52 protein-coding genes (1 of these 52 only partly in view) are annotated in these 56,213 nt (G+C 68.0%); 22 read left to right on the top strand and 30 right to left on the bottom strand.

Annotation, left to right across the window (positions count from 1 at the left end; translation table 11 throughout):
* Window positions 1-79: 79 nt before the first annotated feature.
* The 6 genes from AB7M35_RS10445 (at window position 80) to AB7M35_RS10420 (ending at window position 5,213) form a co-directional block, all read left to right on the top strand.
* Window positions 80-1,021, top strand: coding sequence for a branched-chain amino acid ABC transporter permease (locus AB7M35_RS10445; RefSeq protein WP_453959493.1), 942 nt, complete (start codon window positions 80-82; stop codon window positions 1,019-1,021).
* Window position 1,022: 1 nt separating this feature from the next.
* Complete coding sequence (locus AB7M35_RS10440) at window positions 1,023-2,312, top strand: branched-chain amino acid ABC transporter permease (protein ID WP_453959491.1); 1,290 nt, start codon at window positions 1,023-1,025, stop codon at window positions 2,310-2,312.
* Window positions 2,309-3,073 carry an ABC transporter ATP-binding protein gene (locus AB7M35_RS10435; protein ID WP_453959489.1) on the top strand — a complete coding sequence of 255 codons (765 nt, stop codon included), beginning with the start codon at window positions 2,309-2,311 and terminating at the stop codon, window positions 3,071-3,073. The genes AB7M35_RS10440 and AB7M35_RS10435 overlap by 4 nt, the downstream gene beginning before the upstream one ends.
* Window positions 3,070-3,780 carry an ABC transporter ATP-binding protein gene (locus tag AB7M35_RS10430; protein WP_453959488.1) on the top strand — a complete coding sequence of 237 codons (711 nt, stop codon included), beginning with the start codon at window positions 3,070-3,072 and terminating at the stop codon, window positions 3,778-3,780. Before AB7M35_RS10435 ends, AB7M35_RS10430 begins: the two co-directional genes overlap by 4 nt.
* A 34-nt stretch (window positions 3,781-3,814) precedes the next feature.
* Window positions 3,815-4,600, top strand: a complete 786-nt coding sequence (locus AB7M35_RS10425; RefSeq protein WP_453959486.1) for an SDR family oxidoreductase — start codon at window positions 3,815-3,817, stop codon at window positions 4,598-4,600.
* A 112-nt stretch (window positions 4,601-4,712) separates the two neighbouring features.
* Window positions 4,713-5,213: a cupin domain-containing protein gene (locus tag AB7M35_RS10420; RefSeq protein ID WP_453959485.1), complete on the top strand. Its 501-nt coding sequence runs from the start codon at window positions 4,713-4,715 to the stop codon at window positions 5,211-5,213.
* Between the two features lie 67 nt (window positions 5,214-5,280).
* Here AB7M35_RS10420 and AB7M35_RS10415 read toward each other — a convergent pair whose 3' ends face one another.
* The 18 genes from AB7M35_RS10415 to AB7M35_RS10330 form a co-directional block, all read right to left on the bottom strand.
* The gene (locus AB7M35_RS10415; protein ID WP_453959484.1) at window positions 5,281-6,027 is read right to left on the bottom strand and encodes an enoyl-CoA hydratase-related protein; all 747 of its coding nucleotides are present in this window, start codon (window positions 6,025-6,027) and stop codon (window positions 5,281-5,283) included.
* A gap of 22 nt (window positions 6,028-6,049) precedes the next feature.
* The gene (locus tag AB7M35_RS10410; RefSeq protein ID WP_453959482.1) at window positions 6,050-7,039 is read right to left on the bottom strand and encodes an NAD(P)H-dependent flavin oxidoreductase; all 990 of its coding nucleotides are present in this window, start codon (window positions 7,037-7,039) and stop codon (window positions 6,050-6,052) included.
* 158 nt (window positions 7,040-7,197) lie between these two features.
* Window positions 7,198-7,944 (bottom strand): FadR/GntR family transcriptional regulator, encoded by a 747-nt coding sequence (locus AB7M35_RS10405; protein WP_453959480.1) that lies wholly within the window; start codon window positions 7,942-7,944, stop codon window positions 7,198-7,200.
* The gene (yjfF, locus tag AB7M35_RS10400) at window positions 7,941-8,927 is read right to left on the bottom strand and encodes a galactofuranose ABC transporter, permease protein YjfF (protein WP_453959479.1); all 987 of its coding nucleotides are present in this window, start codon (window positions 8,925-8,927) and stop codon (window positions 7,941-7,943) included. The genes AB7M35_RS10405 and yjfF overlap by 4 nt, the downstream gene beginning before the upstream one ends.
* Window positions 8,924-9,958, bottom strand: a complete 1,035-nt coding sequence (locus AB7M35_RS10395) for an ABC transporter permease (protein WP_453959478.1) — start codon at window positions 9,956-9,958, stop codon at window positions 8,924-8,926. Before AB7M35_RS10395 ends, yjfF begins: the two co-directional genes overlap by 4 nt.
* On the bottom strand, window positions 9,955-11,481 hold the full coding sequence (gene ytfR / locus AB7M35_RS10390) for a galactofuranose ABC transporter, ATP-binding protein YtfR (protein ID WP_453959477.1): 1,527 nt from the start codon (window positions 11,479-11,481) through the stop codon (window positions 9,955-9,957). Before ytfR ends, AB7M35_RS10395 begins: the two co-directional genes overlap by 4 nt.
* Before the next feature lie 159 nt (window positions 11,482-11,640).
* Window positions 11,641-12,603, bottom strand: a complete 963-nt coding sequence (gene ytfQ, locus AB7M35_RS10385) for a galactofuranose ABC transporter, galactofuranose-binding protein YtfQ (RefSeq protein ID WP_453959476.1) — start codon at window positions 12,601-12,603, stop codon at window positions 11,641-11,643.
* Between the two features lie 141 nt (window positions 12,604-12,744).
* Complete coding sequence (locus AB7M35_RS10380; RefSeq protein ID WP_453959474.1) at window positions 12,745-13,641, bottom strand: SMP-30/gluconolactonase/LRE family protein; 897 nt, start codon at window positions 13,639-13,641, stop codon at window positions 12,745-12,747.
* Window positions 13,638-14,282, bottom strand: coding sequence for a 2-dehydro-3-deoxy-6-phosphogalactonate aldolase (locus tag AB7M35_RS10375; protein WP_453959472.1), 645 nt, complete (start codon window positions 14,280-14,282; stop codon window positions 13,638-13,640). Before AB7M35_RS10375 ends, AB7M35_RS10380 begins: the two co-directional genes overlap by 4 nt.
* On the bottom strand, window positions 14,279-15,154 hold the full coding sequence (locus AB7M35_RS10370) for a 2-dehydro-3-deoxygalactonokinase (protein WP_453959470.1): 876 nt from the start codon (window positions 15,152-15,154) through the stop codon (window positions 14,279-14,281). The genes AB7M35_RS10375 and AB7M35_RS10370 overlap by 4 nt, the downstream gene beginning before the upstream one ends.
* A gap of 70 nt (window positions 15,155-15,224) precedes the next feature.
* Window positions 15,225-17,030 (bottom strand): IlvD/Edd family dehydratase, encoded by a 1,806-nt coding sequence (locus AB7M35_RS10365; RefSeq protein WP_453959468.1) that lies wholly within the window; start codon window positions 17,028-17,030, stop codon window positions 15,225-15,227.
* A 43-nt stretch (window positions 17,031-17,073) separates the two neighbouring features.
* A complete protein-coding gene (locus AB7M35_RS10360) occupies window positions 17,074-18,129 on the bottom strand; it encodes an aldose epimerase family protein (RefSeq protein ID WP_453959466.1) in 1,056 nt (351 codons plus the stop codon).
* Window positions 18,126-19,070, bottom strand: coding sequence for a Gfo/Idh/MocA family protein (locus AB7M35_RS10355; protein ID WP_453959464.1), 945 nt, complete (start codon window positions 19,068-19,070; stop codon window positions 18,126-18,128). Before AB7M35_RS10355 ends, AB7M35_RS10360 begins: the two co-directional genes overlap by 4 nt.
* A 13-nt stretch (window positions 19,071-19,083) precedes the next feature.
* The gene (araD1, locus tag AB7M35_RS10350; protein ID WP_453959462.1) at window positions 19,084-20,076 is read right to left on the bottom strand and encodes an AraD1 family protein; all 993 of its coding nucleotides are present in this window, start codon (window positions 20,074-20,076) and stop codon (window positions 19,084-19,086) included.
* A 13-nt stretch (window positions 20,077-20,089) separates the two neighbouring features.
* Window positions 20,090-21,319, bottom strand: a complete 1,230-nt coding sequence (mmsB, locus tag AB7M35_RS10345; protein WP_453959460.1) for a multiple monosaccharide ABC transporter permease — start codon at window positions 21,317-21,319, stop codon at window positions 20,090-20,092.
* Window positions 21,320-21,328: 9 nt separating this feature from the next.
* A complete protein-coding gene (gene mmsA / locus AB7M35_RS10340; protein WP_453959458.1) occupies window positions 21,329-22,885 on the bottom strand; it encodes a multiple monosaccharide ABC transporter ATP-binding protein in 1,557 nt (518 codons plus the stop codon).
* A 189-nt stretch (window positions 22,886-23,074) separates the two neighbouring features.
* Entirely contained in the window at window positions 23,075-24,139 is a 1,065-nt protein-coding gene (chvE, locus tag AB7M35_RS10335; protein ID WP_453960698.1) for a multiple monosaccharide ABC transporter substrate-binding protein, read from the bottom strand.
* 57 nt (window positions 24,140-24,196) lie between these two features.
* Window positions 24,197-25,003 (bottom strand): FadR/GntR family transcriptional regulator, encoded by an 807-nt coding sequence (locus AB7M35_RS10330; RefSeq protein ID WP_453959457.1) that lies wholly within the window; start codon window positions 25,001-25,003, stop codon window positions 24,197-24,199.
* A 343-nt stretch (window positions 25,004-25,346) separates the two neighbouring features.
* On the opposite strand from AB7M35_RS10330, the gene AB7M35_RS10325 reads away from it, so the two are divergent.
* From AB7M35_RS10325 to AB7M35_RS10315, 3 genes are all read left to right on the top strand, one after another.
* On the top strand, window positions 25,347-26,360 hold the full coding sequence (locus AB7M35_RS10325; RefSeq protein WP_453959456.1) for a helix-turn-helix transcriptional regulator: 1,014 nt from the start codon (window positions 25,347-25,349) through the stop codon (window positions 26,358-26,360).
* A gap of 167 nt (window positions 26,361-26,527) precedes the next feature.
* Window positions 26,528-28,876: a vWA domain-containing protein gene (locus tag AB7M35_RS10320; protein ID WP_453959454.1), complete on the top strand. Its 2,349-nt coding sequence runs from the start codon at window positions 26,528-26,530 to the stop codon at window positions 28,874-28,876.
* Complete coding sequence (locus AB7M35_RS10315; protein ID WP_453959452.1) at window positions 28,873-29,718, top strand: hypothetical protein; 846 nt, start codon at window positions 28,873-28,875, stop codon at window positions 29,716-29,718. The genes AB7M35_RS10320 and AB7M35_RS10315 overlap by 4 nt, the downstream gene beginning before the upstream one ends.
* A gap of 12 nt (window positions 29,719-29,730) precedes the next feature.
* Here AB7M35_RS10315 and AB7M35_RS10310 read toward each other — a convergent pair whose 3' ends face one another.
* A complete protein-coding gene (locus AB7M35_RS10310; protein ID WP_453959450.1) occupies window positions 29,731-30,795 on the bottom strand; it encodes a LacI family DNA-binding transcriptional regulator in 1,065 nt (354 codons plus the stop codon).
* A gap of 89 nt (window positions 30,796-30,884) precedes the next feature.
* Here AB7M35_RS10310 and AB7M35_RS10305 point away from each other — a divergent pair, with 89 nt between their 5' ends.
* From AB7M35_RS10305 to AB7M35_RS10275, 7 genes are all read left to right on the top strand, one after another.
* Window positions 30,885-31,103: a hypothetical protein gene (locus AB7M35_RS10305; protein ID WP_453959448.1), complete on the top strand. Its 219-nt coding sequence runs from the start codon at window positions 30,885-30,887 to the stop codon at window positions 31,101-31,103.
* Window positions 31,100-32,254 carry a TRAP transporter substrate-binding protein gene (locus tag AB7M35_RS10300; protein WP_453959446.1) on the top strand — a complete coding sequence of 385 codons (1,155 nt, stop codon included), beginning with the start codon at window positions 31,100-31,102 and terminating at the stop codon, window positions 32,252-32,254. Before AB7M35_RS10305 ends, AB7M35_RS10300 begins: the two co-directional genes overlap by 4 nt.
* A 129-nt stretch (window positions 32,255-32,383) precedes the next feature.
* Window positions 32,384-32,890: a TRAP transporter small permease gene (locus AB7M35_RS10295; protein WP_453959444.1), complete on the top strand. Its 507-nt coding sequence runs from the start codon at window positions 32,384-32,386 to the stop codon at window positions 32,888-32,890.
* A 9-nt stretch (window positions 32,891-32,899) separates the two neighbouring features.
* The gene (locus AB7M35_RS10290) at window positions 32,900-34,231 is read left to right on the top strand and encodes a TRAP transporter large permease (protein WP_453959442.1); all 1,332 of its coding nucleotides are present in this window, start codon (window positions 32,900-32,902) and stop codon (window positions 34,229-34,231) included.
* 7 nt (window positions 34,232-34,238) lie between these two features.
* Window positions 34,239-35,549, top strand: coding sequence for a histidinol dehydrogenase (gene hisD, locus AB7M35_RS10285; RefSeq protein WP_453959441.1), 1,311 nt, complete (start codon window positions 34,239-34,241; stop codon window positions 35,547-35,549).
* On the top strand, window positions 35,546-36,304 hold the full coding sequence (locus AB7M35_RS10280; RefSeq protein ID WP_453959440.1) for an SDR family NAD(P)-dependent oxidoreductase: 759 nt from the start codon (window positions 35,546-35,548) through the stop codon (window positions 36,302-36,304). Before hisD ends, AB7M35_RS10280 begins: the two co-directional genes overlap by 4 nt.
* On the top strand, window positions 36,301-37,278 hold the full coding sequence (locus tag AB7M35_RS10275; protein ID WP_453959438.1) for a zinc-dependent alcohol dehydrogenase: 978 nt from the start codon (window positions 36,301-36,303) through the stop codon (window positions 37,276-37,278). Before AB7M35_RS10280 ends, AB7M35_RS10275 begins: the two co-directional genes overlap by 4 nt.
* A 22-nt stretch (window positions 37,279-37,300) precedes the next feature.
* Here AB7M35_RS10275 and AB7M35_RS10270 read toward each other — a convergent pair whose 3' ends face one another.
* Complete coding sequence (locus AB7M35_RS10270; protein WP_453959437.1) at window positions 37,301-38,179, bottom strand: transglutaminase family protein; 879 nt, start codon at window positions 38,177-38,179, stop codon at window positions 37,301-37,303.
* A gap of 107 nt (window positions 38,180-38,286) precedes the next feature.
* On the opposite strand from AB7M35_RS10270, the gene AB7M35_RS10265 reads away from it, so the two are divergent.
* On the top strand, window positions 38,287-38,490 hold the full coding sequence (locus tag AB7M35_RS10265) for a hypothetical protein (protein WP_453959435.1): 204 nt from the start codon (window positions 38,287-38,289) through the stop codon (window positions 38,488-38,490).
* 599 nt (window positions 38,491-39,089) lie between these two features.
* Complete coding sequence (locus AB7M35_RS10260; RefSeq protein WP_453959433.1) at window positions 39,090-39,482, top strand: hypothetical protein; 393 nt, start codon at window positions 39,090-39,092, stop codon at window positions 39,480-39,482.
* A gap of 117 nt (window positions 39,483-39,599) precedes the next feature.
* Here the strand turns inward: AB7M35_RS10260 and AB7M35_RS10255 are convergent, their stop codons facing one another.
* From AB7M35_RS10255 to phnA, 6 genes are read right to left on the bottom strand one after another with little or no spacing between them, the layout of a single operon-like run.
* The gene (locus AB7M35_RS10255; RefSeq protein WP_453959431.1) at window positions 39,600-41,183 is read right to left on the bottom strand and encodes a dipeptide ABC transporter ATP-binding protein; all 1,584 of its coding nucleotides are present in this window, start codon (window positions 41,181-41,183) and stop codon (window positions 39,600-39,602) included.
* Window positions 41,180-42,094, bottom strand: a complete 915-nt coding sequence (locus AB7M35_RS10250; RefSeq protein WP_453959429.1) for an ABC transporter permease — start codon at window positions 42,092-42,094, stop codon at window positions 41,180-41,182. The genes AB7M35_RS10255 and AB7M35_RS10250 overlap by 4 nt, the downstream gene beginning before the upstream one ends.
* Window positions 42,091-43,038 (bottom strand): ABC transporter permease, encoded by a 948-nt coding sequence (locus AB7M35_RS10245; protein ID WP_453959428.1) that lies wholly within the window; start codon window positions 43,036-43,038, stop codon window positions 42,091-42,093. The genes AB7M35_RS10250 and AB7M35_RS10245 overlap by 4 nt, the downstream gene beginning before the upstream one ends.
* 5 nt (window positions 43,039-43,043) lie before the next feature.
* Window positions 43,044-44,585, bottom strand: a complete 1,542-nt coding sequence (locus AB7M35_RS10240; RefSeq protein ID WP_453959426.1) for an ABC transporter substrate-binding protein — start codon at window positions 44,583-44,585, stop codon at window positions 43,044-43,046.
* A 3-nt stretch (window positions 44,586-44,588) separates the two neighbouring features.
* Window positions 44,589-45,875, bottom strand: a complete 1,287-nt coding sequence (locus AB7M35_RS10235) for an alkaline phosphatase family protein (RefSeq protein WP_453959424.1) — start codon at window positions 45,873-45,875, stop codon at window positions 44,589-44,591.
* A 4-nt stretch (window positions 45,876-45,879) separates the two neighbouring features.
* Window positions 45,880-47,151 carry a phosphonoacetate hydrolase gene (gene phnA / locus AB7M35_RS10230; protein ID WP_453959422.1) on the bottom strand — a complete coding sequence of 424 codons (1,272 nt, stop codon included), beginning with the start codon at window positions 47,149-47,151 and terminating at the stop codon, window positions 45,880-45,882.
* A 184-nt stretch (window positions 47,152-47,335) separates the two neighbouring features.
* On the opposite strand from phnA, the gene AB7M35_RS10225 reads away from it, so the two are divergent.
* Window positions 47,336-48,250, top strand: coding sequence for a LysR substrate-binding domain-containing protein (locus AB7M35_RS10225; protein ID WP_453959420.1), 915 nt, complete (start codon window positions 47,336-47,338; stop codon window positions 48,248-48,250).
* Between the two features lie 86 nt (window positions 48,251-48,336).
* Here the strand turns inward: AB7M35_RS10225 and betA are convergent, their stop codons facing one another.
* From betA to betI, 4 genes are read right to left on the bottom strand one after another with little or no spacing between them, the layout of a single operon-like run.
* Entirely contained in the window at window positions 48,337-50,001 is a 1,665-nt protein-coding gene (gene betA / locus AB7M35_RS10220) for a choline dehydrogenase (RefSeq protein WP_453959419.1), read from the bottom strand.
* A 53-nt stretch (window positions 50,002-50,054) separates the two neighbouring features.
* The gene (gene betB / locus AB7M35_RS10215; protein ID WP_453959417.1) at window positions 50,055-51,518 is read right to left on the bottom strand and encodes a betaine-aldehyde dehydrogenase; all 1,464 of its coding nucleotides are present in this window, start codon (window positions 51,516-51,518) and stop codon (window positions 50,055-50,057) included.
* Window positions 51,519-51,522: 4 nt separating this feature from the next.
* Window positions 51,523-53,040 carry a choline-sulfatase gene (gene betC, locus AB7M35_RS10210; RefSeq protein ID WP_453959415.1) on the bottom strand — a complete coding sequence of 506 codons (1,518 nt, stop codon included), beginning with the start codon at window positions 53,038-53,040 and terminating at the stop codon, window positions 51,523-51,525.
* Window positions 53,037-53,603 (bottom strand): choline-binding transcriptional repressor BetI, encoded by a 567-nt coding sequence (gene betI, locus AB7M35_RS10205; protein WP_453959413.1) that lies wholly within the window; start codon window positions 53,601-53,603, stop codon window positions 53,037-53,039. The genes betC and betI overlap by 4 nt, the downstream gene beginning before the upstream one ends.
* A gap of 251 nt (window positions 53,604-53,854) precedes the next feature.
* Between betI and choX the strand changes: the two genes are divergently transcribed.
* The 3 genes from choX to choV form a co-directional block, all read left to right on the top strand.
* Entirely contained in the window at window positions 53,855-54,790 is a 936-nt protein-coding gene (gene choX, locus AB7M35_RS10200; protein ID WP_453959411.1) for a choline ABC transporter substrate-binding protein, read from the top strand.
* Between the two features lie 286 nt (window positions 54,791-55,076).
* The gene (gene choW, locus AB7M35_RS10195) at window positions 55,077-55,916 is read left to right on the top strand and encodes a choline ABC transporter permease subunit (protein WP_453959409.1); all 840 of its coding nucleotides are present in this window, start codon (window positions 55,077-55,079) and stop codon (window positions 55,914-55,916) included.
* 11 nt (window positions 55,917-55,927) lie between these two features.
* Window positions 55,928-56,213: the start of a choline ABC transporter ATP-binding protein gene (gene choV, locus AB7M35_RS10190; protein ID WP_453960696.1), read on the top strand. The gene runs 800 nt beyond the window's last position; the window shows 286 of its 1,086 coding nt (coding positions 1-286); it begins with the start codon at window positions 55,928-55,930; its stop codon lies off the right edge, out of view.

The raw sequence follows: 56,213 nt of genomic DNA, 5'->3' as shown, positions 1-56,213 counted from the left end.
TTTCGCCCGGCCGCGCGTGTGCACCGCCCGCGGCCGGACCTTCCCGTCGACGATCGACCCGAACGGTCCCGAGCCCCTCATGGAATTCGCCCTCGTCTCGACCCTCAACGGCGTCATCTACGGCCTGCTGCTGTTCATGGTGTCGGCCGGCCTGACGCTCATCTTCGGCATGATGGGCGTTCTCAACTTCGCCCACGCCTCGTTCTACATGCTCGGCGCCTACGTCGCCTATGCGGTCTCGTCGGTGTTCGGCTTCTGGGCGGGGCTGGTCGCGGCGCCGATCGTGGTGGCGGTCTTCGGCTTCCTGGTGGAGCGCTTCCTGCTGCGCCGGGTCCACGCCTTCGGCCATGCCCACGAGCTGCTCCTCACTTTCGGGCTGGCGCTCATCATCGAGGAGCTGATCAAGCTCTTCTTCGGCGACTTCCCGGTGAACTACCAGATGCCGGACCAGCTGCGCTTCGCGGCCTTCACCATCTTCGGCACCGATTATCCGTTCTACCGGATCTTCATCGGCGCCGTCGCCGTGGTCATGTTCGTGGCGCTCTGGCTGATGCTGTCGCGTACCCGCATCGGCATCGTGGTGCGGGCCGCCGAGCGCCAGCCATCGATGGCGGAAGCGCTCGGTCACAACATTCCGATGGTCTTCATGGGGGTGTTCGGGGCGGGCGCGGCGCTCGCGGGCCTCGCCGGCGCGGTCGCCGGCGCCTTCTATCCGACCAACCCGAACATGGCCCTTGAACTCGGCGTCATCGTGTTCGTCGTGGTGGTCGTCGGCGGGCTCGGGTCCCTCAAGGGGTCGCTGGTCGCCTCGCTGATGATCGGCCTGTTCTCCTCCTTCGCGGTCGGCATCGACTGGTCGCTGGCCAGCCTGTTCTCCATCGTCGGTCTCGGCGACTGGGCGCACTCGGTGGGCGGGCTGATGACGATGACCGTGTCGTCGGTGTCGGGGACGATCCCGTTCATGCTGATGCTGGTGGTCCTGCTGGTGCGCCCGGCCGGGCTGATGGGCGAGCGAACCTGAGATGGCGCGCGTGAGAGTTCTCGTCCCGGCGGCCTTCGTGCTGGCCCTGCTGATCGCGCTGCCGCCGTTTCTCGGCCTCGGCTGGCAGAACGCCCTCATCAACATCCTGATCGCGAGCCTGTTCGCGCTCGCCTTCAACCTTCTGGCCGGGCAGGCGGGGCTGCTGTCGTTCGGCCACGCGGCCTATTTCGGCGTCGGCGCCTTCGCGGTCCTCCACCTGATGAGGGCGGTCGAGGACGGCCTCGGCTTCCCCACCCCGCTGCTGCCGCTCGCGGGTGCCGCCATCGGTCTCCTGGTGGGCATCGTCGCCGGCTTCTTCGCGACGATGCGATCGGGCGTCTATTTCGCCCTCGTCACCCTGGCGATCGCCGAGCTGTTCCATTCGCTCGCCCCGCACTGGCAGGGGGTCTTCGGCGGCGAGGCGGGCCTCTCGTCCATGCGCATGCCGTGGCAGGGGATCATCTTCGGCTCGCTCCTGGAGGTCTACTACCTGACACTCGGATGGGTGCTGCTCTCTATCCTGCTGCTGTGGGCCTACACGCGCACGCCGTTCGGCAGGCTGACGCTGGCCTTGCGCGACAACGAACAGCGCGTCCGGTTCCTGGGCTACAGCGCGCACGCCTCCAAGGTGATCGTGTTCGCCATTTCGGCGATGTTCTCCGGCATCGCCGGGGGCCTGCAGGCGATTTCGAACGAGACCGCCAACTACGCGCTCTTCGGGTCCGGCGTCTCGGCACAGGTGGTGCTCTACACGTTCGTCGGCGGCTCCACGATCTTCTTCGGACCGGTGGTCGGCGCGGTGACGTTCACGCTGTTTTCCTACCTGGTCTCGGACCTGACCCGCTCGTGGCTCCTCTACCAGGGCCTCGTGTTCGTGCTCGTGATGCTCTTTGCGCCGACCGGCATCGGCGGCGTGGTTCAGGCTCACGTGAGCCGGCGCAAAGAACTGGACTGGTCCCGGCTGGCGGGGCCGTATGCGATCGGAGCCGCAGGGGGCGCGCTGGTCACGGCCGGGGTGGTGTTCCTCACGGAGACCCTGGCGATCCTCTTCGGCGACGGTTACGCGGTTCTGCGTCGGGACTCGGGCGGCGGCTATCCTCCGTTCGAGGCGTTCGGGACCGACTGGAGCCCGACGAGCCCGCTCACCTGGCTGCTTCCGGCGGTGCTTCTCGTCGCGGGCCTGGCTCTCATCCTGCGGGCGCGCCGCCCGATCGCCGCGGCGTGGGAAAGCCTGCATGCCCCACCCGAAGCCGAAGCGGCGGCAGCTGCCGCCGAAGGGAGGCCGGCATGACCGCATCCGAGCTTCCCGCCCTCGAACTTGCCGGCGTGGTCAAGTCGTTCGGCACGATCGAGGTGATCCAGGGCGTCGACCTCGCGGTCCGCGCCGGCGAGCGCCACGCGGTGATCGGCCCCAACGGCGCCGGCAAATCGACGCTCTTCAACCTGATTTCCGGCCTGTTCCCGCCGACGGCAGGCGACATCCGGCTGAACGGCCGGTCGATCGCCGGCATGACGCCCGAGCGGATCAACCGCAGCGGCCTGTCGCGCTCGTTCCAGATCACCCGGCTGTTCCAGCGGCTGAGCGTGTTCGAGAACCTCAGGATCGGCGTGCTGTCCCGGCACGGCGTGCGCTTCGGACTGTTCCAGCCGGTGTCGCGCATGCGGGCGATCAACGAGGAGACGGCGGAGGTGCTGTCGCTGGTGGGCCTGACCGCGCGGGCGGACCATCTCGCCGGCGACCTCACCTATTCGGAGCAGCGGGCGCTGGAAATCGGCATGACGCTGACCACCGGCGCCGACGTGATCCTGCTCGACGAGCCGACGGCCGGAATGTCGCGCGAGGAGACGGCGGAGGCGGTCGACCTGATCCGCCAGGTCACCGAGGGAAAGACCCTCCTGATGGTCGAGCACGACATGAGCGTCGTCTTCAGCCTGTGCGACCGCGTGTCGGTGCTCGTCTACGGGTCGATCCTCGCCACCGGCACGCCCGAGGAGATCAGCGCCAATCGCGAGGTCCAGATGGCCTATCTCGGCGACGAGGCGGTGTCATGAGCCTGCTCGAGGTCAGCGGGCTGCACGCCCATTACGGCAAGAGCCACATCCTCCACGGAGTCGATCTCGACGTCGGGGACGGGGCCATCGTCTCGCTCCTGGGGCGCAACGGTTCCGGCCGGTCCACCACGCTGAAGGCCATCATGGGACTGGTGCCGCCCACCGCCGGCGCCGTCCGGCTGGCCGGGAACGATCTCGCCGGCCACCGGCCCTACGACGTCTGCCGCCACGGCATCGGATACGTGCCGGAGGAACGGCTGGTGTTCTCGAACCTGACGGTCGAGGAAAATCTGCTGATGGGCGTCCAGACCGCGCCGCCCGGCGCGCACACCTGGTCGATCGACGCCATGTACGACTACTTCCCGCGGCTCAAGGAACGCGCCGCGATCCGCGCCGGCTACCTGTCCGGAGGCGAGCAGCAGATGCTGACGATCTGCCGGTCGCTGCTCGGCAACCCGCGCATCCTGCTGATCGACGAACCGACCGAGGGCCTCGCCCCGCGCATCGTCGAGGTGGTGATGGAAGTGATCCTCGACATCGGGCGCCGCGGGGTCGCGGTGATGCTGGTCGAGCAGAAGCTGACGATCGCCCTGAAGGTCGCCGCGGAGGTGATGGTGATGGGCCACGGGCGGATCGTCTTCCGCGGACCGCCCGACGCGCTCGCCGAGCGCTCCGACATTCGCCGCCAATGGCTGGAGGTCGCGTGATGCGGCTGGCCGCTCCCAGGGAGACTGGAAACTCATGAGCCTGATCGAACGGATGCGGCCCGAGCCGGGTCTGCGTGTCCTCGTCACCGCCGGTGCGTCCGGGATCGGCGCGGCCATCGCGACCGCCTTCCTGGAGGCCGACGCCAAGGTGCTGATCTGCGACATCGACACGGCCGCGCTCGACGCCTTCGGCAAGGCGCATCCGGAGGTTCTCGCGACGGAGGCGGACGTCTCCGACGAGGCGGCGGTCGCCGATCTGATCGCTGCCGCGGAGGACCGGCTCGGCGGGCTGGACGTCCTCGTCAACAACGCCGGGATCGCCGGCCCGACGGACCTCATCGACGACCTCGAGGTCGAAGACATCCGCCGGACGCTGGACATCAACCTGCTGGGCCAGTTCCTGACGGTCCGCCTGGCCGCCCCGATGCTCCGGCAGAGCCGGGGATCGATCGTCAACCTGTCGTCGGTGGCCGGCCGGCTCGGGCTGGCGCTGCGCACCCCCTATGCGGCCTCCAAGTGGGGGATCGTCGGCCTGACGGACAGCCTCGCGCGGGAGCTCGGGCCGGATGGCGTGCGGGTGAACGCGCTGCTTCCCGGCTTCGTCCGCGGACCGAGGATCGAGGGCGTGATCCGTGCCCGGGCGAAGGCCTCGGGCCTGTCCTACGAGGACATGGAGGCCGACTACCTGAAGAGCGTCTCGCTGCGCCGGATGGTCGAGCCGGAAGACGTGGCGGCGATGGCGCTGTTCCTGTGCTCGCCCGCCGGCGCCAACATTTCCGGCCAGGCGATCAGCATCTGCGGCAACGTCGAGAATATCTGAGAACGGGGGCGCGCTGCACCCGGACGAGAGAGTGGCTGAGGCGGAAGCTTCACGCTTGATCGGACGGGACGGATGGCGCAATGCCGAGGGATCAACTTGGAACGGTGATCCCATGGCAGCATCCCCCGTCGTCACGCTCGCGCGGCTTGCGCTCCAGCCCCAGGTCCACGGCGACAGCTTCGAAGCCCACTTCGCCCCGATCGCGGCGCCGGCCGGTGCGCGCCAGCTCGGCTCCCGGCTGGTCGAGGTCCCGCCCGGCAAACGCGCGTGGCCCTTCCACAATCACCACGCCAACGACGAGATGTTCGTGATCCTTGCCGGATCCGGGACGCTGCGCTTCGGCACCGAGACCTACCCGGTGGCTGCGGGGGACGTGGTCGTTTGCCCCGCAGGCGGGCCCGAGACCGCCCATCAGCTGACCGCCTCGGCGGACGGGCCGCTGCGCTATGTGGCGGTCAGCACGATGCGCGAGCCGGATGTGTTGGAGTATCCGGACTCCGGCAAGGTGACCGTCTTTGCCGGTGCGGCGCCGGGCGGCGAGAAGGCGGCGCGACGGATGTCGTTGACCGTGCGCAGCGGCGACGCGGTCGATTACTGGGACGGCGAGAGCTAGGGCCGCTCCCGGTCGGGAGCCACCTCCGGATCGGTTGGATTGGGGCGGAGATGCTCCGGGCGGCCGTCTATTTCTTGAAGAAGGCAGCGAAGGCCGCCTGAGCGGTCGGGCTGCGCCGCAGTCGCTGGAAGGTCTCGGCCTCGACCGCCAGCGCCTCCGCCACCGGACCGACGGTGGCGTGGCGGAGCAGGCGCTTCGTCGCGATGATGGATTCGACGGGCAGAGCGGCCATCGCGACGGCTTTTCCCATCGCCATGTCGAGGGCCTCGCCGTCCTCGGTCACGGCATTGACGATGCCAGCCGCCTGCGCGTCGGCGGCGTCGAACGGGTCGCCGAGCAGCAGCAGTTCGGCGGCCGCCTTGGTGCCGGCGATGCGCGGCAGAAGGTAGGTGGACGCCCCCTCCGGGCAGAGGCCGAGATTGACGAACGGCATCCTGAACCGCGTCCCGCGGCCGGCGTAGGCGAGGTCGCAATGCAGCAGCATCGTCACGCCGATGCCGACGGCGAACCCTTCGACCGCCGCAATCACCGGCTTCTCGAATGTCGAGAGCACGCCGAGAAAGTCGAGCGCAGCACTCGGGCCGCCGCCGTCGCCGAGATCCTGGAAGTCGACGAGGTCGTTGCCCGCGGTGAAGACGCCATCGGCCCCCGTCAGCACGACCACATGAACGCTGTCCTCGTTCGCCGCCTCCTTCAGGGCCGTGCCGAGGGCTGCGTAGGTCGCCTTGTCGAGGGCGTTGCGCCGCTCCGGCCGGCTGATCGTGAGCTGGCGGACGCCCGCATGCGAATCGGTGATGACGAGGCTGTCGACCATGACGGTGTCTCCTGTGGCGGGCTCAGTCGCCGAACATCGCGGCGGACGCCGCGACGCGGTCCCGGGCCCGACAGTATTCCTCGGCCAGACGGTCGACGAGATCGGCCACCGGCGGCGCGTCGCATATGGTGCCGACGCCCTGGCCGGAGCCCCAGATGTCGCGCCACGCCTTGGCGCTGGTGGTGCTGAAATCCATGCTGGTCTTGTCGGCGGCGGGCAGGTTGTCCGGATCGAGGCCGGCGGCGACGATGCTCGGCTTCAGGTAGTTGCCGTGCACGCCGGTGAAGGTGGGCGAATAGAGGATGTCGGCGGCGGCGGAGGTAGCGATCATCTGCTTGTAGCCGGGGGCGGCGTTGGCCTCGGCGGTGGCGATGAAGCGGGTGCCCATGTAGGCGAGATCGGCGCCCATGGCCTGGGCGGCGAGGATGGCGTCGCCGGTGGTGATCGCGCCGGCGAGCGCGATCGGGCCATCGAAGAAGCGCCGCACCTCTCCGAGAAGCGCGAACGGGCTCAGCGTGCCGGCGTGGCCGCCCGCGCCGGTGCACACGAGGATGAGGCCATCGACGCCGGCCTCCAGCGCCTTTTCCGCGTGGCGGACGGTGGTCACGTCGTGGAAGACGACGCCGCCGTAGGAATGGGCCTGGCGCACGACTTCGCCGGGCGGGCGGAGCGAGGTGATGATGATCGGCACCTTGTGGGCGACGCAGGTCTCCATGTCCTCGGCGAGCCGGTTGTTGGAGGCGTGGACGATCTGGTTCACGGCGTAGGGCGCGATGTGGCGCGCCGGATCGCTTGCCCTTGCGGCCGCAAGCTCCGTCTCGATGCGCGTGAGCCAGCCGTCGAGCGTGTCCGGCGCCCTCGCGTTGAGCGCCGGGAAGGCGCCGACGACGCCGGACAGGCATTCGGCGATGACGAGATCCGGCCCGGAGACGATGAACATCGGCGAGGCGATGACGGGCAGCCTCAGCGCAGTCTGCAGGACGGGCGGAAGACGGTTGGCGGCAGCTGTCATGGGAAATGCTCTGGATACTGAGGCGAAAGCCATGCGGGGACGGTCGACGGACCGGAGTTGGCCAGGAGAACGGTAAACGTCGCCTCCATCCGCACTAGCCGATATTCCGGCGCGGATCGACCCGGACGAGAGCCGGTGACCTCACTGATGGCGACAGGTCAGTCGAGGCTGTCGGAGCCGAGCGCCTTGCGGGTGCGCTCGGCGCCGATCTCGATGACGGCCCGCATGGCCTCGCGGGTGGCCGCCACGTCGCGCCGCTTCATGGCGTCCACGATCAGGCGGTGGTTGCGCGCCGTTTCCTGGATGAGGGCGGGATCGTTGGCCGGCGAGGACAGCTTGAAGGCAATCGCGAGCGCCGCCTCGATCAGGCTTCCGATCGCCCGCATGAACGGGTTGTGGGAGATGTCGGCGACGGCCACGTGGAAATCCAGGTCGGCGCGCGCCAGGCTCGCCCGGTCGTTGCCGGGATCACCGAGCCGGTCGACGATGGCGTAGAGCCGGTCGAAGTCCTCGTCGGTCGCGCGCTCGGCGGCAAGCGCTGCCGCCGCAGGCTCGAAGGCCAGCCGCATGGTGGCGAGATCGGCGATGAACGTTTCGTCCAGCCCGGCCTCCACGCGCCAGCGCAGCACGTCCTGATCGAGCAGGTTCCAGCGGCTCTTCTCGAGCACCCGTGTGCCGACGCGGGTCTTGGGTTCGATCAGCGACTTCGCGGCAAGCGTCTTCATGGCTTCGCGCAGCACGGTGCGCGAGACGTCGAACCGCTCGCCGAGCTCCTTGTCGCCGGGCAGGATCGATCCGGCCTCGAAGATGCCGGCGACGATCTCCCGGCCGAGCACGCCCACCACGAAGGCGTGGCTGGTGCGCGGCTGGCGCTCGTCGATCGCCCTTTGCAGCAGCCCGGTCATGCCGACTGCACCCGCATCGCCGCGATGCGCCGCTCCGAGAGCCACATGAGGCCGCGCTGAAGCGCGATGAAGGAGAACAGCAGCAGACCGATCACGATCTTCGTCCACCAGCTCGAGAGCGATCCGTCGAAGATGATGTAGGTCTGGATCAGGCCCATGATGAGGATGCCGATGAAGGTGCCGGCGACGAAGCCGGAGCCGCCGGTGAGGAGGGTGCCGCCAATCACCACGGCGGCGATCGCGTCGAGCTCGACGCCGACGGCCGCCAGCGAATATCCGGCCGAGGTGTAGAGGGAGAACACGATGCCCGAAACGCCAGCAAGGAAACCCGACAGGGCATAGACGCTGACCGTCGTCCGCGCAACGGGAACGCCCATCAGCTCGGCGGACTGCCGGTTGCCGCCGAGGGCGTAGACGTTGCGCCCGAAGCGGGTGCGCTGGGCGAGCAGGATGCCTGCCGCGAACACCGCCAGCATCACCATTCCCACGAAGGTGAGCCGTCCGCCGCCCGGCATCCGCCAGTAGATGTCGTGGAGCGCGTCGTAGAGCGGCGCGTTGATCGGCACCGACTCCGTCGACACCAGGAAGGCCATGCCGCGGGCGAAGAACATGCCGGCGAGCGTGACGATGAAGGCGGGCATCTCGAGGAAGTGGATCATCGCGCCCATGATCGCGCCGAACAGCGTCACGATCACGAGCAACAGGCCGATCGCCATGACCGGCGGAATACCCCACTCGCCCATGCCGACGGCCAGGAACACCCCGGTGAAGGCGATGACGGAGCCGACCGAGAGATCGATTCCGCCGGACAGGATGACGAAGGTCATGCCGACCGCCGCGATGCCCAGGAAGGCGTTGTCCGTCAGCAGGTTGCCCAGCACACGGGTGGACAGCATGTTGGGGAATTGCGCCACGCAGAGCGCGTAGGCGAGCACGAAGATCGCTGCGGTGGTGATCAGCGGAAAGTAGCGCGACGAGGTCATGACAGCACCTTCCGGGTCGCGGGCGCGGGTCGTGTCCGGCGGCGTGCTGCCCGCTGGAACGCGATGGCGTTGCGTGCCGCCGGCGACTGCACCACCAGGATCACCACGATGATCGCCGCCTTGATCACCAGATTGAACTCCGGCGGGAAGCCCGCGAGCAGGATGCCGGTGTTGATCGCCTGCAGGATCATCGCGCCGAGAAGCGATCCGGCGATCGAGAAGCGGCCTCCCAAAAGGGACGTGCCGCCGATGACCACGGCAAGGATCGCGTCGAGCTCCAGCCACAGGCCGGCGTTGTTGGCGTCGGCGCCCCTGATGTCGGCGGCGGCGATGATGCCGGCGAGTGCCGCGCACAGCCCGGATGCGATGTAGACGGTGAACAGCAGCGCGCCGGTGCGCACGCCCGCGTAGGTCGAGGCGCGGCGGTTGATCCCCACCGCCTCGATCATCAGGCCGAGCGCGGTGGAGCGGACGACGAGCGCGACCGCGACGCCGGTGGCGAGCCACAGGAGCACCGGCACGGGAAGCCCGAAGACGTGTCCGCTGCCGATGAAGATCAGGCCCGGGTCGTTGAAGGTGAGGATGACGCCCTCGGTGACGAGCTGGGCGATGCCCCGTCCCGCCACCATGAGAATGAGCGTGGCGATGATCGGCTGGATCGCCAGGATCGAGACGAGCGCCCCGTTCCACAGACCGCAAAGGGCGCCGACGCCGAGGGACACCGCCAGCGTGGTGGCGAGGGAATAGCCTGAGGTGATGAGTGCCGCGGCGACCGCGCCGGCGATGGCCATCACCGCGCCCACCGACAGGTCGATGCCACGGGTGGCGATCACCAGCGTCATGCCAATCGCGAGCAGGGCCGTCGGCGCCCCCCGATTGAGGATGTCGATCAGGCTTCCGTACAGCCGCCCGTCGGCGAAGGACACGTGCAGGAATCCTGGCGCGATGGCGGTGTTGAGCGCGAGGATGACGACGAGCGCGGTGATCTGGGGCGCCAGGCGCACGAGCGGCTTGATCAGGCTGCCGGTCATGCGGCGCGCTCCGTGCGGGGTTCGCTCGCGGCGATTGCCTTTAGGATGTTGTCGAGGGTCACGTCGGCGCCGAACAGTTCGCTCACGTGACGCCGCTCCGCCAGGATGCGCACCCGCGTGGCGTAGGCGACGAGCTCCTCCAGTTCCGACGACACCACGAGCAACGCCATGCCGTCCGCGCAGAGCGTCTCGATCAGCCGGATGATCTCGGCGTGGGCGCCGACATCGATGCCGCGTGTCGGCTCATCGAGGATCAGGAAGCGCGGATCGGTGGCGAGCCAGCGGGCAAGGATCACCTTCTGCTGGTTGCCGCCGGAGAGGAACTTGATGGGCGTCTCCCGGTCGCCGGTGCGGATGTCGAGGGCGGCGATGTAGCGGTCGGCGATGCCGACCTGCTCGCTACGGGAGAGGGGCCGTGCCCATCCGCGTCGCGCCTGCAACGCCAGCACGATGTTCTCGCGCACCGAAAGGTCGTCGATGATCCCGTCGGTCTTTCGGTCTTCCGGACAGAAGCCGAAGCCTTGCGCGATCGCCGCCCGCGGCGACGACAGGGCGTGGCGTCCATTTGCGACCGTGAGATGGCCCTGGTCCGCCTGGTCGATGCCGAAGAGAAGCTCCGCCGTTTCGGTGCGGCCCGAGCCGAGCAGGCCTGCGACGCCGATCACCTCGCCCTGGCGGATGTCGAGGTCGAAGGGCGCCACCGAGCCCCGCTTGCCGTAACCCCGGAAGCTGGCGATCGTTTCGCCCGCGGGAGCGGCCGCCTCGGCGGCGCGGCGCGCTTCCTGCGCTTCCAGGTCGCGGCCGAGCATCATCGAGACGAGCTCCAGACGCGGCAGATCGGCAAGGGCCCGGGTGCCGATCCGGCGGCCGTTGCGCAGCACGGTGGCCCGGTCGGCGATCCGGTACACCTGGTCCAGGAAATGGGTGATGAACACGATGCCGAGGCCGCGATCCTTCAAGCGCGTGATGATGGCGAACAGTCGGTCCACCTCGGCGGCGTCGAGGCTGGCGGTCGGCTCGTCCAGCACCAGCACCTTGCCGGACAGGTCGACGGCGCGGGCGATCGCCACGATCTGGCGGACGGCGACCGAATAGGTCTCGAGGATCGCGGTGACCTCGATGTCGAGGCCGTAGTCGGCGAGGAGGGCCCGGGAGCGGCGGTTGATCTCGCCGGTATCGATCAGCCCGAAGCGTTTCGGCTCGCGGCCGAGGAAGAGGTTTTCCGCCACGGTCAGGTTCGGCAGCAGATTGACCTCCTGGTAGACGGTGCCGATCCCGAGCCGCTGGGCGTGCTGGACGTCGCGCGGATCAATGGCGGCGCCGTCGAGTTCGATGGTTCCCGTGTCGCGCCGGTGGGCGCCCGTCAGAACCTTGATGAGGGTGGACTTGCCGGCGCCGTTCTCGCCGAGCAGGGCATGCACCTCGCCGCGCTGAAGTTCGAAGTCGACGCCGTCGAGCGCCGCAATCCCGAAGAAGGACTTTGTGATCGCCTGGGCGCGGAGACGCGGCGCGCTTCCGGTCATGGTCGGCTCCGTATCGGAGAGGAAGGGAGGCGGCGAGGAGGGCATGGTGCGCCTGGCCAGAGCGTCCGGATCCCGTCCGGAGCGGAGCGCCGGACGGGAGGGGCACGACCAGCGGACCGTTTGTCCGCGCGGCCGGATCAGGACCAGGAGCGGAGGACCCTAGTAGCCGAGGCCCTTCTTCTCCTCGTAGACCTTCATCGGATCGTCGGCCTGGGTGTAGAGCTTCGATTCCGTCTGGATCCACTTCTTCGGCTCGGTGCCGTCGGCGCGGTATTTCTCCAGAACGTCGAAGGCCGGGCCGGCCATGTTCGGCGTCAGCTCGACGGTGGCGTTCGCCTCGCCGGCAGCCATCGCCTTGAAGATGTCCGGGACGGCGTCGATCGACACCACCAGGATGTCGGTGCCGGGCTTCAGGCCGGCTTCCTTGATCGCCTGGATCGCTCCGACGGCCATGTCGTCGTTGTGGGCGTAGAGGGCGCAGATTTCCTTGCCGCCGTTCTCCGCCTTGATGAAGCTCTCCATGACTTCCTTGCCCTTGGTGCGGGTGAAGTCGCCGGTCTGCGACCGGGTGATCTTGATGTTGTCGTGGCCGGCGATCGCCTCCTCGAAGCCCTTCTTGCGGTTGATGGCGGGCGAGGAGCCCGTCGTGCCCTGGAGCTCCACCACGTCGCAGGGCTTGTCGCCGACGGTCTTGACCAGCCAGTCGCCGGCCACCCTGCCTTCGTGCACCTGGTCGGAGGTGACGGCGGTCAGATAGAGCGTGTCCGGCGCATCGATCTGACGATCGAGAAGGATCACCGGGATCTTGGCGTCCTGGGCCTCTTCGAGAACCTGGTTCCAGCCGGTGGCGACCACCGGGGCGAGCAGGATGCCGTCCACGCCCTGGGCGATGAACGACCGGATCGCCTTGATCTGGTTCTCCTGCTTCTGCTGGGCGTCGGCGAACTTCAGGGTGATGCCGCGCTGTTCTGCCTGCTGCTTGGTCAGGCTCGTCTCGGCGGCCCGCCAGCCCGATTCCGAGCCGATCTGCGAAAAGCCGACCGTCATGTCGGCCGCGAGCGCCGGAGCGGCGACCAGCGTGGCCGCGACGGCGGCGCCGCAAAGCGTGGTCAGGATCTTCATGGTGCTTTCCTCCCGTTCTGCTTCCCGGTCTCCGCCGGAGGCCTGAAATATAATATTATATTACTTATGGTGTCCACGAGTTTTGGTGTGCGCCTTCGATCGCGACAACGTCAGGTGATCGTCCACGATCGAAGGCGGTCATCACGCGATCGCCACCGGCGGGGCGAACCAGCCTTTCACGGCCACGTCGAGCAGAAAGACCTTGCCCCCGTCGGGGTCCTGGCGCCGCTCCGTCGCGTCCATGCCCTCGCGGGCCGACGTGACCATCAGGCGATCCGCGCTGCGGCCGACGAAGGCCGGGCAGGTCGGCTGGCGCGCGGGGATCGTCAGCGCGGCCGTCTTCTGGCCGGACGCGGAATAGCTCTCGATGCGTCCGCCCGCCCAGATCGCGACCCAGAGCGTGCCGTCGCGGTCGACGACCGCGCCGTCGAAGCTGCCGCCCCCCGCGCAGCCGTCGACCAGGATCTCCGGCTCGCCCGACGGCAGGCCGGTTGCCGGATCGGTGCGCACGCGTTTCAGGCGTCCCACGGCGGTGTCGACGAAATGGGCGAACCGTCCGTCTCGGGTGAAGGAGATGGCGTTCGGGATGGTGAGGTTCGGGAAGAGCGTCCGGATCTCCCCGCGAAAGGCGTGATGGATCGCGCCGGCGCCCGGCTCGGCATGCTTGCCCATGGTGGAAATCCAGAGCGCGCCGCTCGGATGGACCGCCCCGTCGTTCGACCGCGTCGAGGGATCGTCGGCTTCCAGGGGCAGGTGGAGCGCCAGCGCGCCGGTGGAAACGTCGCGGATGTAGAGGCCGTCCTCCGCGGCGAGGAGTTGCCGTTCGGCGTCGATCGGGGCGACGGCGCTCGCCATCATCGGCAGGTCGTGGCGGATCGTCTCCGCCCCCGCGAAGCGATGCTCGTACAGCGCCTTGCCGATGATATCGAACCACCAGGCGGTGTCCGTTGCGGGGTCGTAGCGGGGGCCCTCGCCGAGCTCGAGCGGCTCCGGGCACAGGATGGTCGCAGTGGCTGCCCGCTGATCCTCTGTCGTCATGTCGCGCCTCCGAACGCCTGATCGTAGGCGGCGACCGTGGCGCGGGCACGCGATCCCACCTCGCCGGCCGTCATGCCGGGCCGGTAGAGGCTCGAGCCGAGGCCGAAGATGCGAATGCCGGCCTTGGCAAAGGCCGGGAAGTCGGCGTCCGATACGCCGCCGACCGCGCCGATCGCGGTGCCGGGCGGAAGCACGGTGGCGATCGCGGCGATGCCGGCCGGGCCGAGGATTGACGCAGGGAAGAACTTGAGGGCGGAGGCACCGGCGTCGAGCGCCGCAAATGCCTCGGTCGCGGTGAAGACGCCGGGCATGGTGACCATCCCGTGGGACGCAGCCCGGGCGATGACGTCCCGGTCGGTGTTCGGACTGACGACCAGATGTCCGCCGGCCTCGGCGACAAAGTCGACCTGATCCGGGGCGAGCACCGTCCCGGCCCCGACGAGGCAGGTGGATGGGGCGGACCTGACCGCAATCTCGATCGAGCGAAAGGGCTCCGGCGAGTTGAGGGGGATCTCGATCGCCTCGAACCCGGCATCGACGAGTTCGGACACGATGGCGGCCGTCTCTGACGGGACGATGCCGCGCAGGATGGCGACGAGCGGACGACGGAACGTCGGCCAGGGTGCGGTCGGCGCGCTCATGTCCCGCACTCCTGCGAGAAGAGCAGCCGTTCGGCGGCGGCGAACAGGCCCCGGCGGACCGCCTCATCGGCGTCGATCTGCGTCACGGCGAAACCGGCGTGGGGGAGGGCGGCGGCATAAAGGTCTGCGAGAGGACCGGCGGCGACGAGGTGCGCGTGCGCGGCACCGGCCGCGAACCGGCGCGCGCCGGCAAGTTCGATGCCGACCAGAAGGCCGGAAAGCCGGGCGCGACGGGTCGCCGGTGCCCGGTCGGTCAGCAGCGATGCGGCCCGGATCTCGAACAGCCGGTTGGTGATGCGCTCGGGCTCGGCAAACGCCGCGTCGACACCGTCTGCGAAAGCGGCCGCGTCCATCGGCTCGTCCGGGGCCCCGAGCGCGCCGGCCAGAGTCGAGTGCGCCGCGAGAAGGGAAAAGAGCTCGCCGGTCGGGAAGGTCGCGAACGCGGTGACGCAGGCGTCCTCCAACCGGACCCATTTGGAGTGGGTGCCCGGAAGGCAGGCCAGGCCGGACGGCAGCCCGCCGGCGGACAGCCCGAGGAGTTGCGTTTCCTCGCCGCGCATGACGTCAGGGCGGTCCGCGTCGCGCTGGGCGATGCCCGGAAGAATGCGCACCGAACGAGCCATCCCCGGGACGGCCACCGCGCGCTCCACGAGGCTGTGGAGGCGCGCTGGCACATCCACATACGATGCTTCGTGCCAGCCCTGCCGGGCGCCCGCCATGCCGGCGATCACCACGGGCAGATTGTGCGGTGCGCCGACGGCCGCGAGATGGCTTTCGAGCACGGCCTCGAACCCCTCGGTGCCGGCGCGAACCATGCCCTGGTCGCTGCGCCGTTCGGCGTGAACGGCGCCGTCCCTGCCAAGCAGCCACAATCGGAAGGTCGAGGTGCCCCAGTCGACGACCGCCGCAAACGGCTGCCCATCTGGGCCGGAGACCGCGCCGTCAGTGGTTGTCACGCGGCACCCCCCTGGTCTGGGCGATCCGCTGGTAGGGCACCGCCGGCTCGAGCACCATGCCGGTGTCGTGCTGGGAGACGATCGCGCGCTGGATCTCCTGCCAGGGGGTCTGCGCGTCCGGATACGGAAAGCCGCCGGCCGCCTCGAGCTTCGCGCGACGGCGGCCGAGTTCCTCGTCGGACACCAGGATGTCGGCGGTGCCGCGTCCGAGGTCGATGCGCACGCGGTCGCCGGACTGCAGCAGGGCGAGGCCGCCGCCGGCCGCCGCCTCGGGAGCGGCGTTGAGGATCGACGGCGAGCCCGACGTTCCCGACTGGCGCCCGTCCCCGACGCACGGCAGCTCGTGGATGCCGCGTTTCAACAGGTAGTCCGGGGCGCGCATGTTCACCACCTCGGCGCCGCCGGGATAGCCGATCGGCCCGACGCCGCGCATGAACAGGATGGTGTCCTCGTCGATGGCAAGCGCCGGATCGTCGATGCGGGCGTGATAGTCTTCCGGGCCATCGAACACCACCGCCGTGCCCTCGAAGGCCATCGGATCGTCGGGGTTGGCGAGGTAGCGCTTGCGGAAGTCGTCGGAGACCACCGAGAGCTTCATGATGGCGGAGGTGAAGAGGTTTCCCTTCAGGACACGGAAGCCCGCCGCCGGCATCAGCGGGCGGTCGAACGGCCGGATCACGTTCTCGTCGAGGATCTCCGCTCCCCGGCAGTTCTCGCCGATGGTGCGGCCGTTGACGGTGATCTGATCTTCGTGGATCAGGCCTTGGTCCATCAGCTGGGCGACGACGGCCGGCACGCCACCTGCGTGGTAGTAGTCCTCGCCAAGATACTCGCCGGCCGGCTGCAGGTTCACCAGCAGCGGGATGTCCTCGCCGTAGGTCTGCCAGTCGTCGACCGACAGCAGGACGCCCAGGTGTCGCGCGAGCCCGTTCAGGTGGATCGGCGCGTTGGTGGAGCCGCCGATCGCCGAGTTCACCCGGATGGCGTTGACGAAGGCCTCCCGGGTCATGATGTCGGTAGGCTTCAGGTCCTCGTGCACCATGTCGACGATGCGCAGGCCGGTGCGGTAGGCCATCTCCTGGCGGTCCCGGTAGGGCGCCGGGATCGCCGCCGATCCCGGAAGCTGCATGCCCAGCACCTCGGCCAGCGAGTTCATGGTCGTCGCCGTTCCCATGGTGTTGCAGAAGCCGGTGGACGGGGCCGACGAGGCGACCAGGCGGATGAACTCCTGGTAGTCGATCTCGCCGGCGGCCATCAGCTCCCGGGCCTTCCACACGATGGTGCCGGAGCCGGTGCGCTCGCCGCGGAACCAGCCGTTCAGCATTGGCCCGACCGACAGCGCGATCGCCGGAATGTTCACCGTGGCAGCCGCCATCAGGCAGGCCGGCGTGGTCTTGTCGCAGCCGATGGTCAGCACGACCCCGTCGAGCGGATATCCGTAGAGAAGCTCGACCAGGCCCAGATAGGCGAGGTTGCGGTCGACGGCCGCCGTCGGCCGCTTGCCGGTCTCCTGGATCGGATGGACCGGGAACTCGATGGGGATGCCGCCGGCTTCACGGATGCCATCGCGGACCCGCTTGGCCAGCTCCAGATGATGCCGGTTGCAGGGCGACAGGTCGGAACCGGTCTGGGCGATGCCGATGATCGGTTTGCCGGACTGGAGCTCGTCCTGGCTCAGCCCGAAGTTCAGGTACCGCTCGAGATAGAGCGCGGTCATGTCGGGATTGGAGGGATTGTCGAACCAGGCGCGCGAACGCAGCGTCTGCCCCTTGATGCCGGTCGACTTGCTCATGATGGCCGTCTGCTCTCTCACTCGAACCGGCGCGCTGCACCGTTCACGTCGTCTTCAGCTGGTAGACCGACACCTGCCGGCAGGTGTCGCCGGGATCCAGTCGGGCGGATGGAAAGTCGGGCCGGTTGGGCGCGTCCGGAAAGCGCTGCGGCTCCATGCAGAAGCCGGTCGACTGCCGGATAACGTCCGGCGGCCGGCCGGCCGCCTCCTCGAGAAGCGCACCGGAATAAAGCTGCAGGCCCGGCTCGGTGGTCAGGATGGTGAGCGACCGACCCGAGGTGTCGTCCTGGACCCGCGCCGCGAACTGCAGCTCGTTCGCGCGGTCGACGAGCACGTAGGTGTGGTCGAAGCCGCGTTCCTGAAGGAGCTGCGGATCGGAGGTGCCTCGAATGCGGTCGGCGAAGGTCTTCGAGGTCCGGAAGTCGAACTGCGTGCCTTCCACCGGCTGCAGCTCGCCCGTTGGGATGCGTGTCGCGTCGATCGGCAGCACCTCACCGGCCGCGATCCGCACGCGGTGATCGACGATCGTGTTGTGGTCGTCGCCCGTCAGGTTGAAGTAGGCGTGGTTGGTCATGTTGACGACGGTCGGGCGGTCGCTCGTCGCGGTGTAGGCGATGGTCAGCTCGCCGGGACCGGTGAGGGCGTAGCGTGCCGTCGCGACGAGATGGCCGGGAAAGCCGTCCTGGCCGTCGGGACAGTCCAGCTGCATCGTCACGAACGGATCGCGCGCATCCCCCGTCTCGGTGATCGTCCACATCCGTCCGTGGAAGCCGAGCGGTCCGCCATGGAGGCCGTTCGGTTCTTCGTTGCGAGGGAGGGTGAAGGTCGTGCCGTCCAGGTCGAAGCGGCCGCCGGCGATGCGGTTCGCATAGCGGCCGATGCTGGCGCCGCAATAGGGCGGCCGCTGCGCCTTGGCCTCAAGGCTGTCGAAGTCCAGCACCACCTCGCCCATGGCGCCCTTGCGATCGGGCGAGCGCAGCGACGCGATGGTGGCGCCCAGCGTGATGACCGTCAGGGAGATGCCGTCGCCGGCAAGGTCGACGGCTTCGACGGGCGTCCCGTCATCATGGATGCCGAACGGGCGTGGGCGGATCGTCATGGGGAGCCGCCTCCCGAGCCGTCGTCGTGGAAAGGCGCGACCGTCTCGGAGCGTGCCAGCAGAAAGGCATCGGCCACATGCCGGAACGGCGCCAGGTCGACGTCGGACTCGCCCGCTTCGACGAGGGCGGCGAAGCGGGCGTAGATCGCCGCGTATTCGGTGTCCGGTTCCTGGACCATGGCGACGCCGTCGACATGCATTTCCGATCCGCCCTTCGACAGGACGAGGCGGCCGGAATCCGTCTCGATCGCGATGTCCCAGGTCTGGGGACCTTCCTGGCGAAAGTCGAAATCCGCGGTGATCGGCGTGCCGCCGGCATCGGTGAAGGCAAGGTCGGCGGCGATCGGGGCGGCACAGTTCGCCGGAACCGAAAGCCGGGAACTGACGAGGAAGAACGGGTCCAGGATCCGGGTCGCGATGGACAGCGCGTTGATGCCGGGATCGAAGACCCCGAGGCCTCCCGGCTCCCAGATCCAGGTCTGGCCCGGATGCCAGCGCTTGACGTCTTCTCTCCAGGTGATTTCCACCGATCGCACGGCCCGGGTGGCGAGCCACGCGCGTGCCGGCTCGACGGCGGCGGCAAACCGCGAGTGCCAGGTCGCGAACAGGGTCAGGCCCTGTGCGTCCGCTAACTCCGCGAGGTCGGCGACTTCGCTTACTGTCGCGCCGGGGGGCTTTTCCAGCAGCACGTGCTTGCCTGCGGCAAGGGCCTGCCGGGCGAGGCGGCCACGGACCTGGGGCGGCGTGCACAGGGAGACGGCGTCGATATCGGGATGACCCAGCATCGCTTCCAGCGAGTCGAAGCCCGGCACCTCGGCAAGCCCGCTGACCGGATCCGCGGTGCCGGCGAGCGCCACGGCGTCGCAACCCGCGATCGCCGGCAGATGCTGGTCGCGGGCAATCTTGCCGAGCCCGACGATCCCGATGCGCAAGGGGGTCATGGTCTCCGCTCCTTCACAAGGCGCGCACCCGGGTCTCGACCGATGGGGCGAGCCGGAGCGGATTGACCAGCGGCAGCGCGAAAGGCTCCGCGGAGATCTCGAAGACATCGCCCGGCGCGGTCGTCAGGCCATCGGAAAAGGACAGCGTCGCCGTCCCGAAGAAGTGGACGTGCACGTCGCCCGGCCGACGGAACTGCGCGTACTTGAAGTGGTGGTGCTCGAGGTTGGAGATGAAATGGGACATGTTGGCCTCGCCGGTCAGGAACGCGCCTTCCCAGATCACCGCGCCGTCGCGCTTCACCCTGGAGACGCCGCGCACATCCTTCGGCAGGGTGCCCACCAGGATCTCCGGACCGAGTGCTGCCGGCCGCAGCTTGGAATGGGCGAGCCAGAGATAGTTCTGCCGCTCCGTCACGTGATCGGAGAACTCGTTCGCCAGCGTGAAGCCGAGCCGGTACGGCGTCCCGTCCGGGCCGTTGACGTAGATCGCGGCGAGTTCCGGTTCTTCCGATCCGTCGAGGGCAAAGGCCGGCGAGGTGAGCGGCGCGCCCGGGCCGACGAGGGCCGTGCCGTCGCCCTTGTAGAACCACTCCGGCTGGACGCCTTCGGCGCCGCCCGCGGGCTTGCCGCCTTCCAGGCCCATCCGGAACATCCGCATGGAATCGGTCTGCTTGGCGTCATCGACGGTCTTGGCATGCATCTTGTCGCGGCCCTCGGCGGAACCGAGGTGGGTGAGCCCCGTGCCGGTCATGTGCAGGTGGGCGGGGTCGGGGTGGTCGATCGGCGCGAGGATGCGTCCGGCTGCCAGGGCTTCGGCCGGATCGATCTCGGCGCCCCGCCCGAGCCGCGCCACCGTCTCGGCGAGCGTGGTCCCCGCCTCGATGGCCCGGAGCGCCAGCGCGTAGGTCGTCTCGACACCCCCGACGAGGCGGGTGGCCTGGCCATCGCTGGCCGCGACGGCGCGGCCGCCGTGGTCGTCGGTGATCTGCAGAAGCCTGAGCGTCATGGTGCTATTGCCCTCAAGCTTTGTTCTTGTTGTAGACGTCGAAGATCACGGCCAGGAGCAGCACCAGCCCCTTGACGACCTGCTGGTCGTCGATGCCGATCCCCAGCATCGACATGCCGTTGTTCATGACGCCCATGATGAAAGCGCCCACCACCGCTCCGACGACGGTGCCGACACCGCCGGACATGGAGGCGCCGCCGATGAAGACGGCCGCGATCACGTCGAGCTCGAAGCCGAGGCCTGCCTTGGGCTGGGCGGTGTTGAGGCGGGCGGCGAAGACGAGCCCCGCCAGCGCGGCCAGCATTCCCATGTTGACGAAGGTCAGGAACACCAGGCGCGGCGAGTTGATGCCGGAAAGGCGGGCCGCCTTCTCGTTGCCACCGACGGCATAGATGCGGCGGCCGATCGTCGTGCGCGACGTGATGAAGGAATAGACGCTGACGAGCAGCGCCATCACGATGAGGACGTTCGGAAACCCGCGGAACGTTGCCAGTACCCAAACGAAGTAGCCGATGGCGCCGACGAACAGGAGGATCTTGGCGACGAAGAAGCCGAGCGGCTCGTCGTCGTGGCCGCCGGCGCGTCCCCGGAAGCGGCTGCGCAGGCCGAAGTATAGGATGGCCGAGACCACCGCCAGGCCGAGCAGCAGCGACAGGACGTTCAGTCCCTTCACCGAGACGATGTCGGGAAGGAAGCCCGAGGCGAGCAGCTGGAACCCCCGCGGGAACGGCCCGACGGACTGGCCGTCGAGGAGCTTCATCATCAGCCCCTTGAAGACCAGCATGCCGGCGAGGGTGACGATGAACGACGGGATCTTCCAGTAGGCGACCCAGTAGCCCTGGGCGGCGCCGATCAGCGCGCCGGCCGCAAGGCACAGCACGCCCGCGAGAAGGTAGTTCATGTCCCACTGGACGATCATCACCGCCGCCAGCGCGCCGATGAAGCCCATCACCGAGCCGACGGACAGGTCGATGTGGCCGGAGACGATGACCAGCAGCATGCCCACCGCCATGATGACGATGTAGCTGTTCTGCAGGATCAGGTTGGTCAGGTTGACCGGCTTCATCAGGATGCCGTCGGTCATGACCTGGAAGAACGCCATGATGACGATCAGGGCGATCAGTATGCCGTATTCCCGCATATGCCGGCGCAGGAACGCGGTGCGCGACATCTGCGCGCCGGACCGCGCGCTGCCGGGCGCCTTCGCGGACAGGTCGATGCTCTCGCTGAGGTGTTGCGACATGGGCGGTCCCTAGTGCTCTTTGCCGGTGCGGACGATCAGCGACATGATCGCCTCCTGCGACGCCTGCGCGGCGTCGAGCTCGCCGACGAAGCGGCCTTCGTTCATCACGTAGATGCGGTCGGAGACCCCCAGCAGCTCCGGCATCTCCGAGGAGATCATGACGATCGCCTTCCCGGCCGCCGCGAGGTCGGCGATGATCCCGTAGATCTCGGTCTTGGCGCCGACATCGATGCCCCGCGTCGGCTCGTCGAGGATCAGCACCTCGGGCCCCGCGAACAGCCATTTCGACAGCACGACCTTCTGCTGGTTGCCGCCCGAGAGATTGACGACTTCCTGCCTGACGCTGGAGCACTTGATGTGCATGCGGTCGCGGTAGTCGCCCGCCACCGCTAGCTCGCGGCCTTCGTCGACGACAATGCCGTCGGCGATGCCGAGAAGATTGGCGAGGGGAATGTTCCGCCGGATCGGCTCGTCGAGGATGAGGCCGTAGGTCTTGCGGTCCTCCGTCGCGTAGCAGAGGCCGTTGCCGATCGCCCGCGCGACCGTCGAAACATCGACCGGCGCGCCATTGATGCGCACCTCGCCGGAGATGCGGGTGCCGTACGAGCGGCCGAACAGGCTCATCGCGAGTTCGGTTCTGCCGGCGCCCATCAGCCCGGCGATGCCGACCACCTCGCCGCGCCGCACGTGAAAGCTCACGTCGTCGACCACCTTGCGGTCCGCGTGCAGCGGGTGGTGGACCGTCCAGTGCGCGACCTCGAGGATGGTCTCGCCGATCCGGGGATCGCGGTTCGGAAACCGGTCCTCCAGATCGCGGCCCACCATGTCGCGGATGATGTCTTCCTCGCTCACCGTGCCCATCGCGCAGTCGAGGTTGGAGACCACGCCGCCGTCCCGCAGGACGGTGATCGTGTCGGCGACCTTGGAGATCTCGTTGAGCTTGTGGGAGATCAGGATCGAGGCAATGCCGCGGCGCTTGAACTCCAGCAGGAGGTCGAGAAGCGCGTCGCTGTCGTGCTCGTTGAGGCTCGACGTCGGCTCGTCGAGGATCAGGAGCTTCACCTCCTTCGACAGCGCCTTGGCGATCTCCACGAGCTGCTGCTTGCCGAGCCCGAGGTCGGTCACCCGGGTCTTCGGCGATTCCGTCAGTCCGACCTTCGCCAGAAGCTCCGTCGTCCGCTCGAAGGTCTCGTCCCAGTCGATCACGCCGTGTCGGGCGCGCTCGTTGCCGAGGAAGATGTTCTCTGCGATGGACAGAAGCGGGATCAGCGCCAGCTCCTGGTGGATGATGATGATGCCGAGGCGCTCGCTGTCCGCGATGCCGGAGAAGCGGCACTCCGCGCCCCGGAAGGCGATCGATCCGGTGTAGCTGCCGTGCGGATAGACGCCCGAGAGGACCTTCATCAGGGTCGACTTGCCGGCACCGTTTTCCCCGACGAGCGCATGGATCTCGCCCTCGCGGACGGACAGGCTGACGTTGTCGAGGGCGACGACGCCGGGAAAGGTCTTGGTGATGCCGTGCATCTCCAGGATCGGCGTCGGGGGAGCTGGAATGGGGGCGTTCATCGACACGAAATCCTGAACTGTTGGGCAGGCGGCCGGCGCGCATTCGGGTGGAGGGAGCCGGCCGCGAGGCCGATGTCCGGCGGTCGGCTACTCCGGTTCGGGCGGGCGGGTGAGGGGAGACACCCGCCCGCCGCAACGAGCCCTGCGGTTTCGCCGGTCAGGCCCCCCGGGACCTTGTCGGCTGGGGCTCTAGAACACCTGGTCTTCGGTGTAGTAACCGCTGTCGACGAGCACGGACCGGATGTTGTCCTTGGTCACGATCACCGGCTTCAGCAGGTACGACGGCACCACCTTGACCCCGTTGTCGTAGGTCTTGGTGTCGTTGACCTCGGGCGTCTTCCCGTTGAGGACGGCGTTGACCATGTCGACTGTCACGCCGGCGAGTTCCCGGGTGTCCTTGAAGATGGTCGAGTACTGGTCGCCGCGCAGGATCGCCTTCACCGAGGGGATCTCGGCGTCCTGCCCGCTGATGATCGGCATCGGCATGTCGCCGGAGCCGTAGCCGACACCCTTCAGCGACGAGATGATCCCGATCGACAGCCCGTCATAGGGGGAGAGCACCGCGTGGACGTGCTTGTCGCTGTAGTAGGCGGACAGCAGGTTATCCATGCGCGCCTGGGCGAGCGAGCCGTCCCAGCGCAGGGTGCCGACCTTGTCCATGCCGGTCTGGCCGGAAACGATGGTGATCTTGCCCTGATCGATGAGCGGCTGCAGCACGCTCATCGCGCCGTTGTAGAAGAAGTAGGCGTTGTTGTCGTCGGGCGACCCGCCGAACAGCTCGACGTTCCAGGTCTCGGCATCGGGGAAGCGCTGCTTCAGGCCGTCGACCAGGGTCTCGGCCTGCTGGACCCCGACCTGGAAGTTGTCGAAGGTCGCGTAGTAGTCGACGTTCGGGGAATCGCGGATCAGCCGGTCGTAGGCGATGACCGGGATGTTCATCGCCGCGGCATTGGCCAGCACGTTCGACAGGGTGGTGCCGTCGATGGAGGCGATCACCAGGGCATCGACACCCTTCGTCACCATGTTCTCGATCTGCGAGAGCTGGTTCGGGATGTCGTCTTCGGCGTACTGCAAATCGGTGGCGTAGCCTGCCGCCTGGAACTGCTTGACCATGTTGTCGCCGTCGGCGATCCACCGGGCGGACGACTTCGTCGGCATGGCGATGCCAACGGTTCCCTTCTCCTGCGCGAAAGCATCCTGTGGTTGTGCGGCGGCAAGGCCGAGTGCGGCGGCCGCCAGGACGAGCGTCCTCATCAGCATCTTGGTGTCTCCATCCCTGTCAGGCGTCCGTCGCTGCGGGCGCGCGTTTCCTCACCGCACTTGAAGGCGGTCTTTTTCATCGGCGACGGGCAACGGGCCCGTGCGCTCCCCGTCGCTCGCGTCGCCGTCGGCGTAGAGAGCGAGGATGACGTCGTCGAAGGCGCTTTCGATCAGCCTTCGCATGTGGATCTCGGCGAGTTCGCCGTCGCCGCTGCAGATCGCGTCGTGGACGCGAGCATGCTGGCGGACGGTTTCTTCCTGCGGGTTCTGCCGCCAGCTCATCGAGAACGAGATCGACAGGCTGCGCTCGATCATTGCACCGAGGGAGCGGAGGATCGGATTGCCGGTCGCCCGCAGGATGATGCGGTGGAAGTCGAGGTCCGCGGCGATCAGCTCGTCGGAGCCGCGCGGGTGCTGCGCCATGCCATCGAGGGCGGCGCCGAGCGCGCGGCGGTCGGGCGGATCGATGCGGTCGGCCGCGATGCGGGCGGCGGCGGGTTCGTTGATGAGGCGCATCTCGTAAAGCGCCTCGACGAACGGGCGCCTGACGTCCGCCAGCAGGTGCCAGCGCATCACCTCCGAATCCAGCATGTTCCAGTCGGTTTCCGGCCGCACCCGCATTCCCACCTTGGGGCGCACGGAAATCAGGCCCTTGCCGGCAAGGTGGCGCACGGCTTCCCGCACCACCGTCCGCGACACGCCGTACTCGGTCTGGATGTCCTTCTCGGTCGGCAGGAGTTCGCCCGGCAGCAGCCGGCCGGAGGCGATGCGGCAGCCGATGTGGGCGGCGAGACCGGTCGTGAGGTTCGACCGTTCCCCGTCAGCCCCGTTCTCGTCGGCCCAGCCTGCCAGCAACACCAGCGATCCTCCCAGATCTTTATTAGTCATACAATTAGACGACGAGATCGGCCCTATCAAGCAGGATCCGTCAATTAATGGGCTATTTGTATGATGAGTAAGCGGAGGGTCGTGATGCCGATGCTGGGGAGGGTGACGCTGCGGATAGCCATGAAATGGCACGCAAGCGACCGCTTGCCCGACTTTGCGGGCGCACTTAGCGTCAAACGGCCGTCCTGTGATGCCGCGCACATGCGGATTGGCTGGTGTCGGCCTATAACTGATGTCGTGCGCAGGGTGCCGGTGTCATCCGCCGTTGGCCGGATGCTCGGACGCTCGGAGAGGCCGAGCCGGGGAGGGGACGATGCCGATCGTCAGCCTGAGAGCCAGCGATTTTGATGCGGCGACGCGCGTTGCCGCGTTCCAGGATGCGGTGTCGGCGATCTGCAAGCTCGAGATCCAGCCCGACCAGGTCGACCGCTTCATCTCGGAGACAGTCATCGGCGTGCTGCCGACGTTGGTGACCGGCATCGGCATCCATTCCGCCTGCCGGGCCGAACGCACGAGCCACCTTGCCGCCGAGACCGGCGACAATCTCATGATCCACATTCCAGTTGCCGGCGGCTTCTCCATGCATCAGGACGGCGGTGCCTCCGTCGAGTGCGCGCCGGGGAGCGTCTACGTCGACCCGAACGAAGTGCCCGGTCGGGCGTGGTTCCATGGCACGCGGTCCGAGGTGTTCTACGTCTCGCTGCCGCGCGGCGTGCTGGCGAGCTGCGGCGCCCGGCTCGACCGGAAGCTGCGCGGCACTGCGCCGCTGACGCCCCAATGGCGCCTGTTCAGCCGCTATGCGCGCGCCTTGCATGACGAAATGGCTGGGCTCTCCACTGACGACGCGATGCGCTGCGCGGTTCATGTTCAGGATCTCGCTCTCCTGGCGCTCGGCGCCGATCGGGACACGACCGAACAGGCGCGTGGCCGCGGCGGTCGTGCGGCGCGGCTGGCGGCCATCAAGGCCGACATCGAGACCCACCTCACCGAGCCAGGCCTCTCGGTGGAATGGATGACCGCCCGCCATCGGATTTCCGAACGGTATCTGCGCGCCCTGTTCGCCGGCGAGGAGACCTCGTTCCGCGATTACGTTACCGCGCGGCGGCTGTTGATGGCCTATCGCGAGCTCACCGATCCGGCCGCCGCCCATCGATCCGTTGCGGATATTGCCCTGTCTTGCGGTTTCGGCGACGTGTCGTGGTTCAACGCCCTGTTCAAGCGCGCCTTCGCGGCCACCCCGCGCGACGTGCGCGCCCTCGCGGCGGCCGGCGTGACACAGGTGCCGGCGTTGCGTGACGCCTCAGCGGGCCGCCCGCGCCCGGCCTGATCCGGCATCGGGCCGCGCCGGGCCCGCCATTTGCGCGCGCTTTGTGCCGCGCTCCCCGGCTCCACTACCGGCATCCCCAAGAACCGCGCGGACGCGTCGCGTAGGGTCGGTCCACCGCCGGGCAGTCCGCCCGGCCGCAACCGCGACCCCAGATGCGACGGAAACCGATGCCGCACATCCGCTTCTCCCGACCGCCCCTTCTGTCAGCCGCGCTCGTGGCGCTCGGCCTGTTCGTCGTGTCCCTCGCCTTGGCAGCGACGACGCCGGCGCGGGCGGCGGATGCGCAACGGGCGTCCATCCTCGTGCTCGACGCCTCGGGGTCCATGTGGGGCCAGCTCGACGGAGGCCGGACCAAGATCGAGATTGCCCGCGACGTGCTCACCGACTTCTTTGCCCTGCGCGACCGCAGCGTGCCGCTCGGCGTCGTTGCCTACGGCCACAACCGCAAGGGCGACTGCTCCGACATCGAGGTCATCGCGTCCACCGGTCTTCAGGATCCGCCGGCCCTTTCCGATCGCGTCTCCCGCATCTCGCCGAAGGGCAAGACGCCGCTTGGTCAGTCGCTGCGGGTTGCGGCCTCCCAGATTCCGCGCACCGCCGAAGAGGCCGACATCGTGCTGGTGACCGACGGTCTGGAGACCTGCGGCGTCGATCCGTGCGCGGTGATTGAGGAGTTGCTGGCGGAAGGCATTCGCGTGCGGGCCCACGTGGTCGGCTTCGGTCTGACCGAACAGGAGGCGGAGACGCTCGCCTGCATTCCGGCCAAGACCGGGGGGCTGCTGCTGCGGCCGCAATCGGGCGACGAACTGGCCGAGTCGCTGGTGCGCACGGGCGCTGGCCCGGCGGAGGCGCGGACAGCGGGCGTGCAACTCCTGTTCGTCTATTCCGGCGGAATGCCGGACAGCTATGCGTGGCGGGTGCGCGAGGAGGGTGGCGGGCAGGAGCGCGCGGTCGCCACCGTGACCGGCGATGCCCGCTACGCACCCTATCCGGTGGAACTTCCGCCCGGCGCGTACGTGGCAAGCGTGGAGGCCGCGAACGGCTACGGCGAGGCGGCATTCACCGTAGCCGCCGGCGAGCCGCAGGACGTCCCCGTGACCTTGATCGGCAAGCTGCCACGCGTCGTCCTGCGCGACCGTGGCCCCTATGCAGCTGTCGGCGAGACGACCCAGATCGACCTGGAGATCCTGCACGAAGGCCAGGAAACCAGCGGTGCCGCTCTGGCCTTACAGCTGTACCGGCTTGCGCCCGACGGCAGCCCGGGTGAGTCCATCACCTACAGCACGGTCGATGGCAAAAAGGGCCGCAAGAACGCCGGCATCAATCTCCCCGTCGGGCCTGGCCGCTATCTGCTGCGGCTGGAGACCTGGGGCGGCGAGGCGATCGAAAGCGTGGTCATCGAGGCCGAGACGGCGCCCACGGTCACCTTGAGCGCGCCTGCGCGCGTCGCCCCTGGCGCCCCGATCCCCGTGGAGACGCGCGGCAGCCAGTTGCGGAGCGACCGTATCCAGATCTGGCGCGGCGACGAGCGCCTCGGCTACGGGCTGAGCCTTGGCGAACTCGCTGATGGTAACGGTCTGGCCGCCCCCGACGCGCCCGGCGATTACGCCCTCGTCTATCGTGGTTACGACGAGGCCGGCGAGCAGGTGGAAAAGGCACGGACGCCGCTGGAGGTGGGAGCGGTCGACGACGACGCCACCGGCGCGGGCGCGCTCGGGAACAAGGCGGAGGCGGATGACGCGGGCCACGGGCCCGACGACGGCGCCGACGGCAAGCGCTGGAAGGACTATGCTTTCACCTGCCTCGGGGCAACCGACTGCGCGCTCCGGGATCCGGCGACGGGACTTGGCTTCACGCTGCCGGCCGGATGGGTGGCGACCGAGCCGAGCGTGGCTCCGCAATCGGCGGGCGCGCAGGCGGCCGGCGTGCCGCTCGAGCAGCCGATGGTCGAGTTCTACGAAGCCGGCGGCAATCTCAACATGCTGCTTCTCAACCCGCGTCAGTGGATCGAGGCGAACGGCGTCTGTGGCGCATCGCGGGCCGGCGACGTCTGCCTGTGGCGCAATGATGCCGCTCCAGACGACGCGCAGGCGTTTGCGGCTCTGGACACGCTGCGCGCCAGCCTCACGCTCAGCCCGCAGCCTGTTGCCGCCCGCTGCGCCGGGTCTGTGCCGTGCCGTTTTGCTCTCCTCGATCCGCCGCTGTCGGGAACTCTGCCGCCCGGGTGGGCGGTCGAATTGCCGAGACGCGCCGCCGATGGCCGGATCACCACCTGGTTTCACGACCGCGATCCGGGCGGCAACGTGAAGCTTGTCGGTCTCAACCAGCCGAGCGCCGATCCCTGCGTCGACACCGCCCTCGGTCCGCTCTGCGATGTCACGCCCTACGTCTCGACCGAAGAACTGCAGGCGCTGGCGGCCGGGTTGACCGCCGCGGCGGGGCCGGTCGGTCAGGGAAGACAGGTCGATGGGGCGGCGTTCGATGCATTCATGTCCAAGGTGGGAGGCGCAAAATGATCCGGCCGATCATCGTGCTGGCCGGCATGGCCGCGGGTCTCTCCCCGGTTTTCGCAACCTGTCCGTCGCCACTGGTCGTCGTCCAGCCCGGCGAGGCGCCCACCTATCAGGTTCCAGAGAGCGAAGTGCGGGACGACATGGAGGCCCTGTTCGGCGCAGCGCCGGATCCGCGTTCGGTGCTGGTCGTCGCTCCGGCTGACCGAAAGGGATACTGGATCGCCCGAGACAGCCTGCAGGAGGCGGCCGTGGCGCTCGGCGCCGACCGCACGGCCTTCGTCTATTCCGGTCCGGACACATGCGTCCCGCGTGACGTTCCGATGGATCTCGATCGGCTGCCCAATAAAGAGGTCCAGCCGCTTCCCGACGGGACGCGCAAGCCGATCGAACTGTTCCCCGACGGGACGGCCGGCGGGCCTCAGCCTCGCAGCGGTCTCTGGCAGGCAAGGCTGGGCGAAACGCAGATGCGCGGCTGTCCGGCCATGATGCAGAAGGCGTTCCCCGTCTCGCCGGGCAAGCTGCCGGCCGAGATGATGGCGCCGCGCCGGCTCGATGTGCAACGGCCGTTCCATCCGGACCAGTTGCCGATGACCCAGCAGATGAAGGTGCGCTGGAAGCCCGCAGGACCCAACCGCTGGACCACCAGCGTGATGCCTGGTTCCTTTGCCAAGATTCCGGGTGGCGGCAGCTCGCTGATCTGGTCATTGCGTGTGGTCGACGCGGGGACCATCGAGCACATCACCACGGTGAGGGTCTCGTTGCCGCCGGAAGCGGCCGCCGTCATGGGCACTGGAACGGATTGCCGGGTGGAGAGCGTCAATCACTGGGTGCGCGTCGGCGAATGACCGCGATTGGGACTACAATTCCCTGCCCGGCGCCGGTCCCAGCGAGCGGCGGATGACCAGCTCGAAGTCGAAGCAGCGGTTCTCGACGGGCTCGCCGTCGATCATCTGGCGCAGCATTTCGGCCGCGGCGCGCCCCATCCGCCGGTGCGGAACCCGCACCGTCGTCAGCGGCGGGTCGACGGCGAACGACAGGTCGATGTCGTCGTAGCCGACGACGGAAACGTCCTCCGGAATCCGCAGCCCCAGGTCCTTGGCGCCGGCCAGCGCGCCGGCTGCCAGCACGTCGTTGCCGCAGATAATGGCGGTAGGAGGGGAGGGGAGCAGCAGGATGTCCCGCGCCGCCGCCGCCGCTGCTTCCAGCTCGTAGGGCGCTTCCACCAGGAAAGGGGCCGCGAGATCCAGGCCCCGCGCGCCGAGCGCCGCCCGGACGCCCTCGACGCGGGCGATGGCACGGTCGTTGTCGCGCGTCACGCCGGCGATCATCGCGATCCGCCGGTGTCCCTTGTCCATGACCAGATCCGCCATCGCGCGCGCGGCGGCCTCGTTGTCGAAGCCCACGTAAGGCGTATCCCCGTCCTCGGCGCGGTTCCACAGCGTCACGAACGGCACGCCCCTCGTCCGTAGGATCTCGTAGGTGCTGTCGGGGCGCGCCTGACCGATCAGGGCCACCGCGTCCACCCCGCGCGCCAGCAGCGCGCGCACCTGCCGCGCCTCGCGCTCGTGATCGTAGTGGGAGGTGGCGACCAACAGGGTGACGCCGTGGTCGGTGAGTTCCTCCTCCATCGCCTGGAGGCCCCGGGCGAAGATGGCGTTCTCCATCGTCGGGATCACCGCGCCGATGGTGTTGGTCCGGTTGGAGGCGAGCGCCCGCCCGCCGAAATGGGGCGTGTATCCGAGCGCGAGCACCGCTTCCTCGACGCGCCGGCGGGTGTCGGCCTTCACCACGTCCGGCGTGTTGAGGACGCGCGAGACCGTTGCCGTGGAGACACCGGCGTGACGGGCGACGTCGTTGAGGGAGGCGGCGGACTTGATGGCGGCATCTCCTGGCGGGCGGGTCGGGACCGTAGGCTTATACAACCTCCGGAAAATGTAAGCGCTTGCATTTCATCTCTGCAAGCGCTTACACTACCCGAAAGCGACACAAGTCGCAGCAAAAGGGGAAACGAATGAGGAGACTGGGCACGATCGGCCTGTCGCTGGCCCTCGCAAGCTTTCTCGTCTTCTTCGGAAACGTCGCGCTCGGTGCTGCCCGCATGGACAGGTTCCTCGCGGACGTCCCGGAAATGCTGACCCTTTTCGCATCCGCCCTGTTCTTCGTGATCGGCATCCTCGCCCGCGAAGCGGAGGCGGCACAAGAAAACCAGCAAGGGAGGACTGAGACATGACCGACACGCGCGCACGCGACGAACTCGCCTCCGCCGAGCGGCGGAACTTCATGAAGCTCGCCGGTGCCGGGGCCTTCACGGCCGCCGTCGTCGCAGGGGCGGCCGGTACGCTGTGGTCCTCGGAGGCGGCCGCCCAGACGGCCAGGGAAGAGGCGAGCCGGGAGAAGGCCGCCGATCACGTCATGATCATCGCGACCGCCTACGTGCTGACGGCGGACCGCAGCTATCCGATCATGCAGCTCGACTTCAAGGAGAACATCCAGAACGCCACCAACGGCAAGGTCTACGTGAAGCTTGCGCCCGGCGGCCAGCTCGGCGCCGGCGGTGCGCTGGTGCAGAAGGTGCAGGGCGGGACCATCCAGGCGGCGCAGCATTCGCTGTCCAATTTCGCGCCGTTCGCGCCCGTGGTCGACCTGATCAACCTTCCCTACCTGTGCGGCTCGAACCAGCGTTTCGTGAACATGGTCCATTCGGACCACTGGAAGTCGACGGTCAATCCGCTGATCGAGGCGAAGGGGTTCAAGGCGCTCTACTACGTCGTCATCGATCCGCGCGTGGTCGCGATCCGCAAGGGTGGCAACGGGCCGGTGAAGACGCCCGCCGACCTGTCCGGGGTGAAGTTCCGCGTCCCCGGATCGGAAATGCTGCAGCAGTACTACCGGATGGTCGGGGCCAATCCGACCCCGATCGCCTGGGGCGAGACGCCGTCGGCGATCAAGCAGGGTGTGGCGGACGCGCTCGATCCGTCGGTGGGCGCCCTCTACGTGTTCGGCTTCAAGGACATCCTCTCCTACGTCACCTTCACCCAGGCGGTGCCGGACAGCCAGGTCTTCTCCTGCAATCTGGAATGGTACAACGGCCTGCCGGCCGACGTGCGCGAGGGCATCGACTTCGCCTCGGAGATCACCGCCGGGCAGAACCTGGCCAAGGTGCCTGCGGCGCGCAACTACGCCATGGCGGAACTGCGCGCCTCAGGCGTCGAGTTCTACTCGCCGACCGAGGCCGAGATGGCCGAATGGGTGGATGCCGGCGGCTATCAGCGCAGCGAGTGGGACAAGTTCAAGACCGAGCTCGCGGGGTCGATGGATGCCTTCGACAAGCTCGCCGAGGCGGCCGGGACCCGGGGCCGCTACCACGTCCACGACGCCTGACCGGTTGCGCCGGGCGCCCGATAGGGCCGCCGTTCGGATCGCAATCCGAACGGTTCGGCTCCGGTCCGCCCGGCCTGGAACGTCGACCCGATCCGACCCGATCTGCGCGCCAGTGCGCCGGAGGCCGTCATGCTGACCCTGCTCGACAAGAACGCGGAACGATGGGCGCTGCTCGTCTTCTACACCCTGCTCGTGATGACCATGGCGGTGGAGGTGATCCGCCGCGAGGTGTTCGCCTATTCGTCGATCTGGGGAGAGGAGGTGGTCCGCTATGCCTTCATCTACCTGGCGTGGATCGGCGCTGCGGCGGCGGTGCGCGAACGCGCCCACATCCGCATCGACGTGATCTTCAACTACGTCCCGCCGCGCGCGAAGGCGGCACTCTACATCTTCGGCGACCTGGTCATGCTGGTCATCGCCGTGCTCGCCTTCCGCTGGTCCATGGACGTGGTGTCGGTGTCGTGGAAGTTCGGCTCGGTCAGCCACGGCTTGCGCGTCTCCATGGTCTGGTTCCTGGCGGCCGTCCCCATCGGATTCGGGCTGATGATGTTCCGCATCGTCCAGTCGATCGCCCGTGACATCGCCGACCTTCGAGCGGGACGCCCCGTCTACGAAGGCGCGCGTCTGTTCGATTGAGGCGCGGCCATGCTCGCAATGCTTCAACAGCAGGAAGCCGTGGCGATCGGCTGGGACTTCTACGGCCCCGTCCTGCTTTTCGTCGCGATGATCGCCCTCGGCGTTCCCATCTGGGCGGCGATCGGCGCCGGCGCGGTGGCCATGCTGGTCGTGTCCGAAGTGCTGCCGATGGCGCTGCTCGGCGAGAGCCTTTTCGACGGCATCGACCATTTCGCGCTGACGGCAGTGCCGCTGTTCATCCTCACCGGCGATGTGCTGGTCCGAACAGGGCTATCGCGAAAATTCCTGGACGTCGCCGAAGCGCTGACATGCTGGGCCAAGGGAGGCTTCGGCTCGGCCACCGTGCTCGTCTGCGGCATGTTCTCGGCGATCTCCGGTTCCGATGCGGCGGGTGCGGCCGCCGTCGGCCGGATGACTATCGCCCGGCTGGTCGAGAGCGGCTATCCGCGTCCCTATGCCTGCGCGCTCGTCGCCGCCGGCGCCTGCACGGGCATCCTGATCCCGCCGTCCATCGCCTACATCGTCATCGGTCTGGTGCTCGGCATCTCGGCCTCGACGCTGTTCCAGGCGGCGCTGATCCCCGGGATCCTGATCCTCGGCTCGATCCTGGTCACCAACATCGTGGTCAACTGGCGGCACGCCTACGAAGGCGGCGGCGCGATCACCTTCGGAGAATGGGCGCGCAACCTAGGTGGTGCGGTGCGGCGCGGTTGGTACGCCTTCCTGGTGCCCGGCATCATCTTCTGGGGGATCTTTTCCGGCCGGTTGACGCCCACCGAGGCGGGTGCCACCGCGGTGATCATCACCATCGCCATCGGCTTCATCATCGGCACGCTGAAGTTCTCCGATTTCCCGGCGATGATGGTGTCGTCGGCGAAGGTGAACGGCGTCATCCTGCCGATCATCGCCTTCTCGCTGCCGCTCGCCCAGACGATGGCGGCCCTCGGCGTGCCGCAGGGGTTCGTGGAGTCCGTCACCTCCCTCACCGAGAACCCCTACCTCCTGATCCTGCTGATGATCTTCATTCTGATCGCGGCCGGCTGCGTGATGGAGACGACGCCCAACATCGTCATCCTGGCGCCGATCCTGAAGCCGCTCGCCGACAATATCGGCATGAACGAGATCCAGTTCTGCATCATGATGATCACCGCCCTGGGGGTGGGGTTCATCACCCCTCCGCTCGGACTGAACCTCTTCGTCGTCTCCGGTCTCACCGGCGAATCCATCCTGAAGATCGCGGTGCGCGCCGTGCCGTTCGTGTTCTTCATGATGATCGTCGTGCTGATGATCGCCTACTGGCCCGCGCTCTCCACCGTGCTTCTCCCCGACGTGTACAAGTGAGGACTCCATGACCATCCAGTATCTCAAGAAGGCCGAAAGGACCTCCACCGACGACGCCGGGGACGTGCGGGCGACGGTGCAGAAGATCCTCGACGCGATCGAGGCGGGCGGGGATGACGCGGCGAGGCGCTACGCCGCCGAGTTCGACCGATACGAGGGCGACATCGTGGTCGGGCGGGCGGAGATCGAGGACGCGGCGTCGAAGGTGTCCCAGAAGCTGAAGGACGACATCCGCTACGCCCACGACAACATCCGCCGGTTCGCCGAGGCCCAGAAGGCGACGATCGTCGACATGGAGTTCGAGATCGAGCCGGGCCTCATCGCCGGCCAGAAGGCGATCCCGTGCCAGGCGGCGGGCTGCTACGCGCCCGGCGGCCGATATGCCCACATCGCTTCGGCGCTGATGACGGTGACGACGGCCAAGGTCGCCGGTTGCGGACACATCGCCGCCTGCTCGCCGCCGCGGCCCGGGGTCGGCATCCATCCGGCCATCATCTACACCGCCGACCTGTGCGGCGCCGACCGCATCCTGGCACTCGGCGGCGTGCAGGGGGTGGCCGCCATGGCGTTCGGCTTGTTCGGCCTGCCGAAGGCCGACATCCTCGTCGGGCCGGGCAACCAGTTCGTCGCCGAGGCCAAGCGCATCCTGTTCGGGCGCGTCGGCATCGACATGTTTGCCGGGCCCACCGACAGCCTGGTCATCGCCGACGATGACGCCGATCCGGAGATTGCTGCCGTCGATCTCGTGGGTCAGGCCGAGCATGGCTACAACTCGCCGGTCTGGCTGGTGACCACGTCGCGTTCGCTGGCTGAACGGGTGATGGCGCGGGTGCCGGAACTGATCGCCGATCTGCCCGAGCTGAACGCCAAGAACGCCGAGGCCGCCTGGCGCGACTACGCCGAGGTGATCCTGTGCGGCGACCGCGAGGAGATGGCCCGCGTTGCCGACGACATTGCGCCCGAGCACCTCTCGGTCCAGGCGGCCGACCTCGACTGGTGGCTCGGCCGCCTGCAGTGCTACGGCTCGCTCTTCCTGGGCGAGGAGACGACCGTCGCCTATGGCGACAAGGCGGCCGGTACCAACCACGTGCTGCCGACGTCGGGGGCCGCGCGCTACACCGGCGGCCTGTCGGTCCACAAGTACATGAAGCTTGTCACCTGGCAGCGCGCGACCGCCGAAGGCGCCAAGCGGGTCGCCGAGGCGACGGCGCGCATCTCCCGGCTCGAAGGCATGGAGGGCCACGCGCGCAGCGCCGACATCCGGCTCGCCAAGTACTTTCCGGGTGAGAATTTCGATCTCAGCGCGGCGGAGGGATGACGATGGACGACCGCTTCTCCGTTGCCGGCCGGGTGGCCTGCGTGACCGGCGCAAGCGGCGGCATCGGCCGGGCGCTCGCCTCGGCGCTCGCCGTGTCCGGCGCGCGGGTGGTCGGGGTGGCGCGGCGCGCCGAGGCACTGGAGGACTGGCGCCGGGAGACCGACGGCGAGACGGCGGCGATCGCCGCCGACCTGTCGGACTACGAGGGCCTCGAGGCGGTCGCCGAACAGATCTCGCAGCCGTTCGGGCCGCCGGACATCCTCGTCAATGCCGCGGGCCTCAACGCCCGCCAGCCGGCCGACGAGGTGACGGTCGAGGCGTGGCGCGCGACCATCGACCTCAACCTCGCCACGCCCTTCTTCCTGGCGAAGGCGTTGGTGCCGCCGATGAAGACCAGGGGCTGGGGCCGGATTCTCAACATCGCCTCGCTGCAGACGACCCGCGCCTTTCCGGGCGGGCTCGCCTACGGCGCGTCGAAGGGGGGCGTCGGACAGCTCACCCGGGCGATGGCCGAGGCCTGGTCGCGCCACGGCATCACCGCCAACGCGCTGGCGCCCGGCTTCTTTCCGACCGAGCTGACCACGGCGGTGTTCGCCGACCCCGTGCGCACCGCCCGCAACGCCGAGCAGACCTGCATCGGCCGCAACGGCGTGCTGGAAGACCTGGTCGGACCGGCGCTGTTCCTCTGTTCCGACGCCTCGGCCTACGTCACCGGCCAAATCCTGAACGTGGACGGGGGGTTCACCGCCAAATGAAGGCCCTCGTCTACACCGGCGCAAGAACGCTCGATTTCCGCGACGTTGCCGAGCCCGTGCCGGCGGATGGCGATGCGCTCGTCACCGTCGCCCATATGGGCATCTGCGGGTCCGACATGCATGCCTGGGCGGGGCACGACGAGCGTCGGCCGGCCCCGCTGATCCTCGGTCACGAGGCCGCCGGCGTCACCGCGGACGGGATGCGCGTGACGGTCAATCCGCTGGTCACCTGCGGGGTCTGTCGCGACTGCCGCGACGGTCGCGAGAACCTGTGCGCAAGGCGCCAGATCATCTCGATGCCGCCGCGCGAAGGCGCGTTCGCCGAGCGCCTGGCGATGCCGCAGGGCAATCTTGTCGAGGTGCCCGCCCATGTGCCGACCGAGGTTGCGGCGCTGACCGAACCGCTCGCCTGCGGCTGGCACGCGGTCCGGCTCGCGCAGGAGCGGATGGCGGGGCCGCTGGAAGAAGCCCGCTGCCTGGTGCTTGGCGGCGGCGCCATCGGGCTCGGCGCGGCACTGGCGCTCTGGGCGCAGGGCGCGCGGGAGATCCACATCGCCGAACCCAGCGCGGCGCGCCGTGCGGTGATCGTCGTGGCGGGCGACTTTCACGTCTTCGATCCGTCCGCCGATCGCGGACCGGAGGGCGTGGATCTGGTGATCGACGGGGTCGGTTTCGAGGCGACCCGCGCGGCCGCCTGCCGGGCGGTGCGGCCGGGCGGGGTGATCGCGCACATCGGCCTGGGATCCGCCGAAGGCGGTCTCGACGTGCGACGCATGACGCTGCAGGAGATCACCGTCTTCGGCACCTACACCTACACGATGGCCGATTTCCGCGAGACGGCGGCGGCGATCTTCGACGGGCGTCTCGGCGCGCTGGACTGGATCGAGACGCGGCCGCTGTCGGAAGGCGCCCGGGCGTTCGACGACATCGCCGCCGGCCGCGTCGCCGCGCCCAAACTCGTTCTCGTCCCCTGAGGTCTGCCGGGGGAGGGCGTGTTCACGTCCCGGCGGTGATGTCGGCGACGTCCACGTCCACCGACATCGTCTCGAAATCCTCCGCGGCGCCTTCGAAGCTTCCGACCACCGGCATGGCCTGCCGGATGTCGCGGGCAACGGCGACCGGGATCAGGTTCGCCCCGCCGACGCCGAGATTGGTGGGATCAAAGGTGATCCAGCCGGCCCCGGGCACGTAGACTTCGGCCCAGGCATGGGTCGAGCCCGCGCCCTGGGAGCCGGTGAGGTCGTTGCCCGAGGTGCACAGGTAGCCGGAGACGATGCGCGCGCCGAAGCCCAGGCTTCGCACCGCCTCCACGAGGAGCACCGCGAAGTCGCGGCAGGAGCCGGCCCCGCGCTCGAGCGTGCGGAGGGGCGGCTGGGTGCCTTCGTCCTCGCGGACCTCGTAGCGGATCTGGGCCGCGATGCCGGCGTTCATGTCCTTGAGGAGGGAGAGGGTGTCGGTGGGGTAGCCGGCGACGAAGCCCTGCGCCCAACGGGCGAGCTGCCCTTGCGGATCGTCGTACTGGCAGGCGGAGAGCTGGCCGAGGTCCTTCCACTCGTCGTCGGAGTAGCGGAAGGGAAAGCTGATGGCCGACGCCGCGATGTCGAAGATGGGCCAGGCGATCGCAGAGAGTTCGAGTTCCGTCGTGCATTCTATGGTAAGATTGGCCGTCAGATCCCCGAAGGTCGCCGTCGCGACGGCATTGCCATAGACGTCGTGTGCCCAGGTGATCGACGCCGGCGGGCTGATCACGAGGTCGTTCCGGATGAGCTTCAGGTCCCGGCTTTCACGTGGACGCAGCATCAGGCGATGCGCACCCAGCCTGACCGGGCGGCGATAGCCATAGCTCGTTTTGTGAACAATCCTGAGCGTTGTCATGGCAAGCTCCAAGCGGCTTCCGGTTGCTGGATCTGCAACGCAGATCGTTCGTTCGCGACGGATGCGATCCTGTAGTCTAACGATCTGCTAACGAGAGGGTTCGCATCGTGTCAGAGCATTCCAAGCGCCGCCAGGAGGCGGATGCCGCTTTCAAGAAGGTGCAGAAGGGCGGCGGCAAGGCGTCGTCGGAGGCCCGGCCGGCGTATGAGACCAGTGCTGAGGACGCGCGCACGAATTCCGCGCGGCTCAAGGAATTGCGTCTCGCCCGGGACGAGGCCGCCGCGAAGGACAAGCGGTCCGCGAAGGACTGATCGCGAGGCGATCTGCCGAACCGCCTGCTCTGCCCATTGTCCCGCTCCTGCGAGGGGACTGCATCGTCGCCGAGCGTTTCTTGCCGATCGTGAAACACACGGCCTCCATCCGTGAAATAACTCAAACGGCGCCGACCCTAAATTATTTGCAGGTTTTTCTGTATTTATATCGTTATCCGGTGTAGATTGATAATCATACCGTGATTTCGGAAGTACTTTCTCCCGTCTGAAGCGATAGAGGTGTCCACCGACCTGCGTTGGGCGGCGGCACGTCTTTTCGATTCACGCGATTTTGCGGCCGGCTGTCCTCAGCTCATCGATATCGCGGCTTCACCAAGCGCCGGGAGCGATTGCTCAGGTCATCAGACCTGGGTGGAAGTGCTTTCGCCGCGTAGCGCCAAACCGGAGCGCAGGCGCTTCGCCGTCGCCTTCTGCAGACGATCGAGACCGCGTGTGCCGTTCCACGGCAGCCCGTTTCTGCGCGTCCAGATGCGCGCCGGTGTCCGCTTCCGGCCGTTGACGCCGCTGGCCCTGTCTTGGCCGGCGGCCGGTCGCCCCAAGAAACCAACAATAAGCATCAACCCAGAAGGAACCTCCATATGTCCGCACCGACCGACACGAAGCCCTCGATGTCCAAGCGCTGGGAAGCGTATCAGCCGACGAAAACCGTCATGCTCTGGGGCTGCATCGCCTGTGTCGCCGCCACTCTTGTGATCGGCTTCACCTGGGGCGGGTGGGTCACCGGCGCCAAGGCGCGCGATGCCAGCGAGGCCTCCGCCGAGGCGGCGCGCAGCAAGCTGGTCGCGGAGATCTGCGTCGCGCGGTTCAACGCCGCCGACAACTCCTCGGAGCGCCTGACCGAACTGAACGCCATCACCAGCTCCTACAAGCGGCGCGAATACGTCGAGGAAGGCGGCTGGGCGACGATGCCCGGTGAAACGTCGGCGACCCGCAACGGGGCCGACGCGTGTGCCGATGCGCTGACCGCGTAAGGCAAGCTCGGCTCACCTGGGCCCAACCGAAGCCGCCAGAGGATCCGTTCCTCCGGCGGCTTCGTCGTCTGTGGGGCTGCGGGAGCAGCCAGGCACCGAGGTCAGGCGCTCCGGTGATCAGGCAGCGCGCCGGGGCTGGCTCGACAGGAGCCGACGGGTTTGCTCGTGGCGGACGGTCGATCCCAAGTCCGCGACCTCGAACCGGTCGACCATGTGTCCGTCGTGCATGACGACGATCTCGTCTGAAATCCAGCGCACCACTTCGATGTCGTGACCGATGAAGGCCATCGCGAAGCCGCGCTCGGCCTGAAGCCGCCGCAGCAGCGCGAGGATCTGCACCTGGACGGTCATGTCCAGGGCGGAGACGACTTCGTCACAGACAAGGATCCGCGGCTCGCAGAGGAGCGCCCGCGCGATGCAGACGCGCTGGCGCTGGCCGCCCGACAACTGGTGGGGATAGCGGCTGGCCAGCGATGGCTCCAGCCCGACCTCCTCCAGCGCCGCTTCGATGCGCGCCGCGGCCTGATCGGCGAGGCCGGCCAGCACCAGCGGCTCGCCCAGCAGGCGGCGCACGGTCAGCCGGGGATTGAGCGCGCCGTGGGGGTTCTGGAACACGAACTGGATCGGACGGCGCAGCGCGCGCGGCAGATGCGGTGCGTCCGGCGTCAGGGTGCGGTCGAGCAGCCGGATCGATCCGGTGGCGGGCGGTCGCAGCCCGCAGAGGGCGGCGGCGAGCGTACTCTTCCCCGATCCGGATTGGCCGAGGATGCCGAGTGTCCTGCCCTCGTGGAGGGCGACCTGAACGTCGTGCACGGCCCGGGTGGACCGGCCGAACAGTCCCCTGCCGGGATAGTCGACGGACAGGCCGACGGTGGCAGCAAGGCAAGCCGCGCCGCGCATGCTGACCGGAGCCGCCGACCCATGGAGCGTGTCGCGCGCCGCAACCAGCTCCTTTGTGTAGGGGTGATGCGGCCGCGACAGCACCTCGTCGGCCGCACCGATCTCGACCAGGTTGCCCCGGTGCATGACGGCGACCTTGTGGGCAAGCGCGCCGGCAACCGACAGGTCGTGAGTAATGAACAGCATGGCCATCCGCCGCCGCTCCTGAAGGGTGGCGAGAAGGGCGATGATCTCCACCGCGATGGTGGCGTCGAGGGCGCTTGTCGGCTCGTCGGCAATCAGCAGATCGGGCTCGCCGGCCAGCGCCATGGCGATCATGACGCGCTGCTGCTGACCACCGGAGATCTCGTGGGGATAGCGGGTGATGATGGCGGGCGCGCGCAGTTCGACCTCTTCCAGCAGGTCGGCGACGCGCCGCCTGCGCATGGCGGCGTCGCGCATGCCGGCGCGCACCAGCGCCTCGTCGATCTGGTGGCCCACGCGCATGAACGGATTGAGGCAGGCCATCGGATCCTGAAACACGACGCCGATCCGCCGCCCGCGCAGCGCCCGCATGCCGGACTCGTCGCCGAGCGGCAGCGGAGCGCCCTCGAACAGGATCCGGGCGTCGGGGCCGTAGTTCACGCCGCGCGGCAGCAGGCCCAGAATCGCAAGCGCCGTCATCGACTTGCCTGATCCGGACTCGCCGATCAGGGCAAGCGTGCGGCCGGCCTCGAGAGGGAAGGAGACACCGTTGAGGATCGCGGTGTCGGCGGTCGCGACGCGCAGGTTGCGGACGTCTAGAAGCGGCGTGCCGGTCATCGCGAAATCCTCGGGTCGACGGTGCGGTGGACGATGTCGATGAGCGCGTTGACGACCACCAGCCCGACGGCCGCGACCGTGATCGCCGCCTGCACGACGGGGTAGTCGCGGCCGTGGATGGCGTTGAGCATGAGGCTCCCGAGCCCTGGAAGCCCGAACAGGATCTCCATGGTCAGCGTGCCGGCGACGAGGCCGGCGAGCACCAGTCCCGACATGGCGAGTGCGACCGGCAAGGCGGTCGGCAGCAGGTGGAAGAACGCGATGCGCCACGGCCCGAGGCCCTTGGCTCGTGCGGTCCGCACATGGGCGGAGGTCGCCGCCTCGCGCAGTTCCTCGAACAGCGGCTTGCCGATCTGTCCGGCATTGTCCATGCCGATGATGATCACCGGCATGAGCAGGCCGCCGAGCACCGGCAGCCAGCCGAGCCAGATGGAGAAGATCAGGATGGCGATCACGCCGACACAGAAGGTGGGCAGCGCGATCGACCAGACATTGACGAGATTGACGAGGCTGGAGAGCCAGCGGCTCCCGGTCATGGTGGCAGCAACCGCGAGTCCGACCGCCAGCGCCAGCCCGAAGACGAACGAGAAGACCGCCAGCTTCAGGGTCGAGGGCAGCGCCGTGGCCAGCATGCCCGACACGGGCCGGTGGTAGCGCAGCGAGGTGCCGAAATCGCCCCGGACGGCATTGCCGGCCCAGTCGACGAACTGGGTTGTGAGCGAGCGGTCGAGGCCGAGTTCGGAGCGCACCGCGCTCTCCTGCGCGCTGCTCAGGCCACCTTCGAGGGCCAAGCGGTCGACGGCATCGCCGGGGACCACGCGGCAGAGCAGGAACACGAGAACGATGATGCCCGCCGCCTGCAGCACCATGCGCGCGAGGCTGACGCCGAGCCCCAGGAGACGCGCGGTCACGATGCGACCTCCGCGGTCGCTCGCTTCACGCGGCGCAGGGGATCGAGGTGAGCGCGCAGGGCATCGCCGACCAGGAGCAGGCTCACGGTCAGCGCAATCAGGGCGATCACCGGGGCGAGGATCGCGTGGGGCGCGATCTCCAGATAGCGGCTGGCGTCCGACACCATGCGGCCCCAGGTGGGTGCATCGGGCGAGGCGCCGAGACCGAGGAAGCTCAACACCGACTCCGTCACGATGCAGCGCGGCAGGACGATCGCCGTCTGGGTGATCAGCCCTCCCATGACGTTGGGCAGGATGTGGAGGGCGAGGACGTGCAGCCTGCCGCCGCCGAACAGGCCGGCGGCGCGCACATAGTCCTGGGCCGCCTCGCGCTTGTAGGCGGCGCGGGCGATATAGGCGAAATGGGGCGCATAGGAGAGGCCGAGGGCCAGCAGCACTGGCCCGGTTCCGGCGCCGATGGCGACGATCAGCAACAGGGCCAGCAGGATGCCCGGCATGGCACGGACGATGTCGATGGCGCCGAAGACGATCGCTTCGGGAATCCGCCCGAGCGCCAGCGCGGTCAGGCCGCAGCAAGCCCCCATGACGAAGGCTACCAGCGTGCCGCCGAGACCGACGAGAAGCGTGGTGCGCCCACCCATCAGGAGCCGGGAGAAGACGTCGCGTCCGAGATGGTCGGTGCCGAGGAGATGGGTCGCGCTCGGCGCCTTGTTCAGGTTCAGGAGATCCTGGGCCAGCGGATCGTAGGGGGCGATCAGCGGCGCGAAGATGGCCGCCAGCACGATGACGAGGACGATTGCGCCGCCGATGAGCGCCCCGGGGGAAATTACCCCCGGGGTGTGTCGTCGTGCGCCCGCATCCCGCTTCCGCTCGGTCGAAGCGGGCATGGCGATGACGTCGGGCCGAAGGGATCCGAGGTCATGGTGGCCGGATGCGAGCGCCATGACCGTCAGTCCTGCCGGAGCCAGGTCTGGGCGACGCCGCCGGTCGCCCAGTTGGGCGACCAGGTGAAGCCCGGCTCGTAGCCCTGCACCGCCTCGCGCATGGCGATGGTGTTGGCGGCGTGGCCGAGCACGACCGTGTAGTAGTTGCCCATCACCCGCTCCCAGGCGGCGAGATAGAGCGCCTTGCGCTTGTTCTCGTTGGTCTCCGCCACCGCCTGCTTGATGAGTGCGTCGAGTTCGGGATCCTGGACGCCGCCCCACAGGACCGGGTTCGGGCCGTCGCTCATCAGTCGGACGAAGCGGAGGAAGATGTCGGCGCGCGGCCCCGAGGCCATGGTGTTCATGTCCCAGTCGTACTGGCTGAGACGGTTCTGAGCGCCGAGGTCATCGAGGGCGACGTGGTTCACCTTGAAGCCGAGCTGGCGCACCATCTGCACGATGACCTGCGGATAGTTCTCCTGCCAGGACACGAACTCGATGGTCACGTCTTCCGGCGTGACGCCGACCTCGGCGAGCATCGCCTTCGCCTTGTCGAGATGCGGGGCGGCGTGCTTGTCGGCGTCGTGGAGCGCCTGGTCGAAGTAGACATGGCCGGGCATGACCATCTGGTTGGTGACCACGCCGTCGTCGCCGGCCAGGAAGTTCATGAAGGCCTGCTTGTCGACCGCGTACATGATCGCCTCGCGGACGCGGGGATCGTCGAACGGCGGGCGCGGCTTGCGATTGTTGAAGGACACGAAGTACCAGGTGGAGTCCTTCAGCGTGCTCACTCGGATGTCGCCGCTCTTGGCAAGCTGGGTCGCCTCGTCGCGGGCGACGCTGGCGATGTCGAGCTCGCCGGCGCGCATTGCGCCGGACTTGTCCAGGTCCTCGCGCAGATTGGCCTCGACGGCCTCGAGATAGGGCATGCCGCCGCGCCAGTAGTCCTTGTGGGCCGGGGCGTAGAGCCGGACTTGCGGCTGCCATTCGCCGAACGAGAACGGACCGGTGCCGATCGGGGTGGTGATGGTCTCTTCCCAGCCCGGCGACTTCGGCGACAGGATCCAGAGCTCCGAGAGAAGGTTTGTCAGCGGCGCGTAAGGCTCGGTCATCCGGATGACGACCGTGCGGCCGTCAGTAGCTTCCACTCCGTCGACGAGCTTCATGGCGGAGGCGAGCCAGCCGCCCTTCACGTTGGAGCGGACGCGCTCGACATTGGCGACCACATCGTCGGCAGTTAGCGTGTCGCCGTTGTGGAATTTGACCTCCTCACGCAGCGTGAAGGTGTAGGCCATGCCGTCGTCGGAAACCTCGAAGCCTTCCGCCAGGAACGGTTCGACGCGGCCATCCGGCCCGATGGAGGTCAGCGCCTCGGCATAAAGCTGCTGCACGGCGATCGAGCCGGTGTGGCGGTGCGGATCGGAGGTGTCCAGGCCGAGCGTCGCGTAGCGCAGCACGCCGCCACGGGTGACGTCCTGTGCATGAAGCGAGATCGGAAGGGTTGCGACCAGCGCGGTGGTGGCGACGCCCAGCATCAGCTGGCGACGGGTGAGCGAAGGGGATTTCATGTTTCAGATCTCCGGCGTCTGGGAGGGGAAAGCGGCTTGCAGGGCACGCCCGTCGAGGTCCTCGGGGGGAAGGCCGAGATGGGCGAGAAAGGTGGGGGCGAGGTCGACGGCCGAGGTCGGCGCGTCGCGACGCGCGCCGGGCGTGAATCCGCGGCCGGACAGCATGAGGACGGGGGACTGTTCGCGGATTGCGAGACCGCCATGCTGGCCGCAGCCGGTGCGGTCGGTCTTGCCCGGCCCGGGCATGACCGCAGCGCTCACGCCCGGCACGCCGAATGCGTTTGCGGCGTCGCTCGCCGCCATGGACAGCGCGATCGTGGGGCCGGCCTCGGGGTCCTGACCGACGTCGGCAAGTGCCGCGCCCCGGATCACAGCGCCAGCCCACGGCTGTGCGTCGAGGTGCGCGGCGATCGCGTCGCTCCGTCGCGCATGGTCGGGGTGCACGTAGATAAGGGCAGCGGTCCCGTTGGGCGCCACCACGACGTCGTCGGATGCGAACGAGGCCTTGAGCTTGGCGTCGACGAGGGATCCGGCGACGTCGATGGTCTCGGTGACCGTCTGGTGGCCGTGGTCGGAGCCCACCGACAGCAGGATGTTCTCACCGGCGGCGATGCGGGCGTCGACCGCGTCGATGACGGTGCCGGCAAGCGCGTCGACCTCGCGGATGAGTTCCAGATGCTCCGGCGAGCCGAGTGGCAGCGCATGCTGCGAGGTGTCGGGCTCGGAGAGCCAGAGGAGCGCGAACGCCGCGCCACCGGCCACCGCCTCGTCGAGGAAGCGGCGGGTCATTTCCCGGTCGCCGTCGATGCCGAGCGTGATCGACAGCGCATCCTGCTCCGGCACCGGGATGCGGCCGGGCCCGAAGGATCCGGCGCGGTGATAGACGTGGCCGTGCCCGTCGGGGTCGTGGGCGTAGGCTGCCCCCGGCGAGACATTGTTGAAGATGATCGCACCGCCATGGGGCGCCACACGTTCGGCCAGTGTCGGCATGGCGAGCGAACAGCCGGTCACGCTGCGCTTGTGCTGCAGGAACTCCGGCTTGCCGGCGTCGTGCAGGACGAGCCGACCGTTTTCCATCAGAGCCATCGCGTTGCCCTGCAGCCCGTTGCGGGCCGGATGGCAGCCGGTGGCGAAGGCCGCCGACACGACACGGGTGGCCGACGGGAACACCGACCGGTGGGCATCGAAAGCGGTTGCCCGTGCCGCGAACCGGCAGAGGTTGGGCGTGATCTCCGGGCGCACGAAGTCGCGCCTGAGGCCGTCCAGCATGATCGCGATGACGCGGGCCATGGCCTCAATCCGTCCCGTTGATGGCGAAGTCGAAGATATCGAAGTTGCGCAGGGCCCCCTGGGCGCGGGAGCGGTAGGCGGCGTTGAGCGGGCGCGACAGGATGAACGGCACCCGCTGCTCGGAAAGGCCGCCATGGGATCGCAGCCTTGTACCGGCGAGCTGTGACAGATCGTGGTCGGCCGCCCGGGCGCCGAGCGCCACGCCAGTTGCGCCGATGACGACGATGTCGGCCTCGCGGTCCGCCGGCAGCTCGAAGCGCGCACAGGCCTCGTCTCTGGCAAGCGCCAGGTCGACACCCTCTATGGCCGCGATGTGTGCCAGCACCGCCTCGGCATCGAGGCCGGCGTCGAGGAGGTGCACCCGGACGAACCCGCCGAGCGCGCCGTGGTGGCGGACAAAAGGATCGGTGATCGGGCAGATGACGCGGGTGCGGCCTTCGCCGAAGCGCGCGTCCAGCGCGTCGCCGAGATAGACGACGTTGGGGCTGCCGTCGGCGGTCGCCATGTCCGTCATGCCATGGTCGGCGACGATCCCGACGGTTGCGCCGAGTTCCGCCAGCCGGCCGAGCCGCGCGTCGACCTCGGCCATGAAGGCGTTGGCATCCGGGGTGCCGGGGGCGTGGCTGTGCTGGACGAGGTCGGAAAGCGACAGGTAGAGGAGGTCGGGCGATCGCTCTTCGAGAAGCCGGACGCCGGCGTCCAGTACGAAGAGGGAGAGGTCCGGCTGGTACTGGCCTGGGGTCGGGCGGCCGACCAGACGGGTCGCATCCTCGATGCCGTTGCGTTCCAGCGTCGCCAGATGCGCCTTCTCGGCGGAAAACGCGATCCCGTCCATGTCCTTCGCCAGGGCCTTGAGGAGCTTGTCCTTGGCGGTGACAGCCGCGACCTCGGCCCCGGCAAGCGAGAAGCCGGAGAGGATCGTCGGCGCCACCATGCCGGCGTCGTCCAGCATCATCACCTCGTTGCCGGACGCGACATCGAGGAAGTAATTGCCGGAGATGCCGTGGACGCTCGGCGGGGCGCCGCAGACGATCGACACGTTGTTCGGATTGGTGAAGGTCGGCATCGCCGCGAGCGCCTCGCCGGCGAAGCCGTCGTGCACCATGCGGTCCATGTTCGGCACGACGCCGTCGCGGCGGGCAGCCTCGACGTAGTCCGGATCACATCCGTCGTAACAGATCACGACCACCGGCCGCTGCGGCCAGCGGTAGCTGCGGCCGTTGACATCGACCGTCCGGTCGTCGGTGGCCATCGGCCGGAGATGTGCGACGGACATCCTTGCTCCCTGTTATCAAAGCGCCATGGGCGTGCTGTATGATAATAAAATCATGCGTTTAGGGCGTGTATTCAATGTAGTTCCATTATGTTTATCCGAGGATTTCGATCAAACGAAATAAAGTCGGACATATGTGAGGGGTACTCACATGACAAAACGACGACTACCGCCAATGAAATCTATGATGGCGCTGGAAAGTGTTGTCAGGATCGGGAGCGTTTCGGGCGCGGCGGATGATCTATCCGTGACTCACGGGGCGGTGAGTAAGCAGATCACGCTTCTGGAAGAGTGGATGGGGCGCCCGCTCTTTGCGGAAAAGCGTCGCGGCATGATCCCCAATGCCACTGGCGAACGGCTGGCCGCAGCGATGGCGGAGGCGTGCCGGATCCTCGCCACCGCCCTTGATGAGATCGCGGCGGAGGACGGTGCGGCCGAGCTGAACGTGGTTGCTCCTGCGACCTTCGCCATGCGCTGGCTGATTCCGCGGCTGCCGTCGTTCCAGGCGGCGGGGCAGGGCGTGCGCGTGCGCGTGCGGCCGACCCACACGACGGAAAACTGGGACGCGCTCGATTGCGACGTCATGATCCGTCGGGGACGGGCCCTGTCGCCGCGGTTCGGGCCGCGCCCGATCTTTGTTGAGGAACTGGGGCTGGTGATGGCGCCGGGGCTGGCGGGTGCGTCAACGCCGGGCGCGCTGCCGCTGGTGTCGGCCGAGACGCGCGCCGGCGAACTGGACCGCTGGTTCGCCCATGCGACGGGCACGCGCGCGGCGCCCGAGGCGATCGCCTTCCCGCACTTCTACATCGCGCTGGAGGCGGCTCTGTCCGGCATCGGCGCGCTGGTCGCACCGCTGTTTCTGGTGGAGGAACTGCTGCGTGCCGGCCAACTGGTGGAGCCGTGGCCGAACCGGCGGGTCGCCGGCGCGACGTATAGCGTCGGGATCAATCCCGAAGGAGGCAACCTCACCGCCGCCCGGCAGGTCGCCGACTGGCTCTGCAAGTCCGCCGGCGACTGCGCCGGCCCGAGGGCAGCCGGCCACGGCGACCTGAACAGCGTGCCGGCAGGCCTTGGCGCGGCGACGCACGCGCCGCCGCGCTAGAGCCTTTTCCGATCAGGTGGAAATGCCTTTTTGAGCAGGAAATAGCCGCAGAATCATGGAGTTACTGGCTCCCATGTCCGCTTCTGCTACCGGTCCGACGTCTCCCAGCGCGGGTTGATCCACGGCTCGGCGTTGTCGGCGGCGAGCGGCGCCTTGCCGAGGATCATGTCCGAGGCCTTCTCACCGACCATGATCGACGGGCCGTTGAGGTTGCCGTTGGTGATGCGCGGGAAGATGGAGGAATCGACCACCCGCAGCGCCTCGACGCCGATCACCCGGCATTCCGGGTCGACGACGGCCATCGGGTCGCTCGCCTTCCCCATCCTGGCGGTGCCGCACGGATGGTAGGCGCTCTCCGCGTGCTCGCAGATGAACGCGTCGATCTCCTCGTCGGTCTGGCAGTCCGCGCCCGGCTGGATCTCCTTGCCGCGATAGGGCTCGAAGGCGGGCTGGGAGAAGATCTCGCGGGTCAGCCGGATGCAGTGGCGGAAATCGATCCAGTCCTGCTCGGTGGACATGTAGTTGAAGAAGATGCGCGGCGCGTCCGCCGGATCGGCGCTCTTCAGCGTGACCTCGCCGCGCGACGGCGAGCGCATCGGCCCGACATGGGCCTGATAGCCGTGCCCTTCGGCGGCCGCCTTGCCGTCGTAGCGCACCGCGATCGGCAAGAAATGGTACTGGATGTCGGGATACTCGACGCCGGGCTTCGACCGCAGGAAGGCGGCGCTCTCGAATTGGTTGGAGGCACCGAGGCCGGTCTTGAAGAACAGCCATTCGGCCCCGGCGAGTGCCTTCCCGAACAGATTCCAGTGCTTGTACAGGGTGATCGGCTGGGTGCAGGCCTGCTGGACGTAGACCTCCAGGTGATCCTGCAGGTTCTTGCCGACGCCGGCCCGGTCGGCGACCACGTCGATGCCGTGCTCGGCAAGGTGGGCGGCCGGACCTATGCCCGACAGCATCAGCAGCTTCGGCGTGTTGATGGATGAGGCGGCGAGAATCACCTCGCGCCGCGCCCTGACGATCTCGACCTTGCCGCCGCGCTCGATCTCGACGCCGACGGCGCGGCCGTTCTCGATGACGACCCGGCGTGCCAGGCAGCGGACCATGTCGAGGTTGGAGCGCTTCAGCGCGGGCTTCAGGTAGGCGTTTGCGGTCGACCAGCGGCGGCCCTTCCAGACCGTCTGCTCCATCGGACCGAAGCCTTCCTGCTTCTCTCCGTTGTAGTCGGGGGTGAGTTCGAAACCGGCCTGCTCGCCGGCCTTCACGAAGGCGTGGAACAGCGGGTTCTTCCGGGAACCACGGGTGACATGCATCGGCCCAGACCGGCCGCGCCAGTCGGGATCGCCGCCGTGGCCGCCGTCGTGCCAGTGCTCCATGCGCTTGTAGTAGGGAAGCACGTCGGCATAGGACCAGCCGGTGGCGCCGCTCTCCGCCCAGTGGTCGAAGTCGCGGGCGTGGCCGCGCACGTAGACCATGCCGTTGATCGACGACGAACCGCCGACCACCTTGCCGCGCGGCGTGACCAGCCGGCGCCCGCCGAGCCCGGGCTCCGGCTCCGAGGCGAAGCCCCAGTCGTAACGGTTCATGTTCATGGGGTAGGAAAGCGCCGCCGGCATCTGGATGAACGGGCCGGCATCGGTGCCGCCGTATTCCAGCACGAGCACGCTGTGCTTGCCGTCCTCCGACAGGCGTGCGGCCAGGGCCGAACCGGCCGAGCCGGACCCGACGATCACAAAATCCGCTTCGCTCATATCATTCTCTACGGAAAGCCGGACGGATCGCCCGGCACCGCCTCCTTATCGTTTCAGTAGGGGCTCTCGACGGGACCGAGGCCCACGTGAATGGTCTTGAGCTGCGAGTAGAATTCCATCGCGGCGCGGCCGTTTTCGCGGCCGAGACCGGACTTCTTGACGCCGCCGAAGGGCGCCTCGACCGGGGTCAGGTTGTAGGTGTTGATCCAGCAGATGCCGGCATCGAGCGCCCCGGCGACCCGGTGGCCCCGTGTGAGGTCGCTGGTGAACACGCCGGCGGCCAGCCCGAACTGGGTGCCATTGGCGCGGGCGATGCCCTCCTCCTCGGTCTCGAAGGTGAGCACCGACATCACCGGCCCGAAGATTTCCTCGCGGGCGATGGTCATCTGGTCGGTGACGTCGGAGAATACCGTCGGCTCCACGTAGGCGCCGGCATCGAACGCGCCGCCCGACGGCACGCCGCCGCCGTAGGAGAGCGTCGCGCCTTCGCTGCGGCCCTTCTCGACGTACCCCAGCACCTTCTCGCGCTGGGCCTCGGACACCAGCGGGCCCATCTGGGTCTCGGGATCCAGCGGATCGCCAATGCGGATCGACCGTGTCCGCTCGACCAGCCGCTCGATGAAGCGATCCTTGATGCCCGACTGGACGAAGACGCGGGTCCCGTTGGAGCAGATCTGGCCGGTGGAATAGAAGTTGCCCAGCATGGCGCCGCCGATCGCATCCTCCAGATCGGCGTCGTCGAAGATCAGGATCGGCGACTTGCCGCCAAGCTCCATGGTGACGTGGCGCATGCCGGCCGCCGCCGCCGCGTAGACCCGCGCGCCGGTCGGCACCGAGCCGGTGAGCGACACCTTGGCGGTCAGCGGATGGGTCGACAGGGCCGCCCCCACCTCGCCGAAGCCCTGGACGACGTTGAACAGGCCCGCCGGCGCGCCCGCCTCCATGAAGATCTCGGCGAGCTTGAGCGCGCACAGCGGCGTCATCTCGGACGGCTTGAACACCATCGAATTGCCGCAGGCGAGCGCCGGCGCCGCCTTCCAGCAGGCGATCTGGGTCGGATAGTTCCACGCGCCGATGCCGACGCAGACGCCGAGCGGCTCGCGCACGGTGTAGGCGAAGTCGGTGCCCAGCGGCACGCTCTCGCCGGCGATCGAGGCCGCCATGGAGGCGAACCATTCGAGCGAATCGGCGCCCGAGGTCGCGTCGGCGACCAGCGTCTCCTGGATCGCCTTGGAGGTGTCGAGGGTTTCCAGCTCCGACAGCGCCTCGTTGCGCTCGCGGATGATGTCGGCGGTCCGGCGCAGGATGCGAGACCGCTCGACGGGCATCATCGCCGCCCATTCGCTCTGTGCGCGGACGGCCGACGTCATCGCCTTCTCGATCACCGCGGGCGTCGCGGCGTGCAGTCTGGCGATGGTCTCGCCGGTGGCGGCATAGATGCTGTCGAAGGGCTTGCCCTCGGCATCCTCCAGGTAGGCGCCGTCGACGAAATGGCTGGCGGTGGGTTGAGCGCGCATCGTGTCAGTCTCCTCGCGGCCAGCGCTGGGAGGCTTCCAGCACGTTCAGGTCCATGTGATTGCGCATGTAGCGCTCGGACGCCTTCTTCAGGGGTTGGAAGTCCCACGGATAGTAGGCGCCGTTGCGCAGCGCGGCGTAGACGACATGGCGCCGGGCCTGGCTTTCGCGGACCTCGGCGTCATAGGCGTCCATGTCCCAGAGCTCGCGCACCTGCGCCGCCATCCGCGCCGCGATGTCCGCGTATGCCGGATCGTCGGCCAGGTTCCGGAGCTCGCTGGGATCGGCGTCGAGATCGAACAGCAGCGGCGGATCGACCTCGCAGTGGACGTATTTGAAGGCGCCCTCGCGCAGCGCGACCAGCGGTGCGATCGATGCCTCGGCGGCATATTCGATGCGAACCGGATGCTTTCGCGGGCTGCCCGTCGCGATCGGAACCAGGCTCTCGCCGTCGGTCCAGGGCGTCACCTCGCCCAGATCGATCCCGACGAGGTCGGCGATGGTCGGCGAGACGTCCATGGTCGAGACCGGCGTGTCGATCCGCCCCGGCGCCATCTGCGGCGCGGCGACCATCAGCGGGACCCGGGACGATCCGTCGAAGAAGCTCATCTTGAACCACAGTCCGCGCTCGCCGAGCATGTCGCCGTGGTCCGACACGAACAGGATGATGGTGTCCTGCGTCTGGTCGGTGCCCTCCAGCGCCTCCAGGATCTCGCCGATCTTGTCGTCGAGGTAGGAGATATTGGCGAAATAGGCGCGACGCGACCGGCGGATGTCCGTGTCGGTGATGGTGAAGCTGCGCCAGTCGTTGGCATCGAAGATGCGCTTGGAATGGGCGTCGTGCTTCTCGTAGTCGATGGCCGGCACTGTCGGGTCCAAGTGTTCGCAGCCCTCGTAGAGGTCCCAGTACTTCTTGCGCGCCACGTACGGGTCGTGGGGGTGCGTGAACGAGACGGTCAGCAGCCAGGGGCGCGGATCGGCGCGCCGTCCGAGATCGTAGATCTTGCGGACCGACTCGTAGGCCACCTCGTCGTCGTACTCGAGCTGGTTGGAGATCTCGCCGATGCCGGAGCCGGTCACCGAGCCCATGTTGTGGTACCACCAGTCGATGCGCTCGCCGGGCTTGCGGTAGTCCGGGGTCCAGCCGAAATCGGCGGGATAGACGTCGGTCGTCAGCCGCTCCTCGAAGCCGTGGAGCTGGTCCGGGCCGACGAAGTGCATCTTCCCCGAAAGGGTCGTCTGATAGCCGGCGATCCGCAGATGGTGGGCGAAGGTCGGAATGTCGGAGGCGAACTCGGCGGCGTTGTCGTAGACGCGGGTGCGTCGCGGCAGCTGGCCCGACATGAAGCTCGCGCGGCCCGGCGCGCACAGCGGCGAGCCGGTGTAGGCGTTGGCGAAGCGGGTGGATCTCGCCGCGAGCGCCTTGAGGTTCGGTGCATGGAGGAAGTCGGCCGGACCGTCCGGAAAGAACGGACCGGCGAGCTGATCCACCATCAGGATGAGAACGTTCGGTTTGGCTGTCATCCGACGGTCTCCTGTGGGGTGGTGACAAGGCAGGCGAGGCTGAGGTCGAGATAGTCGACGACCATGGCAGCCGCCTGGGCGGGGTCGACGGTGTGCACGCGAAGCGCCGCGCGGATGTAGAAGCCGTCGATCATGGCGGCGAGGCCCTTGGCGATGCGCCGTGCATCGTCCTCCGGCGCCAGTTCGACGAGGGCCGAGACCAGGTTGCTGTCCAGTCTCCGCTGGTAGACGGCCAGCAGTCGTGCCGCCTCCGCCGAGCGCTGGGCCATCACGTAGAAGACCAGCCATGCCGCGATGACGGCGGGCTCGAACTGCCCCGGCTCGAAGCAGGCCTCGATGACCGCATGCAGACGCTCGCGCGGGGTATCGCAGCTCTGGTATCCCTCGCGCACCAGCGCGCCGAAGTCGTCGAGGATGCGCCGCATCGCGGCGAGAAGGATGTCGTCCTTCGATCCGAAGTAGTGATGGGCGAGGGCCGAGGAAACGCCCGCGCGCCGGGCGATTCCGGCGACCGTCACGTCGAGGGAGCCCACGGCTCCGACCTCCGCGATCGCTGCTAGCACGAGGGCGTCCTTGCGGACCGCCTGTATCCCAACCTTTGGCATCCGACTCCGTCTTCGGGCGCTCGTGCCCATTGTTGGCGCGGGGTTGCGCGAACCAAGGCCGTTTACATCTGTGTCAATATGATGTTGATTGACTGATCAATCAAGAAAGACCGTCCAGCCGGTGGACAAACCAACCGGTAAGGCGAGGAAACCCATTTCTCGGCGCCCGTGTTTGATGGGTGCCGCCACCAGAACGGGAGAATACTCATATGATTCGTACCTTTGGCTCGATTTGCGCGATTGCTCTCGCGACGTCGCCAATGCTCGCCGGGGCTGCCTACGCCCAGGCCAAATGCGATTCCGTTACGATGTCCGATGTTGGCTGGACCGACATCACGACCACGACCGCGACGACGAAGCACCTTCTCCAAGGTCTCGGCTACGACGTTGACGTGAAGGTGCTGTCGGTGCCGGTGACGTTCGCGTCGCTGAAGAGCGACGACGTCGACGTGTTCCTCGGCAACTGGATGCCGGCGCAGACGCAGGCCATCACGCCGTACCTCGATTCTGGCGAGATCGAGAGCGTCCACGAGAATCTGCAGGGCACCAAGTATACGCTGGCCGTGCCGACCTATCTCTACGACAAGGGCCTGAAGACCTACGCCGACATCGCCAAGTTCCGCGACGAGCTCGACGGCAAGATCTACGGCATCGAGCCCGGCAACGAGGGCAATGCCTACCTCGTCTCGCTCGTCGACAAGAACAAGTTCGACCTGAAGGGCTTCGAGGTGGTCGAGAGCTCCGAGCAGGGCATGCTCGCCATGGTCGGCCGCAAGTACAAGAAGGATGAAGCCATCGTCTTCCTCGGCTGGGAGCCCCACCCGATGAACGCGAACTATTCCCTCAAGTATCTCACCGGCGGCGAGGACTTCTTCGGCGGCGAGGGCGTGGTCAACACGGTAACCCGCAAGGGCTTCGTCGAGGAATGCCCGAACGTGGGCAAGCTCCTCAAGAACCTCACGTTCACGCTGCCCATGGAAAACAAGATCATGGGCGAGATCCTGGACGACGGCGCCAATCCCGACGACGCGACCGCCAAGTGGCTGAAGGCCAACCCCGACGTGCTGTCGGGCTGGCTCGAGGGCGTGACCACGGTCGACGGCAAGCCGGGTCTGCCGGCGGTCAAGGAATCCCTCGGCCTCTAGAGCCGCCTTTCCGGTCGGTCGGCTGTGCCGGTCGACCGGGTTTCCGGCAGCTTCAAGAGCACGTCTCGTCGTCCGGATCGCTTCGCTCCGAACGGCCGTGTTCACGGCATTCATGAGAATCTCCCGCCCGGACCTTCCGGGCGGGACCTCGGGCTCTCCCGCAAGGGAGCGGTCCGACGGTGCGTCCGGAAGCTGCCTCAGATGCGATGAATTGGTTTACCCTGACTGATCGGGTCTCCTCGGCCTGATCGGGACACGTATCCAGCAGAAGCGGAGGGGCTCGCGCGTGGACTTCCTGACCGAGTACAAGATCCCGGTGGGCCATTGGGCATCCGAGATGTTCGATTGGCTGCAGGCGAACGGAGCCTGGTTCTTCGACGGCCTCGCCCAGATCATGACCCGCCTCATCGACGGGTTCCTGTGGGTCCTGCAGACCCCGCCCGAACTGGTCGTGGTGGCCTTCTTCGCGCTCCTGGCGTGGTGGCTCCAGAAGAGCTGGAAGATGGCGCTCTTCGTCGTCCTCGGCTTTCTCTTCATCATCAACCAGGGCTACTGGAAAGAGACGACCGAGAGCCTGACGCTCGTCGTGTCCGCCTGCCTGGTCTGCATGGCCATCGGCGTTCCGGTAGGCATCGCCACGGCGCACCGGCCCAACCTCTACCGGGTGCTGCAGCCGGTCCTCGACCTGATGCAGACGCTGCCCACCTTCGTCTACCTCATTCCGGCCATCGTCTTCTTCGGGATCGGCATGGTCCCGGGGCTGCTGGCGACCGTCGTCTTCGTGCTGCCCGCACCGATCCGCCTGACCCACCTGGGCGTCTCGTCGACCCCGATGCCGCTGCTCGAGGCCGCCGATTCCTTCGGCGCCACCGGATGGCAGAAGCTCACCAAGGTCGAGCTTCCCTACGCCCTGCCGCAGATCATGGCGGGCCTGAACCAGGCCATCATGCTGTCGCTGTCGATGGTCGTCGTCGCCGCGCTCGTCGGCGCCAACGGACTTGGCGTTCCGGTCGTCCGCGCACTCAACTCGGTCAACACGGCTCTCGGTTTCGAGAGTGGCTTCATCATCGTGGTCGTGGCGATCATGCTCGACCGCGTGCTTCGCATCCGGGGGCGTCGCTCATGAGCACCAATGATATGACCGAATCCACCGACGCCGCCGCGCCCACCGAAGGCGACCGCCAGAACGCGGTGATCTTCGAAGACGTCAACATCGTCTTCGGCGACAAGCCCGAGCTGGCCCTGCCTCTGATGGACGAGAACAAGAGTCGCGCCGACATCCAAGCGGAGACCGGCCAGGTTCTGGGCGTCCACAACTGCTCGCTGACCGTCGCCGAGGGCGAGATCCTCGTGCTGATGGGGCTGTCGGGTTCCGGCAAGTCGACGCTGCTGCGCGCGGTCAACTGCCTCAATCCCGTCGTCC

The sequence above is a fragment of the Amorphus suaedae genome, from assembly GCF_053629675.1.
This window is presented reverse-complemented; position numbering and strand designations above follow the sequence as displayed.

Excerpts from the sequence above, each read along its gene's own strand:
- AB7M35_RS10300 (WP_453959446.1), top strand. The coding sequence starts at position 31,100 with ATGACCGACACGCGCGCACGCGACGAACTCGCCTCCGCCGAGCGGCGG.
- AB7M35_RS10255 (WP_453959431.1), bottom strand. The coding sequence starts at position 41,183 with ATGACCGGCACGCCGCTTCTAGACGTCCGCAACCTGCGCGTCGCGACC.
- AB7M35_RS10445 (WP_453959493.1), top strand. The coding sequence starts at position 80 with ATGGAATTCGCCCTCGTCTCGACCCTCAACGGCGTCATCTACGGCCTG.
- phnA (WP_453959422.1), bottom strand. The coding sequence starts at position 47,151 with ATGTCCGTCGCACATCTCCGGCCGATGGCCACCGACGACCGGACGGTC.
- AB7M35_RS10410 (WP_453959482.1), bottom strand. The coding sequence starts at position 7,039 with ATGACAGCTGCCGCCAACCGTCTTCCGCCCGTCCTGCAGACTGCGCTG.
- AB7M35_RS10395 (WP_453959478.1), bottom strand. The coding sequence starts at position 9,958 with ATGACCGGCAGCCTGATCAAGCCGCTCGTGCGCCTGGCGCCCCAGATC.
- betB (WP_453959417.1), bottom strand. The coding sequence starts at position 51,518 with ATGCGCGCTCAACCCACCGCCAGCCATTTCGTCGACGGCGCCTACCTG.
- AB7M35_RS10315 (WP_453959452.1), top strand. The coding sequence starts at position 28,873 with ATGATCCGGCCGATCATCGTGCTGGCCGGCATGGCCGCGGGTCTCTCC.
- AB7M35_RS10240 (WP_453959426.1), bottom strand. The coding sequence starts at position 44,585 with ATGAAATCCCCTTCGCTCACCCGTCGCCAGCTGATGCTGGGCGTCGCC.
- mmsB (WP_453959460.1), bottom strand. The coding sequence starts at position 21,319 with ATGTCGCAACACCTCAGCGAGAGCATCGACCTGTCCGCGAAGGCGCCC.
- AB7M35_RS10275 (WP_453959438.1), top strand. The coding sequence starts at position 36,301 with ATGAAGGCCCTCGTCTACACCGGCGCAAGAACGCTCGATTTCCGCGAC.
- ytfR (WP_453959477.1), bottom strand. The coding sequence starts at position 11,481 with ATGACCGGAAGCGCGCCGCGTCTCCGCGCCCAGGCGATCACAAAGTCC.
- AB7M35_RS10380 (WP_453959474.1), bottom strand. The coding sequence starts at position 13,641 with ATGACGACAGAGGATCAGCGGGCAGCCACTGCGACCATCCTGTGCCCG.
- betA (WP_453959419.1), bottom strand. The coding sequence starts at position 50,001 with ATGAGCGAAGCGGATTTTGTGATCGTCGGGTCCGGCTCGGCCGGTTCG.
- AB7M35_RS10405 (WP_453959480.1), bottom strand. The coding sequence starts at position 7,944 with ATGACCGGGCTGCTGCAAAGGGCGATCGACGAGCGCCAGCCGCGCACC.
- AB7M35_RS10420 (WP_453959485.1), top strand. The coding sequence starts at position 4,713 with ATGGCAGCATCCCCCGTCGTCACGCTCGCGCGGCTTGCGCTCCAGCCC.
- AB7M35_RS10415 (WP_453959484.1), bottom strand. The coding sequence starts at position 6,027 with ATGGTCGACAGCCTCGTCATCACCGATTCGCATGCGGGCGTCCGCCAG.
- AB7M35_RS10270 (WP_453959437.1), bottom strand. The coding sequence starts at position 38,179 with ATGACAACGCTCAGGATTGTTCACAAAACGAGCTATGGCTATCGCCGC.
- AB7M35_RS10320 (WP_453959454.1), top strand. The coding sequence starts at position 26,528 with ATGCCGCACATCCGCTTCTCCCGACCGCCCCTTCTGTCAGCCGCGCTC.
- AB7M35_RS10245 (WP_453959428.1), bottom strand. The coding sequence starts at position 43,038 with ATGGCGCTCGCATCCGGCCACCATGACCTCGGATCCCTTCGGCCCGAC.
- AB7M35_RS10225 (WP_453959420.1), top strand. The coding sequence starts at position 47,336 with ATGGCGCTGGAAAGTGTTGTCAGGATCGGGAGCGTTTCGGGCGCGGCG.
- AB7M35_RS10355 (WP_453959464.1), bottom strand. The coding sequence starts at position 19,070 with ATGACCCCCTTGCGCATCGGGATCGTCGGGCTCGGCAAGATTGCCCGC.
- AB7M35_RS10295 (WP_453959444.1), top strand. The coding sequence starts at position 32,384 with ATGCTGACCCTGCTCGACAAGAACGCGGAACGATGGGCGCTGCTCGTC.
- AB7M35_RS10260 (WP_453959433.1), top strand. The coding sequence starts at position 39,090 with ATGTCCGCACCGACCGACACGAAGCCCTCGATGTCCAAGCGCTGGGAA.
- AB7M35_RS10290 (WP_453959442.1), top strand. The coding sequence starts at position 32,900 with ATGCTCGCAATGCTTCAACAGCAGGAAGCCGTGGCGATCGGCTGGGAC.
- AB7M35_RS10435 (WP_453959489.1), top strand. The coding sequence starts at position 2,309 with ATGACCGCATCCGAGCTTCCCGCCCTCGAACTTGCCGGCGTGGTCAAG.
- AB7M35_RS10325 (WP_453959456.1), top strand. The coding sequence starts at position 25,347 with ATGCCGATCGTCAGCCTGAGAGCCAGCGATTTTGATGCGGCGACGCGC.
- chvE (WP_453960698.1), bottom strand. The coding sequence starts at position 24,139 with ATGAGGACGCTCGTCCTGGCGGCCGCCGCACTCGGCCTTGCCGCCGCA.
- betC (WP_453959415.1), bottom strand. The coding sequence starts at position 53,040 with ATGACAGCCAAACCGAACGTTCTCATCCTGATGGTGGATCAGCTCGCC.
- AB7M35_RS10365 (WP_453959468.1), bottom strand. The coding sequence starts at position 17,030 with ATGAGCAAGTCGACCGGCATCAAGGGGCAGACGCTGCGTTCGCGCGCC.
- AB7M35_RS10280 (WP_453959440.1), top strand. The coding sequence starts at position 35,546 with ATGACGATGGACGACCGCTTCTCCGTTGCCGGCCGGGTGGCCTGCGTG.
- AB7M35_RS10360 (WP_453959466.1), bottom strand. The coding sequence starts at position 18,129 with ATGACGATCCGCCCACGCCCGTTCGGCATCCATGATGACGGGACGCCC.
- mmsA (WP_453959458.1), bottom strand. The coding sequence starts at position 22,885 with ATGAACGCCCCCATTCCAGCTCCCCCGACGCCGATCCTGGAGATGCAC.
- hisD (WP_453959441.1), top strand. The coding sequence starts at position 34,239 with ATGACCATCCAGTATCTCAAGAAGGCCGAAAGGACCTCCACCGACGAC.
- yjfF (WP_453959479.1), bottom strand. The coding sequence starts at position 8,927 with ATGACCTCGTCGCGCTACTTTCCGCTGATCACCACCGCAGCGATCTTC.
- AB7M35_RS10440 (WP_453959491.1), top strand. The coding sequence starts at position 1,023 with ATGGCGCGCGTGAGAGTTCTCGTCCCGGCGGCCTTCGTGCTGGCCCTG.
- AB7M35_RS10305 (WP_453959448.1), top strand. The coding sequence starts at position 30,885 with ATGAGGAGACTGGGCACGATCGGCCTGTCGCTGGCCCTCGCAAGCTTT.
- AB7M35_RS10235 (WP_453959424.1), bottom strand. The coding sequence starts at position 45,875 with ATGGCCCGCGTCATCGCGATCATGCTGGACGGCCTCAGGCGCGACTTC.
- AB7M35_RS10430 (WP_453959488.1), top strand. The coding sequence starts at position 3,070 with ATGAGCCTGCTCGAGGTCAGCGGGCTGCACGCCCATTACGGCAAGAGC.
- AB7M35_RS10425 (WP_453959486.1), top strand. The coding sequence starts at position 3,815 with ATGAGCCTGATCGAACGGATGCGGCCCGAGCCGGGTCTGCGTGTCCTC.
- choX (WP_453959411.1), top strand. The coding sequence starts at position 53,855 with ATGATTCGTACCTTTGGCTCGATTTGCGCGATTGCTCTCGCGACGTCG.
- araD1 (WP_453959462.1), bottom strand. The coding sequence starts at position 20,076 with ATGACGCTCAGGCTTCTGCAGATCACCGACGACCACGGCGGCCGCGCC.
- ytfQ (WP_453959476.1), bottom strand. The coding sequence starts at position 12,603 with ATGAAGATCCTGACCACGCTTTGCGGCGCCGCCGTCGCGGCCACGCTG.
- AB7M35_RS10375 (WP_453959472.1), bottom strand. The coding sequence starts at position 14,282 with ATGAGCGCGCCGACCGCACCCTGGCCGACGTTCCGTCGTCCGCTCGTC.